At 34.3% G+C, this 57,671-nt stretch carries 50 protein-coding genes, 1 tRNA gene and 1 pseudogene (1 of these 52 running past the window's edge); 21 read left to right on the top strand and 31 right to left on the bottom strand.

Annotated features, from left to right (window positions below; all coding sequences use genetic code 11):
- The 3 genes from O9307_RS09220 to O9307_RS09210 all read left to right on the top strand — a co-directional run.
- A protein-coding gene (locus O9307_RS09220; protein WP_298298104.1) for a hypothetical protein crosses the window boundary here: on the top strand, positions 1-31 show its end. 830 nt of this gene lie to the left of the window's left edge; the window shows 31 of its 861 coding nt (coding positions 831-861); the start codon falls outside the window, past its left edge; its stop codon occupies positions 29-31.
- Positions 32-360: 329 nt separating this feature from the next.
- Positions 361-2,460: an FAD-binding and (Fe-S)-binding domain-containing protein gene (locus tag O9307_RS09215; protein WP_298298100.1), complete on the top strand. Its 2,100-nt coding sequence runs from the start codon at positions 361-363 to the stop codon at positions 2,458-2,460.
- A 181-nt stretch (positions 2,461-2,641) separates the two neighbouring features.
- Positions 2,642-3,349 (top strand): (Fe-S)-binding protein, encoded by a 708-nt coding sequence (locus O9307_RS09210; RefSeq protein ID WP_298298097.1) that lies wholly within the window; start codon positions 2,642-2,644, stop codon positions 3,347-3,349.
- A 2-nt stretch (positions 3,350-3,351) separates the two neighbouring features.
- Here the strand turns inward: O9307_RS09210 and O9307_RS09205 are convergent, their stop codons facing one another.
- From O9307_RS09205 to O9307_RS09195, 3 genes are all read right to left on the bottom strand, one after another.
- Positions 3,352-4,503, bottom strand: coding sequence for an ATP-binding protein (locus O9307_RS09205; protein ID WP_298298094.1), 1,152 nt, complete (start codon positions 4,501-4,503; stop codon positions 3,352-3,354).
- Positions 4,504-4,855: 352 nt separating this feature from the next.
- Positions 4,856-5,608, bottom strand: a complete 753-nt coding sequence (locus tag O9307_RS09200) for an SDR family NAD(P)-dependent oxidoreductase (RefSeq protein WP_298298091.1) — start codon at positions 5,606-5,608, stop codon at positions 4,856-4,858.
- A 1,212-nt stretch (positions 5,609-6,820) separates the two neighbouring features.
- Positions 6,821-7,588 (bottom strand): MBL fold metallo-hydrolase, encoded by a 768-nt coding sequence (locus tag O9307_RS09195; RefSeq protein ID WP_298298088.1) that lies wholly within the window; start codon positions 7,586-7,588, stop codon positions 6,821-6,823.
- Positions 7,589-7,749: 161 nt separating this feature from the next.
- On the opposite strand from O9307_RS09195, the gene O9307_RS09190 reads away from it, so the two are divergent.
- On the top strand, positions 7,750-8,415 hold the full coding sequence (locus tag O9307_RS09190) for an MBL fold metallo-hydrolase (RefSeq protein WP_298298085.1): 666 nt from the start codon (positions 7,750-7,752) through the stop codon (positions 8,413-8,415).
- A 6-nt stretch (positions 8,416-8,421) separates the two neighbouring features.
- On the opposite strand, the gene O9307_RS09185 is transcribed toward O9307_RS09190, so the two are convergent.
- The 4 genes from O9307_RS09185 to O9307_RS09170 form a co-directional block, all read right to left on the bottom strand.
- Positions 8,422-8,994, bottom strand: a complete 573-nt coding sequence (locus O9307_RS09185; protein ID WP_298298082.1) for a Crp/Fnr family transcriptional regulator — start codon at positions 8,992-8,994, stop codon at positions 8,422-8,424.
- Positions 8,995-9,239: 245 nt separating this feature from the next.
- Positions 9,240-9,785 (bottom strand): hypothetical protein, encoded by a 546-nt coding sequence (locus O9307_RS09180; protein ID WP_298298079.1) that lies wholly within the window; start codon positions 9,783-9,785, stop codon positions 9,240-9,242.
- Between the two features lie 175 nt (positions 9,786-9,960).
- A complete protein-coding gene (locus O9307_RS09175; RefSeq protein ID WP_298298144.1) occupies positions 9,961-10,689 on the bottom strand; it encodes an NAD(P)/FAD-dependent oxidoreductase in 729 nt (242 codons plus the stop codon).
- Positions 10,690-11,325: an FAD-dependent oxidoreductase gene (locus O9307_RS09170; RefSeq protein ID WP_298298076.1), complete on the bottom strand. Its 636-nt coding sequence runs from the start codon at positions 11,323-11,325 to the stop codon at positions 10,690-10,692.
- A 495-nt stretch (positions 11,326-11,820) separates the two neighbouring features.
- On the opposite strand from O9307_RS09170, the gene O9307_RS09165 reads away from it, so the two are divergent.
- The gene (locus tag O9307_RS09165) at positions 11,821-13,839 is read left to right on the top strand and encodes a M13-type metalloendopeptidase (protein WP_298298073.1); all 2,019 of its coding nucleotides are present in this window, start codon (positions 11,821-11,823) and stop codon (positions 13,837-13,839) included.
- Between the two features lie 67 nt (positions 13,840-13,906).
- Here the strand turns inward: O9307_RS09165 and O9307_RS09160 are convergent, their stop codons facing one another.
- Genes O9307_RS09160 through O9307_RS09150 form a run of 3 tightly spaced genes read right to left on the bottom strand, consistent with a single transcriptional unit; the run spans position 13,907 to position 15,088 of the window.
- Positions 13,907-14,191 (bottom strand): addiction module antidote protein, encoded by a 285-nt coding sequence (locus O9307_RS09160; RefSeq protein WP_024980463.1) that lies wholly within the window; start codon positions 14,189-14,191, stop codon positions 13,907-13,909.
- A 3-nt stretch (positions 14,192-14,194) separates the two neighbouring features.
- Positions 14,195-14,494, bottom strand: coding sequence for a type II toxin-antitoxin system RelE/ParE family toxin (locus O9307_RS09155; protein ID WP_298298069.1), 300 nt, complete (start codon positions 14,492-14,494; stop codon positions 14,195-14,197).
- Between the two features lie 45 nt (positions 14,495-14,539).
- The gene (locus O9307_RS09150; protein WP_298298067.1) at positions 14,540-15,088 is read right to left on the bottom strand and encodes a hypothetical protein; all 549 of its coding nucleotides are present in this window, start codon (positions 15,086-15,088) and stop codon (positions 14,540-14,542) included.
- Positions 15,089-15,199: 111 nt separating this feature from the next.
- Here O9307_RS09150 and O9307_RS09145 point away from each other — a divergent pair, with 111 nt between their 5' ends.
- The gene (locus tag O9307_RS09145) at positions 15,200-16,060 is read left to right on the top strand and encodes a winged helix-turn-helix domain-containing protein (RefSeq protein WP_298298064.1); all 861 of its coding nucleotides are present in this window, start codon (positions 15,200-15,202) and stop codon (positions 16,058-16,060) included.
- A gap of 353 nt (positions 16,061-16,413) precedes the next feature.
- Here O9307_RS09145 and O9307_RS09140 read toward each other — a convergent pair whose 3' ends face one another.
- The 4 genes from O9307_RS09140 to O9307_RS09130 form a co-directional block, all read right to left on the bottom strand.
- On the bottom strand, positions 16,414-18,129 hold the full coding sequence (locus O9307_RS09140) for a DUF2326 domain-containing protein (protein ID WP_298298061.1): 1,716 nt from the start codon (positions 18,127-18,129) through the stop codon (positions 16,414-16,416).
- Positions 18,104-18,334, bottom strand: a complete 231-nt coding sequence (locus O9307_RS14730) for an ABC-three component system middle component 6 (protein ID WP_366100331.1) — start codon at positions 18,332-18,334, stop codon at positions 18,104-18,106. Before O9307_RS14730 ends, O9307_RS09140 begins: the two co-directional genes overlap by 26 nt.
- Positions 18,331-19,317: an SMEK domain-containing protein gene (locus O9307_RS09135; RefSeq protein WP_298298059.1), complete on the bottom strand. Its 987-nt coding sequence runs from the start codon at positions 19,315-19,317 to the stop codon at positions 18,331-18,333. Before O9307_RS09135 ends, O9307_RS14730 begins: the two co-directional genes overlap by 4 nt.
- A gap of 671 nt (positions 19,318-19,988) precedes the next feature.
- Positions 19,989-20,927, bottom strand: coding sequence for an L-threonine 3-dehydrogenase (locus tag O9307_RS09130; protein WP_024980458.1), 939 nt, complete (start codon positions 20,925-20,927; stop codon positions 19,989-19,991).
- A 237-nt stretch (positions 20,928-21,164) separates the two neighbouring features.
- Here O9307_RS09130 and O9307_RS09125 point away from each other — a divergent pair, with 237 nt between their 5' ends.
- The 7 genes and pseudogenes from O9307_RS09125 to O9307_RS09095 all read left to right on the top strand — a co-directional run bounded on the left by O9307_RS09125 (position 21,165) and on the right by O9307_RS09095 (position 27,680).
- Entirely contained in the window at positions 21,165-21,773 is a 609-nt protein-coding gene (locus tag O9307_RS09125; protein WP_298298055.1) for a hypothetical protein, read from the top strand.
- A complete protein-coding gene (gene mfd / locus O9307_RS09120) occupies positions 21,766-25,137 on the top strand; it encodes a transcription-repair coupling factor (RefSeq protein WP_298298052.1) in 3,372 nt (1,123 codons plus the stop codon). The genes O9307_RS09125 and mfd overlap by 8 nt, the downstream gene beginning before the upstream one ends.
- A gap of 49 nt (positions 25,138-25,186) precedes the next feature.
- On the top strand, positions 25,187-25,603 hold the full coding sequence (locus O9307_RS09115; protein WP_298298049.1) for a hypothetical protein: 417 nt from the start codon (positions 25,187-25,189) through the stop codon (positions 25,601-25,603).
- Between the two features lie 63 nt (positions 25,604-25,666).
- Positions 25,667-25,819: pseudogene (locus O9307_RS09110) on the top strand (DUF4256 domain-containing protein); the annotation flags it as partial.
- Positions 25,820-25,899: 80 nt separating this feature from the next.
- Positions 25,900-26,247 (top strand): VOC family protein, encoded by a 348-nt coding sequence (locus O9307_RS09105; protein ID WP_298298046.1) that lies wholly within the window; start codon positions 25,900-25,902, stop codon positions 26,245-26,247.
- A 172-nt stretch (positions 26,248-26,419) separates the two neighbouring features.
- A complete protein-coding gene (locus O9307_RS09100) occupies positions 26,420-27,145 on the top strand; it encodes a metallophosphoesterase family protein (RefSeq protein WP_298298043.1) in 726 nt (241 codons plus the stop codon).
- Positions 27,146-27,179: 34 nt separating this feature from the next.
- A complete protein-coding gene (locus O9307_RS09095) occupies positions 27,180-27,680 on the top strand; it encodes a DUF6646 family protein (protein WP_298298040.1) in 501 nt (166 codons plus the stop codon).
- Positions 27,681-27,886: 206 nt separating this feature from the next.
- Here the strand turns inward: O9307_RS09095 and O9307_RS09090 are convergent, their stop codons facing one another.
- Positions 27,887-29,440 (bottom strand): aldehyde dehydrogenase family protein, encoded by a 1,554-nt coding sequence (locus O9307_RS09090; RefSeq protein WP_298298037.1) that lies wholly within the window; start codon positions 29,438-29,440, stop codon positions 27,887-27,889.
- A gap of 246 nt (positions 29,441-29,686) precedes the next feature.
- Here O9307_RS09090 and O9307_RS09085 point away from each other — a divergent pair, with 246 nt between their 5' ends.
- Positions 29,687-30,643 (top strand): 3',5'-cyclic-nucleotide phosphodiesterase, encoded by a 957-nt coding sequence (locus O9307_RS09085; RefSeq protein ID WP_298298034.1) that lies wholly within the window; start codon positions 29,687-29,689, stop codon positions 30,641-30,643.
- A 316-nt stretch (positions 30,644-30,959) separates the two neighbouring features.
- On the opposite strand, the gene dprA is transcribed toward O9307_RS09085, so the two are convergent.
- Positions 30,960-32,060, bottom strand: a complete 1,101-nt coding sequence (gene dprA / locus O9307_RS09080) for a DNA-processing protein DprA (RefSeq protein ID WP_298298032.1) — start codon at positions 32,058-32,060, stop codon at positions 30,960-30,962.
- Between the two features lie 255 nt (positions 32,061-32,315).
- On the opposite strand from dprA, the gene O9307_RS09075 reads away from it, so the two are divergent.
- Positions 32,316-33,305, top strand: coding sequence for an SPOR domain-containing protein (locus tag O9307_RS09075; RefSeq protein WP_298298029.1), 990 nt, complete (start codon positions 32,316-32,318; stop codon positions 33,303-33,305).
- A 53-nt stretch (positions 33,306-33,358) separates the two neighbouring features.
- Here the strand turns inward: O9307_RS09075 and O9307_RS09070 are convergent, their stop codons facing one another.
- The 6 genes from O9307_RS09070 to O9307_RS09045 all read right to left on the bottom strand — a co-directional run bounded on the left by O9307_RS09070 (position 33,359) and on the right by O9307_RS09045 (position 43,297).
- Positions 33,359-35,629, bottom strand: coding sequence for a helix-turn-helix domain-containing protein (locus O9307_RS09070; protein ID WP_298298026.1), 2,271 nt, complete (start codon positions 35,627-35,629; stop codon positions 33,359-33,361).
- Between the two features lie 163 nt (positions 35,630-35,792).
- Positions 35,793-36,353, bottom strand: a complete 561-nt coding sequence (locus O9307_RS09065; RefSeq protein WP_298298024.1) for an OmpH family outer membrane protein — start codon at positions 36,351-36,353, stop codon at positions 35,793-35,795.
- Between the two features lie 242 nt (positions 36,354-36,595).
- Positions 36,596-37,444 (bottom strand): class I SAM-dependent methyltransferase, encoded by an 849-nt coding sequence (locus tag O9307_RS09060; protein ID WP_298298021.1) that lies wholly within the window; start codon positions 37,442-37,444, stop codon positions 36,596-36,598.
- A 111-nt stretch (positions 37,445-37,555) separates the two neighbouring features.
- Positions 37,556-39,427: a tRNA uridine-5-carboxymethylaminomethyl(34) synthesis enzyme MnmG gene (mnmG, locus tag O9307_RS09055; protein WP_298298141.1), complete on the bottom strand. Its 1,872-nt coding sequence runs from the start codon at positions 39,425-39,427 to the stop codon at positions 37,556-37,558.
- Positions 39,428-39,591: 164 nt separating this feature from the next.
- The gene (gene ybeY / locus O9307_RS09050) at positions 39,592-40,011 is read right to left on the bottom strand and encodes an rRNA maturation RNase YbeY (RefSeq protein ID WP_298298016.1); all 420 of its coding nucleotides are present in this window, start codon (positions 40,009-40,011) and stop codon (positions 39,592-39,594) included.
- Positions 40,004-43,297, bottom strand: coding sequence for a DUF4175 family protein (locus O9307_RS09045; protein WP_298298013.1), 3,294 nt, complete (start codon positions 43,295-43,297; stop codon positions 40,004-40,006). Before O9307_RS09045 ends, ybeY begins: the two co-directional genes overlap by 8 nt.
- A 144-nt stretch (positions 43,298-43,441) precedes the next feature.
- On the opposite strand from O9307_RS09045, the gene gltX reads away from it, so the two are divergent.
- The gene (gene gltX / locus O9307_RS09040) at positions 43,442-44,956 is read left to right on the top strand and encodes a glutamate--tRNA ligase (RefSeq protein ID WP_298298010.1); all 1,515 of its coding nucleotides are present in this window, start codon (positions 43,442-43,444) and stop codon (positions 44,954-44,956) included.
- Positions 44,957-44,994: 38 nt separating this feature from the next.
- Here the strand turns inward: gltX and O9307_RS09035 are convergent, their stop codons facing one another.
- The gene (locus O9307_RS09035; protein ID WP_298298007.1) at positions 44,995-45,585 is read right to left on the bottom strand and encodes a hypothetical protein; all 591 of its coding nucleotides are present in this window, start codon (positions 45,583-45,585) and stop codon (positions 44,995-44,997) included.
- Positions 45,586-45,743: 158 nt separating this feature from the next.
- Here O9307_RS09035 and O9307_RS09030 point away from each other — a divergent pair, with 158 nt between their 5' ends.
- On the top strand, positions 45,744-46,724 hold the full coding sequence (locus O9307_RS09030; RefSeq protein WP_298298004.1) for an SPFH domain-containing protein: 981 nt from the start codon (positions 45,744-45,746) through the stop codon (positions 46,722-46,724).
- 10 nt (positions 46,725-46,734) lie between these two features.
- Here O9307_RS09030 and O9307_RS09025 read toward each other — a convergent pair whose 3' ends face one another.
- From O9307_RS09025 to O9307_RS09010, 4 genes are all read right to left on the bottom strand, one after another.
- Positions 46,735-46,989 (bottom strand): DUF6327 family protein, encoded by a 255-nt coding sequence (locus O9307_RS09025; protein WP_298298001.1) that lies wholly within the window; start codon positions 46,987-46,989, stop codon positions 46,735-46,737.
- 3 nt (positions 46,990-46,992) lie between these two features.
- Positions 46,993-47,343, bottom strand: coding sequence for a competence protein (locus tag O9307_RS09020; protein WP_298297999.1), 351 nt, complete (start codon positions 47,341-47,343; stop codon positions 46,993-46,995).
- Positions 47,344-47,352: 9 nt separating this feature from the next.
- A complete protein-coding gene (locus O9307_RS09015) occupies positions 47,353-47,682 on the bottom strand; it encodes a YtxH domain-containing protein (RefSeq protein WP_298297996.1) in 330 nt (109 codons plus the stop codon).
- Positions 47,683-47,983: 301 nt separating this feature from the next.
- Positions 47,984-50,023: a glutamine--tRNA ligase/YqeY domain fusion protein gene (locus tag O9307_RS09010; protein ID WP_298297993.1), complete on the bottom strand. Its 2,040-nt coding sequence runs from the start codon at positions 50,021-50,023 to the stop codon at positions 47,984-47,986.
- Positions 50,024-50,165: 142 nt separating this feature from the next.
- On the opposite strand from O9307_RS09010, the gene folB reads away from it, so the two are divergent.
- On the top strand, positions 50,166-50,522 hold the full coding sequence (gene folB / locus O9307_RS09005; RefSeq protein ID WP_298297990.1) for a dihydroneopterin aldolase: 357 nt from the start codon (positions 50,166-50,168) through the stop codon (positions 50,520-50,522).
- Between the two features lie 109 nt (positions 50,523-50,631).
- A tRNA-Cys gene (locus O9307_RS09000) sits at positions 50,632-50,702 on the top strand.
- A 417-nt stretch (positions 50,703-51,119) separates the two neighbouring features.
- Here the strand turns inward: O9307_RS09000 and O9307_RS08995 are convergent.
- Genes O9307_RS08995 through rnr form a run of 3 tightly spaced genes read right to left on the bottom strand, consistent with a single transcriptional unit; the run spans position 51,120 to position 54,707 of the window.
- Entirely contained in the window at positions 51,120-51,794 is a 675-nt protein-coding gene (locus O9307_RS08995; protein WP_298297988.1) for a LysE family transporter, read from the bottom strand.
- Positions 51,795-51,847: 53 nt separating this feature from the next.
- Positions 51,848-52,513: a head GIN domain-containing protein gene (locus tag O9307_RS08990; protein ID WP_298297985.1), complete on the bottom strand. Its 666-nt coding sequence runs from the start codon at positions 52,511-52,513 to the stop codon at positions 51,848-51,850.
- Between the two features lie 10 nt (positions 52,514-52,523).
- A complete protein-coding gene (gene rnr, locus O9307_RS08985; protein ID WP_298297982.1) occupies positions 52,524-54,707 on the bottom strand; it encodes a ribonuclease R in 2,184 nt (727 codons plus the stop codon).
- A 118-nt stretch (positions 54,708-54,825) separates the two neighbouring features.
- On the opposite strand from rnr, the gene O9307_RS08980 reads away from it, so the two are divergent.
- Complete coding sequence (locus tag O9307_RS08980) at positions 54,826-55,059, top strand: DUF2007 domain-containing protein (RefSeq protein ID WP_298297979.1); 234 nt, start codon at positions 54,826-54,828, stop codon at positions 55,057-55,059.
- Between the two features lie 725 nt (positions 55,060-55,784).
- Positions 55,785-56,216, top strand: coding sequence for a ribose 5-phosphate isomerase B (rpiB, locus tag O9307_RS08975; protein ID WP_298297976.1), 432 nt, complete (start codon positions 55,785-55,787; stop codon positions 56,214-56,216).
- An 82-nt stretch (positions 56,217-56,298) separates the two neighbouring features.
- Here the strand turns inward: rpiB and O9307_RS08970 are convergent, their stop codons facing one another.
- Positions 56,299-57,408 (bottom strand): M48 family metallopeptidase, encoded by a 1,110-nt coding sequence (locus O9307_RS08970; protein ID WP_298297974.1) that lies wholly within the window; start codon positions 57,406-57,408, stop codon positions 56,299-56,301.
- Positions 57,409-57,671: the final 263 nt, after the last annotated feature.

Below are 57,671 nucleotides of genomic sequence, written 5' to 3'. Positions count from 1 at the left end.
CCATAATGTAAGAGAGGAAGATAGACGATAGAGTAGATTTTCAATCCGAGCAAAATTACCAATAGAAACAAGTTATAGCGATTACAGCGCGACTCCCTAAACAGCGATAGTATAAAACTTTATTGCTGTTTTTTTTTATAAAACAAAAAATTCTATCCTAGCACCGATTGTAGTGGAAATCCTTGTGACCCGAGGTTCGGGGCATAAGATTTCTTCGTCAGTTCGCTATCGCTCGGGTGTAAAAGAAAGCGGGACAACTCGTTTGGTAACCAAAGAGATGCTGCTCCTAAAAAAATGGTGCGTCTTAGGTTGAAAATAATGGTCGCTAATGCTTAAATTTACATTTTATTACACAAAACAATGTCATTAACGCCTACATATCAAAAGTTTAAAGACCAAATTGTAGCTGTGCTCGACTCGGGGCGCATATTGACGAATCCTTTGCAAACCTTGGCTTACGGAACGGATGCGAGTTTTTATCGGTTGATTCCGAAGATGGTGCTTTTGGTACATTCTGAAGCCGAAGTGGTGGCGATTATCAAAGCGGCAAATGCCTTGAATATTGCTTTAACGTTTCGAGCGGCGGGTACGAGTTTGTCGGGACAAGCGATAACGGACTCGGTTTTAGTCGTGGCGACGCACGGCTGGAAGAACTACGAATTACTAGATGACAAGCAAAAGATAAAGCTAGAACCCGGAATTGTAGGCGCTAGAGCGAATACTTTTTTGGCACCACACGGACTAAAGATTGGTCCCGACCCGGCTTCTATTGGTGCGGCGATGATTGGCGGAATTGTAGCCAACAACGCTAGCGGAATGTGCTGCGGAACGGCTCAGAATTCGTATAAAACCATTGCTGATATTCGAATGATTTTGCACGACGGGACAGTTCTTGACACAGCCGATGCGGAAAGTGTGGCTTCGTTTTATGAAACTCAGGGACATTTAATTGACGAAATTAAGGACTTGCGACATACAATTACAGCGAATCCTGCTTTGGAGGAGCGCATTCGTCAGAAATTTAAAATCAAAAATACTACGGGTTACAGCATCAATGCTTTGGTGGATTATGAAGACCCAATTGAAATCATCAAGCATTTGATGGTGGGCTCTGAAGGGACTTTGGCGTTTATTTCGAATGTGACTTTCAAGACGGTTGTAGACGAAAAGCATAAATCTTGCTCGTTGGTGATTTTCAATTCGATTCAGGACGCCTGCAATGCGACGATTTTGTTGAAATCAAGCCCCGTTGCTGCAGTGGAATTATTAGACAGAGATTCCATTCGCTCGGTAGAAAATGATTCCGAGGCACCTGATTATTTTAAAACGTTACACGAAGACGCTTGTGCTTTATTGGTTGAATGTAGAGACAATGATAAAGAAGTGTTGTTGCAAAAACAACAACAAGTGAAAGCTCAAATTGTGAGTATACCGACTTTTACGGATTATGAATTCACATCAGACCCCAAACAATATTACTTTAATTGGAAGGCCAGAAAAGGTTTGTTACCAACGGTAGGCGGTTTACGAAAAACGGGAACCACGGTGATTATTGAAGACGTGGCTTTTCCGTTACCACAATTGGCAGAAGCTTGTGTGGCACTAAAAACCTTATTCAAAAAATACGAATACCACGACGCGGTTTTGTTTGGACACGCGTTAGAAGGAAATTTGCATTTTGTGTTTTCGCAAGATTTCTCGAATCCGAAGGAAGTGCAACGCTATGAAGATTTAATGGCCGAATTGGCGATAATTGTTGTGGATCAATTTGGAGGCTCTTTAAAGGCGGAACACGGAACGGGACGTAATATGGCGCCTTTTGTGGAAAAAGAATGGGGAGCGGCGGCTTATGACATTATGAAACGCATTAAGAAGATCTTTGATCCCAAGAACCAAATCAATCCCGATGTTTTGATCAATCCCGATCCAAAAGCGCATTTAAAGCACTTAAAACCTTTACCAGAATCTCACGCTATTATTGATAAATGTATGGAATGTGGATTCTGTGAACCGCATTGTGTTTCCGAAGGATTGACGCTTTCACCCAGACAACGCATAGTTATTGCTAGAGAAATCAGCCGATTAGAAGCAACTAATGACGACCCGCAACGATTGGCAGACATTCGAAAAGATGTTACCTATCAATTGAATGAAACTTGTGCTACCGATGGTTTGTGTGCTTTGGCTTGTCCTGTTCACATTGATACGGGTAAGTTTGTCAAACACTGGCGAGCCGATGCGATCACGAATACTCAAAAGAAAGTGGCCGACTACATAGGTTCAAATATGGAAAGTACCACCGCGATAATGCGAGCGGGATTAAAAGTAGTGTCGTTTTTTCACTCGGTTTTTGGGACGAGAGTTATGTCATCGATTTCGAGTGGATTACATTGGATTTCAGGAGGCAATATTCCTAAATGGATTCCTCAAATCCCGGAAGGAGCGGATAAAATTAAATAAACGAAAGATTGTCTCGAATTCACAAATTGGTTTTAAAAAAAAATAGCCACTGATTACTTCGTCTATTCGCTATTGCTCGGGTCGCAGATTTTAATTTATGTAAGAATAAAAATAATCTGTGAATTAGCGGTAAAATAGATTGGAGATTAATTAGTGCATTCGTGGTAAAAAATAAAGAAAGATGACTGATTTAAAAGTAGTGTATTTCCCTTCCTGCATCAATCGTGCGATGGGAAAAAACGAATTTCAAAAAGAAGAAGACTTACAACTCACAGCACTAACTCATCAGTTGCTGCTGCGGGCGGGTTATACCATTATTTATCCGCAAGAACTGGATGCGCATTGTTGTGGAATGCCTTTTTCGAGCAAAGGTTTTGTTGCCGTGAATCATAAGCAATCCCAACTTTTAGAAGTGGATTTGCTTCGTGTTTCAGAGAATGGGAAGTATCCTATTTTGTACGATATGAGTCCTTGTTTTTATCATTCCAAAGAAGAATTCACCAGCAATTTGAAAATTGTTGACCCAATTGAGTTTATGTTGGACTTTGTCCTACCCAAATTAACGGTAAAAAAGAAAAAGGAAGCAGTGACTATTTTCCCTGTTTGTTCGGTAAAGAAAATCGGAAAAATGGAGCAATTATTGGCTTTGGCGCACTATTGTGCTGAGGACGTAACGATGATTGACAGCAACTGTTGTGGCTTTGCGGGTGACCGTGGTTTCTTGATTCCTGAGTTAAACGAACACGGATTAAGAGATGTTAAAAATCAAATACCGAGTAATTGCACCACTGGATATTCTACCAGTAGAACGTGTGAAATTGGTTTAGAAAAATCTAGTGGAATATCGTTTACTTCTATTTTTTATTTGATTGAAGAAGTGACGCGTTAGCTTTAATTAGCCGCCGACTGCCCATCATACTTCATTTTTCTCAAGATTCGGAGTGCTTCTTTAAAAGACAAATACACTTGTGGAAAAGGTTTAAGAACCGCTTTGGCATCAATTAATTTTTGTTTGGCATCGACAAATCCGTTGAGGTAGCAAATCATCAAGGTTGAAGGTAAGTTTTCTAGGTCTTTTAACTCTCTATCGTTTAGTAGTTGCCCTTTTTCGAGTTTGTTTAGCAAAGCGCCGTTTGCATTATAAATGTGGTATAACATTTTGGTATTGAATTCAGGTGGTTCAAACAGAAAATCCCTATCGATTTTGTAATAGCCATTATCGTGAAAACGCAAGGTTTGTTTTTCCAAAGGATAATAACTGGTTTTGTCATTCAGTCCCAAAGGAACATATTCAATAATCGTAAAGGTATCTTCGTCAAATGTAATTTCTACCACATCTTGAGCGGAGTAAAACAGCTTAATTTGTTCGTTGATTAGGGCAATATCTACTCTAGACAAATAGGTTTTTCCTTTGTAATGTTTGGCTATTCCCGCCCAGCAAATCACGAACAACTCCTTGAATACTTTGTATTTAGGCGACATATCTTTGTGACGAAAATTCATAAAATCAATCACACCGTCTAGGGTATATGCGATACTGTTACGCGAATTATTTTCTATGCCAATAACTGTTTCGGTGTTTTGATGATTGCGTTCTATTTCGCCTTCTATCGGGAGCGTATTACTGCCTCTTCGAATAAAAACACTATTAGCAAGTATGGTATGAATTCCTTTTTTGAAAAAAGAGGTTTTTGGATTGGGTTTAATGGTAACAAGACCTACCACTTTGTCTTTGGGTAAGTTGGGGAAAGGCACATTTTCATACTGAATTTGAGGCGGATTTTCGAGAAAGGCATTTACTAAATTCTGAATCCGACTGTCGTCAAAAAAATCATCGCCTACAATGGCATTGTCTTGGTCTTCAACGCCGACGACTATGTATGAATTGTTGGTAGGATTGGAGTTGGATAAGGCGCATATGTGTTTCAAAAATTTCGCTTTCCCTTCCCTAGAATGCAAATTCAATTGTCGCTTTTTGTCATAAAAACTGCTCTCATCATTATGAGCCAATAGGTTCTTAATAAGCAAGCGTTTATTAATCATAACTAAGGTTGTCTTTTATGGACTTTGGGTTCCTAAAAGTACACTTTTTTGATGGTATAGTAAAGAAAAAGAACTATCTAGCTTTTTTAAAAAAAATAAAAAACCTAACCACATAGAAAAACCATAGATTTGGTTTAACAGACTTTAAAGTCTTCAAGGTTGGAATATAGTTTAACCGCAGATTCGCAAATTATTATAATTAGTATGAATCTTTTAAAATTTGCGAATCTGCGGTGTAAAATTTTTTAAAAGCTAAAGCGAGATGCACTGAAACGGCATGGTCTTAAACTCTATGTTGGAACAGTAAAACCTTTTTTAAAGCTACGAATTCTATCTATGTGGTGATAAAAGGTTAATTCCTTTTTACAATAGTTGGCGAAGCCTGAGCCGTTGGATACACAATCAAGTCTGCGATGTTGACGTGATAAGGTCGTGTCACCACAAAGTGAATAATATCCGCAATATCCTCAGGTTTCAAAGGCGTTAATCCTTTGTAAACATTGGTAGCGCGTTCCGTATCGCCTTTAAAACGCACTTCGCTAAACTCCGTTTCTACCATTCCGGGATGAATACCTCCAACTCGGATTCCGTAAGGATTCAAATCGATTCGCATACTCTGATTTAGCGCATCTACCGCATATTTTGAAGCACAATACACATTACCATTCGGGTACACTTCCTTTCCTGCAATCGAACCAATGTTGATGATGTGTCCAGATTCTTTGGCAATCATTTTTGGAATAATCGCTTTAGAAACATATAGCAATCCTTTGACATTAATATCTATCATAGCGTCCCAATCGTCCATATCCCCATTTTGGATGGAGTCAAGACCGTGGGCATTTCCGGCGTTATTTACTAAAATGTCAATATCTGAAAAAGCTTCGGGTAAAGACGCAATGCTTTCAAAAACCGCTTTTTTATCGCGAACATCAAAACACAAATGGTGAACAGCAGTAAAAGCGCTTAATTCTTTCTCCAAGGCTTCCAATCGGTCTTTTCTTCGGCCACAAAGCACAATTTTAAAATTATTTTGAGCGAGTAATGTTGCGGTTGCTTTTCCGATACCGCTGGTAGCACCAGTGATTAAGGCAGTTTTTATCATAAAATGTAAGTTGATAAGAGTTTAAGAATTTTTAGGAACAGTAACAAAGGGATTATCAGAAGACAAAGTCCCGCTATCCGCTATATCTTTTTTTATCCTTTAGATTTGCAAATTCGTTTTTAGATAAATTTAAACTAACAATCAAACTGACAAAGTGCTCCTTCGCGCTAGCAAAGTTCTCAGACTTATCCCCGATTAGGACTTTGTCGGTTCTTATTGAATAAGCATCAGAATAGTAATTCAAGGTTTTAAGACCTATTTATCAAGGTCACGAAGGTATTCAATAATGATTGCTAATCTTTAAAGTATTATCTTATGAGCAAATTTAAACATTTTTTGGGCATTGATGTATCCAAATAATATTTTGATGCGGTTAAAATTCTGAATGACAATAAATAAAATTCCATGTACAATCAATTTACAATTGATTTCAAAGGAATTAAATCCTTATGCCAATGGCTTAAAAAGCAAGAATCAACATTCAAAAACACTCCTATTTGTTTAGAACACACAGTATGTACGGAAAATTAATCGTTGGCTTTTTAGTCTGGAGTGTTAGGGCAAAGCCAAAAGTTCACCACATGGCTAAAAAAGTGAAAAAGCAATTGCATATGTATGCCTTATCAGTCGCTGCTCATGATCCTGAAATGAAACAATATTTCACAAGAAAAGTAGAAAAAGTAAAATGCTTGTGATTAACAATGTAAGAAACAAATTAATACAGCGTACATGTGTTTGTATTAAAAAAAACAAAACATTTAAAGTTAAAAAAGCAGCATAAGGACGTTCATTTTTACAGTTTTGCCTTGACTTGGCTAAGAGTAGATAGGTTTATTTGAAAAGAAACCTATCTTGATCAAATTTATGATATTGACGAAAAAAATAACTTATGAATGACAACAAAACCAACAAAATTGGCTTTCAACAAATGCTGTAATTAATAGGATTAAGCGTTTTTTAAAAAAATGATACAAACTAAAAAAATAAATTTTTAGGCGGGATTTAAGTAATCCTGTCAGCGTTTTGAACTCTGACAGGGTTGTTAAGGAACCTAACATTTGAATATGAAATTTTAGAAGTGAAATATTTTTTTCAAAGTAGCTAAAAAGCCTTGTAAAAGCAAGACTTTTTTACCCTATTAACCCTTTCAGAGTTCTAAACTCTAAAAGGGTTGTTTGGTTATCGCTACGGTTTGCAATAGTGACCGTTTTGCTAATACGTGATACTTTCTCCATCATTTGGAATAAAAACCTTGTTAGAAAGGCCAATTTTTGAAAGCTCAGTTTTTAATTGTTCTCGTCTGGTTGGGCAATGATTTACGGCCTCTAGATGATTGGCGATTACTTGGTTTGGTGCGTTTTTTACGAATTTTAAAATATCATCCATTCGCATTAATAACGGTTGAAAAAGATCTAATTGAGCCGATCCACAAGCTACAACTGAGATTTCGGGTTTTAATTGTGTCAAAACTTGGTGTACGTCATCGGTATAAATGGTGTCAGCACTTAAATAAAGTGATTTTTCATTGGGTAATGCTATGTAAAAACCCATAACATTTCCCATTGGTTTTGCCACAAATCCATAACCGTGTACGGCTGGAATTCCTTGAATTTTTCCGCCTAAAAAAGTGGTTTCTTTCCAATAATCAACCGTTTGTGTTACGTTGAGCCCTCTTTTTCTTACTATGGCTTCGTCTTTTACACTGCAAATAACTGGAATTTGTCTAGTACGAAGAAAGTTCTCCGCTTCCTTGTCCAAATGGTCTGGATGCAGATGAGTAAGTAAGCAATGGGTTGTTTTTTCAACGATAGGCATTGCATTAGTTGGCAAATCTACAATAGGATTTCGTTGAGGTTTAAAACGAAAAAGGGTAAAAGTGGGGCCTGCTGTTCCTTTTTTTCCTAGCATTGGGTCAACTAAAATCACTTTATCTCCGGTTTCTATGACCAAAGTTGCATTTCGTAAATGATGTATTTTCATTGTTTTATAGTTTAAATTGAACGACAAAGTTGCTCAATGTAAAAGTGTTTTCCATTGATTGAAATCAAGAAATCAACAGTTGAAGTTGTAAACTAAATTGATTTGAATCAATGCAAATCATTTTGTTCAGTGCTATTTTTGCGACAATAAAATTTAAAAAAATGAATTATAAAGTTGAAGTAATTTCAAATTCTATTTTTGCAACAAATTCGTATTTAATAATTGATCATCAAAAAAATGCGCTACTTGTAGATCCAAGTTTTGACCCTAAAGCAATCGAAAGTAGAATAGCGATTTTAGGCTTAAAAGTAGTAGGTATATTGGTAACACATGCGCATCAAGATCATATTTTTAGCGTGAAGTATTTTATGGATTTATTTGGAGTACCAGTATGGGCTTCAGAAAAATCAAAAGAATTGTTTAGTGATCGTGTGCGTAATCTTAGTTTTATAGGTTCAGAACATTTTGGACTAAAGGAAACGATTTTGGATATTCCTGTAAAAATATTGGAAGACAATAGAACTTATCAAATAGAAAACTTTATTTTTAAAACAGGTATTTATCCAGGACATAGTATTGGTTGTACCATTTTTGATTTTGGGGAAATGATGCTGACAGGTGATTTTATCTTTAAAGGAACTATCGGAAGAATAGATTGGCCAGGCTCCAATCCTGAGGATATGAAGAACAGTTTGTTGTTATTTAAAGAACGATATAAAGCAATCGATATGACAATTTATGCTGGACATAATGATGTTACAACTATTCAAATCGAATTGGCTACGAATATTTTTTTATTGGATCCAAGCAATGTAAAGTTGTTATAGGCAAAGCTACATTCTTTTTCTAATTCTGCTTAAGGTTTCTGCTGTAATTCCCAAATAAGAAGCAATGTGATATTGGGGAATGTTTAATAACCAATCGGGTTTTGACTTCATTATGTCGAGATAAAGTTCTTCGGCAGTCTTTACAAAATGGTTAAATTCTTCGGTTTCTTTTTGAATCACAATTCGTTGAAAGATGGTTTCTATAAACAACTTACCACAGTTATATTGGTTGGCAAAACTCAGGAATTTTTCTTTAGACAAAACTCTCAGCTCTACATCGGTTAAACATTCTTGATACTTTTTGGTTGCTGTTGCATGGGTAAAGGAAGAAAAATCGGTTATAAAACCGGCATTGGTAAAAAAATTGATGTTTTTTTCTTTGTTGTTGGTTGCATAATACTCCCGGATGATTCCTTGGTCTAAAAATCGAAGTTCATTTTCTATAGCGCCATTCTCTAGGATGATTGCGCCTTTTGGGTATGATTTAATGGCAAAAGTATTTACAAATTCTTCTAGCCCTTCTTTATTAAAAGGAAATTCATTGCTAAAAAACGAGGATAATTTGTCTGCTTTTTTCATTTGGTCTTTAACGTTGATACTTCGTTTCCGAAAAATTACTGTTGAATTTTAGTTGGCAAAAAACAGCGGTTTTGAAATTATCAATTATATCAAAAAGTAGTTTTCTACTTGATTAACAAGTGATATGGTTTTTATATATGTTTAATTATCAATACATATCCCTCTTTCCGCTTTTTGTTTTAGTTCATTTGATGTTGCTTTAGTAAAGGAAAAACACCGCATTTTGCTGTGGAATTACTATTCAATTATTGGATTTTTTGCTGAGAAAAAGTTCTTAATTTATTTTTTAAACTTGATTCGTTAGCAAGATTTTGATCAAAATAGATGTCATCAATTTTTAGCCTTCCTTCTGTAATAAGTATAATTCTTTCATTCCATGGTTTTTGGTCTTTATAAAATTTGTTTGATAATGTCACTTCTACTTCGATCTGCTTGCCCTTATCATTGATTTTGTTAATCTTATAATCCGTTACGCCTTCGTATAACGATGAAATAATACTGCCTTCTCTTAGTAAGGGCTTATCAGATGGACTATTGCTATTAGCAATTCGTTTGGTATCTAATGTAGTTATTGAATCGCATTTTGTATTTAATGCTACAATTTCTTTAGAAAATAGCAGTGTATCTTCTAACGGATATTTAGATTCTCGATCAGCAACATACATTTTAGATAACATTGCATTTATTACTTCTTTAGTGTTTTCCTTTTCTGAATCTGTTTTTTCTGATGATTTATTTTGATTACAAGCGATTAAGCTTATTAAAAATCCAATGGTTACTAGTTTTTTCATTTTGACTTTTTTAAATGTTATTTTTAATGAATTCTTGTTAGGTTTAGATAGTGATTATTAAGTTTTTTTTGAAAAACCTTCGTTACTTTTAGCTTGTCTAAAAGTAGTATAATGCAATAATGTTGAAGTTTTCATTTCAGTTCACTTGGCGAACTACCTGTTTTCTATGCCTTTTTTAAAGAAGCGAAATAATTTTGTCAGCTTCTCTAATTCCACTCAAGTAAGCTCCATGTGCTGTTGAAAAATAATCAGCTTCCGTATGTTCTCCTGCAAAAAATACTTTATCGTTTATTTCTTCTGCCAAGTCATCAAAATGTTGCATCGTTGTTCCCACTGCTGTGTACGAATAGGCTCCAAATGAATTTTCATTAGACTGCCATTTAGTTCGTAACATCGCAGTCGGGTTTGGAATCCCATTGCCATACATGTCTTTTAAGTGCAACATAATTTCGTTAATTACTTGTGCATCGGTCATCGTTTCAGTTTGTCTAGCATAATCAGCATAGGCAAAAGTCATTAATGCATTTGCATTGGGGTTGATTTTGTGGATATTTACAAAATAATTAAACTTGTCTTTGACGGTTGGTGTATAAGAAATATATTGCTCATTGCCCCAAAATTTGGTATCCCAAACGAGCAGAAATTTATTTACGCAATTCATCCCTATTTTTTCAATGGCTGTTTGTTTAACGATTGGCAATGCCGGTACAAATTGAATTGTTTTGGCTTTTAATACACCCAGCGGAACGGTAACTAATAGATAATCGGCTTTGCTAACAGTTCCGTTGTGTGTGACTTCTATTTGTGCGTTTGAATAATCAATTTTTGAAACCCTTTGATTGAGTTGAATAGTTAATCCTTTTGCTAAATAATTCGGGATAGTGTCATAGCCGTTAGTAGCAATTCATTCTTCGCCATCAAACTCTTCGCCTTCATCATAAAGAGTAGAAGATAATTTGTCTAAATCTCCCGTGTCGAAGGTTACATAAGTAGAAAGTAGAAATTTCCAAAGGCGGTCATTGGCTTTTGTAGGATATAAATTAGTAAAAACAGTTTCAAAACTCTGATTGACATTGCCGCTATTCTTCATGGAATTCAAGATACTATAAAGTTCGGTTTCGGCAGAATCATATGTTGTAGAATTTCTTACAACACCACCAATGTCGAACGAAATTCTACTGTCATCGTCAGTAAAAGCTGTTGTCATACTTGCTTGTTGGGCAAGAGTAGTTATTGGGTTTCCCTTCGTACCATGAATCCAGCTTGCACCTTCGTCAAATGCTATTCCTAAAGTTCTATTGGTTCTTAATCGGCCTCCCACTTTGTTTTGAGCTTCTAAAACAATTACATTAAATCCTTGGTCTTTAAGTTTTTTGGCAGCAGCTAGTCCGGATATTCCAGCTCCAATGACAAATACAGTTTTATCATTTGGATTACTTACTTTTTCATTTTTACTGCAAGAACTTGCAAAAATAGAAGGTGCAAGAAACAACATTGGTAATCCTGCAACGGTGTCTTTAATAAATTTTCTTCTTTGCATTTATAAATAGTTACAATTATTTATGTTATCATTTTAGATTGACACTTTACTTAAAAAAATTTTAGTTCGAAAATGTGACAAATTTTAAAGTAATGGTTCAATTGAATACTTCTATTTTTTGTTTTTATTCAAACCATTTATTAAAAATAATAAACATAACAAATGTTATTTTATTTTTTCTAATGAAAATGTTAATGATTTAAGAAAATAAAATAAATTTTATGCTATCGTATCTTAGAGATAAAAATATTTTTTTGTTGAGAGATCGGACTCATTTATTCCTTCATTAGTAGCTTTTCAGCGAAGGAAAACGTCCCTTTTCTGAAAATAAACTGATTTTTCAATAATTAAATTGATTGTATCTTACCCGTATTTTGTTACAAAAACCAATTCAAGCCTTTCATTTTCAAAATAATGTAACAAAGGTTGTAAAAATATACTAATTGTAGTAATTTAACAAAATCTATTCAGTAGCATTAATCAAAAAAACATCTTATGAAAAACATCAAACTATCGCTTTTGGCGGCCACCTTGATTTTGGCTTCTTGCGATAAAAAACCAGAGCTGGTTTCGGGAATACTCCAAAAAAATATGGATACTTTAGTGAAACCGGGAGACAATTTTGCGGCTTATGTTAACGGAACTTGGGTCAAAAACACCAAAATTCCTGCCGATAAATCCAATTATGGTGCGGGTTATATACTATACGAACAAGCTCAAAAAGACGTGAAAGCGATTATCGAAGAAGCTTCGAAAGGGAGTTTTTCTGAAGGTTCGGATGAGCAAAAAATCGGCGATTTCTACAATTCATTTTTGAACCGAAAAGACCGCGACGCCAAAGGAATTACACCGCTTCAACCCGAATTAAAAGCCATAGATGCGATTGCTACCTATTCGGATTTGGCGGCTTATTTTGGGGAAGCCAATAGAACGGGGCTTTCTGTGCCGTTTTCGATTGCTGTTACCGAGGATTTTAAGGATCCAAAACAATACACTTTGATGACTTGGCAAGGTGGCTTGGGCTTACCAGAGCGTGAATATTATCTTCAAAGCGATGCCAAAACAGCGGATATTCGTAAAAAATATGTGGCGCATATTGAGAAAATGTTACAATTAGGAGGGATTGCTAATCCAACAGAAAATGCAGCAAAAATTATGGCCTTGGAAACCGCAATTGCAAAGATCCAAATGACCAAAGAAGAAACAAGAAATACTGCTGCTTTGTACAACAAATACGCCATCAAAGACTTGAAAACGGTGATGCCAGATTTTGATTGGTCGGCGATGCTCAAAAAAGCGGGAATGGATAAAGAAAAAAGCCTTGTGTTATCGCAAGTGGCGTATACTAAAAACTTGAACGCCTTGATTAAAAATACACCAATTGATACTTGGAAAGCCTATTTGAAATGGGGATTGATCAATAAGAGTGCGAGTAGTTTGACCACAGCATTGGATAAAGAGGATTTTGAGTTTTATGACAAAGTTTTATACGGCACACCAGAGCAAGAAGAGGATTGGAAAAGAGCTGTGAATGCTGTAAATGGTGGTTTGGGCGAAATCATCGGGAAAGTGTATGTGAAAAAACACTTTACACCTGAAGCCAAAGAACGTATGACCGAATTGGTGAAAAACTTGTTGAAAGCCTATGCCGAAAGCATTAAAAATTTGGATTGGATGAGTGCCAAAACCAAAAAAGAAGCCTTGGCCAAAGTGGATAAATTCATGATCAAAATTGGCTATCCAGACCAATGGAAGGATTATTCTACTTTAAAAGTAGCGAAGAAAGATTTGTATGGCAATCGTGCTCGTGCGAAAGCCTTTGAGTACAACAGAATGATTGCCAAATTAGGTAAGCCTGTAGACAGAACCGAGTGGGGAATGACACCACAAACGGTAAACGCTTACTACAATCCAACGCTAAACGAGATTGTATTTCCAGCGGCTATTTTGCAAGCGCCTTTCTTTAATTTAGAAGCAGACGATGCGGTAAATTATGGTGGAATCGGGGCTGTAATCGGTCACGAAATTGGTCACGGATTTGACGATCAAGGAAGCACTTTCGACGGAGATGGTGTGATGAAGAACTGGTGGACGCCAGCAGATTTAGCTGCATTCAAAGCCAAAACCAATGCTTTAGTTGCACAATACAATACCTTCAAAGTTTTTCCAGATTTGAATGTAAACGGTGCGTTTACTTTGGGAGAAAATATTGGAGACTTGGGTGGATTAACCATTGCCTTAAAAGCTTACAAAATGTCGCTAAACGGCAAGGAAGCTCCAGTGATGGATGGTTTTACAGGGGTGCAACGTGTGTTTTTAGGTTGGGGACAAGTGTGGTTGGAGAAATCGCGTGAAGCTTCTTTGCGCAACCAAATCGCCACAGATCCACATTCACCAGCTAAATTCAGAGTAAACGGTGTGGTGCGTAACATACCAGAATTCTACGAAGCATTTAAAGTACAACCTAAAGATTCCTTGTATTTAGCACCAGAAAAGCGTGTTAAAATTTGGTAATCGAAATGGTCAAAAAAGTAAAAAGCCCAACGTTATGTTGGGCTTTTTTGTGTTTACTAAATGAATACTAAGCGGGTAATGGATTTATTTGTATTTGTCCACCAATTGCTTTTAAAACTTTCATTATAGTTGAAAATTGTGGATTGGCTCCTTCAGATAATGCTTTGTACAAACTCGGTCTGCTCATACCTGTTTCTTCGGCTATTTTAGTCATACCAATGGCTTTTGCAATATGTCCGATAGCAGTAACCATTTCTGCGTCATTCCCTTCTTCTAATACTGAATTTAAATACTCAGCAATCATTTCGTTGCTATCCAAATAATCTGAGATATCAAATTTTGATGTTTCCATTTCCTATTGTTTTAATTTTCTCCAAATCTCTTTTGCTTTTTCAATGTCTCTTTGTTGGCTTGATTTGTCACCTCCAATAAGTAGAATAATAATTTTTCCATCCATTTCTTTGAAATAGATTCGGTAGCCTTTAGCATAGTTAATTTTTAGTTCCCTGATGCCTTCTCCAACCGCTTCGCAATCGCCAAAATGTTCGTCTTTTTCTAATTTTTGGAGGCGGAATAAGATTTTAGCTTTTGCTTTAAGGTCATTTAGCTTTCGCAACCATTTATCAAATTCTACTGTTTTTTCAAGAAAGTACATTTAAAATTGTATTCGTTTGGATACAAATTTACACAAAAAGCTGTATTAACAACCATTATTTTTGCTCAAATCACGTTCAAAAAGTACCTTATTGTCGTGTTCGATATAGTCGCTCGATAAAATCAAATAGGGATGATTATCAGAAAGTCCGGCGCTGCGGCTTTTGATTGTTATTTTGTCCTTAACTTTTAGGTCTTTTAATTGCTCGAATTCTTTAGGAATGAATTGCATCATATATCGTTCGCCATTAATTTCCACAATAAGCCATTTTGGTCCCGAATTATTTGTACTTGGACGCTGATAATTAATACAAGTAACCACGGCTTCCATTTTGTTGAAAGCTTTTAAAGAAGGCTTTATTTTTTCATAACTAGCCTGCACTTTTTTCCCCAATGGAGAAACTTTCCAAGCAGTATACCGTTTGCCGTCAGGAGAAGCCTCCCATTTTTTTCTTGCTTTTTCATTGGCTTTTTTGTCAGCAATCGAGCTTGGTTTCTTGGGGGAATTGTTTTCATTTTTCATTTCACAATTAGCCAATACTACTCCGCTTAGTAAAGTCAGGGCTAAGGTCAATAAATAGATGGTTTTTTTCATAGCGTTGCCGTTTTTTAAAATTGATACTGCGAATGTATTTGAATATTTTAAGGCTGAAGCAATTGAGATTGTAAATAAAAATGTAAACTTTGTAAATATAAACTTGACACTATGCAATTTACACAAAATCTCCTTTCCAGAAAACGCAACTACCTCTTCGGATGGATGGGACTCTTATTCATTGCAGTAATCAGTGTTGGGTTTAGCTTTGGGGATAATGACAACTATGCTAGCTCTAAAAGAGAAGTGTTACTGCGCCGTATTGGACACGACATACTCCTACAATCTGGCGACAGTACTTCAAGAGTGCTTCCCATAAAAAAGATAGCCGAAAACGAATATCAAATCACTTTTGAGAGTGCGTTTAGCTTTCAACCCGATGCTCTGGTGAAAACAACGCAGCGTTGGTTAGCCAAAGACCCGCTCGCCAACGATTATGTGGTTAGCGTGCTTAATTGCGCCAATTCGACAGTCGCTTATGGATACGCCATTTCCAAAAATAAAAAAGACGATATTGTAGCTTGTATTGGAAGAAAACAACCTGTGGCTTGTTATACCATCAACATTACCTTTAAACCCAATGGCATCGCAACAAACTATGTTTATCTTTTGGGTGGTTTGTCATTTGTTGCCTTGCTTGGTTTTGTTTTTTTGAAGCCAGCTAAACCTAAGAATACGGTAGCCAAAACGGAGGATGACAAGCTATTCACTTTTGGTTCCGTAATATTTGATGCGCAGCAACGTCAACTGCAAATCAACGAAACAACCGAAGTTCTCACCGCAACCGAAACACGTCTGTTGCGCATCTTTGCTTCAGCTCCCAACGAAACCATAGCCCGAAGCCGCTTGCAAAAAGAGATTTGGGAAGACGAAGGCGTCATCGTGGGCCGAAGTCTGGATATGTTCATCTCAAAACTCAGAAAAAAACTAGAACTAGACCCAAAGAGCAACATCATAGTGGTACGCGGCTAAGGATACAAGCTGGAAGTAACCGCCTAAGGAAAACTAGCGCTTGCAACAAACGGTAATTCGAAGGAATGTATTCGTGCCAATTCGTGTAATTCGTATTTAATTTTTTAGGAGCAGTACTTCTTTTGCGTACCTCACGAGTTGTCCCGCTGTTCGTTATATCTTGCTTGTCGAACCCCGCCAAGCAAGGATGCCACTGCCATCGGGGCTAGGCGAGGACTTTTGGTTTTCATAATAAAAAACAGCAATATTGTAGTTATTGCAAAGAGGTTATAGTTTGTCTGGAATTGATTGTGAGGGTACGAGCGTGACGCTTGAATTAGCGGGTGGTGGGGCTGTGAAGCGTTAGTATATTACTAGTCAAAACTTTCACCAAACAACCAATTTTTCTCTTCTTTGTCAGATAATGTCAATCTAATACTTTTCCTTATTGTTTCTTTTTCTACTTCCGTTAAAATATTTATTTGATTATTATCATTTAAAATTTCATTTAATGTATTCTCTCCAATATTTAAAAAATACTGAAAATTATCATCCTTCACAAGTTCAAGAATCACTTTAAATATTGTAGTTTTTTGCCTTGGATCCATTTCAGAAAAAATGCAACCATCGTGTGCTAAAAAATTCAGTAAATTTTTGTTTAATAAATATAATAGAACATCATAACAAAATATTTTTACCTCTCCAACTCCTTGTGAACCTTCTTTTGGTATGTGAGAATTAATATTGAAAAGATACTTAGCAGAAGGAGCTTCTTCAATTTTAAATGAGCCACCTTGATTATCGTAAAATTGCTTTACTAAGTCTCTGAATTTTTTCTCTATTTCATTATGTTCTTTTTGGTTTTTATCAAGATAGACAATGCTTTCCTGTTTTAAAACCGCATTCCTAACGTCTAAGTTGCTTTTGTCTTTTTTGAAATCATTTAGTATGTTTTCGTATTTTTCTAAATCATTTTTTTGATTTTCAAGAGTTTTAATCCTGTCTTTAATACTATCTCTTTCTTCTAAAGCACCACTATTATTCAAGTCTTTTAAAATAGAATCCCTTTCAGTTGAAATAATTTCTTTATCAGCCTGTAGTTTTATTAATAAAAGTTTTAACTCATTAATTTCAATTGTTAACCTTTTTTTTCTATTGCTAATTAAATTTGTGTGAAACTCTTGTGCTTCTTCAAGCCTTTTAGTAACCATTTCTTTAAAAAAGAAGTTGGCTTCATTAAAAATATTTTCAATTTTTGAATTATCTATAGTGGTGTTTTTTGAATCTTCTAAGCTAAATTCTTTTCTTTTTAAGGTTTTATCGTTAAAAAATATCTTATTTCTAATTTCATTTAACTGTGCTGTTAGATCATCAGCCTTTTGTTTTAACAAATCAAAGTTTTCAGCTATAATGAAGTTTTTTAATTGCGCTTCTAACTTAATAATTTCATCTTTTAAATCATTTATGTTAGAACTATCTAATGCCTTTTTATATTCTTGAATTGTAGTTTTAGCTTTTTCTAATTTTTCTAACTTGTTTTTTAAAGTGTAACTTTCTTCAACCAATATCAAATCTATTTTAAGTAAGAATAGATTTGTGTATCTTTGGTGGTAGTCTTCAATAGGTCGAGCCTGTTGTGTTAAAATATTGCTATAATAACTTGTCTCGCTGCTATGTTTTCTTGCAAAGCAATTAAAAATCTGTTTAAATGATGGTTTCGTTTCTGGATTACCTAAAAATAATTGGTTTAATTCTTTAGGGTAATTGGTTTGAGTAATTTTTTTGCCGTCTAAATAATATTCTTTTTGTGAAAAGTTCTTTTTTATGATATGTTCTTTATCTTTATGAATAAAGGACAGTTCAAATTCTCCATATTTTGACAAATATTCTTTAAGTTTTATTTCTGATTTTGACTTAAAACTTGAACCAAATAAGTAATGAATTAGCGACAAAGACATACTTTTGCCGATACCATTAATTGACTTTTTTTGTTCTTTAGTCAATTGTGTACCAACAACAATATTTAAACCTTTTTTAAAGTTTATAGTGTTAAATTTTGGATTACTAGATGTTAATTTTAATAATTGCATTATTATCCGTTACTTTATTTGTTATGTATAGAAAATCAACAGACAATATCAATTTTTCTATAGTTATCTTTTTATAATACCTTTTATTGAACTCATCAAATAAGTCATCTAAAGTCATCTCTTTTTCTTTCAATATTTCAATTATTAAAGCTGAAATACTTAATAGACTATCAACTGGTTGTATTGTTTTAGTAGGTAGTATCATATTTTAATCCCAATATCACAAATTTCAAAAAAGAAAGAAATAATAATCCAACTAATAGACATAGAGTTAAAATCTTTAATTTCTATTTTGTTTTCTAACTTAGAATGTAAATTACTGATTATTTTATTAAAATCAATATTATGAATTTGACATAAATCGTTAAACTCTACTAATGTTTTACTCTCCAATTCTATTTTAGATACTTTTGATAATAATAACTCAAATAAAACTTGTTTATATAAATTATCAACTACAAATTTTCTCAAATCACCCAAAATGTTGTCTTCATTATTAACTAAACTTATGTAATCTAAACCTTTATTAATCTCACTTTCAATCCGACTATTGAGGTTGTTTATTTTAATTTTTTGCTTTGTATCAATTGTCCCAAAATCGTCATCATAGTTTGTCTTTATGATTGTGAAGTTTTTAATTAAATGCTTAAAAACAAGATTCAAAACGATTTCATCAGTGTATTTTTCAGTATTGTTTTTGAAATATTTATTGTTTAGTTCTATTAATTTTGAAGTTTCCAGACCTTCTATTTCCTTAATTAAATCAGTGTAATCAAATAAACATTTATTTAAATCAACACCATAATTTTTTTTGTATTCCTCAATCGTATCTTTATTAGGTTTTGATTTATCCAGCAGGTAAAAAATACTTATTGAGTAATTTTTATACTTTGCAATTTTTAACGCCTTAAATGTATTATCAATTTTTTCTTTTGTTCTTGTAGTTGTAATTTGTAATGCTAGCTTTTCAGTTTTATCAACTAAATCGATACAAGTGTTATTTTGGCTGTTGAAATTTTCATTTTCGTAATTTTTTAGATAAATGAAATTAAACACATCTCTAAAATAATTTTCTCCGTGAATATTTAGACCATATTCATTGATTAATTGACGCTGCTCAATATCATATCGTGTTATGGCTAATACTCGACTAATGCTATTAAATGCTTCCTGTCTTAAATCAATCATTGTTTTATTTTTATTTTAAAAAAAAGTTTTATTCACTTTGCAAAGATACAAATGTTGAAGTGTAATTGATTTATTCTATTTTCACACTCACTTTTCAAAGTTAGTTTTTCCGTTTGTGCGGTCGACTTTTTTCATTTAGCGATAACTTAATATATACGAAACAATCCTTAGTGTATACATCCATAATCAGTAAGCTAAACAAAGCTTGATCTCGCTTTATGTTCTTCAAATATATTCAATTATTCCTACAAAACATAATCGAACTATTTATTTTCTAGTTGTTTATAAGCAAAGACTAAAACACCTACAAGGTTTTGAAAACCTTGCAGGAGATAGGTTTAGCTGAGGCTATGTCTTATGAAAACAATTCGTCTCTACTAGCCCCGGGAGGAGCGGCATCCTTTGCTGACGGGGTTCGGCAGCAAAGATATAGCGTATCACGGGAGGGGTAGTGTGGTACAATCTGTTCGTGTGCTCTTGATGAATTGTCCAAAAAAAACTAAGGCACATAAAGAATTTAAGTTAAAAGGGATAACCTAAATGTCCTTATGTGCCTTATATGGTTTTAAAAAAGCAGCCACGAATTTAACTTCTATGGGCTACTTTCAGTTTGTTATTACAAGAAAAACTTCAATGACTTATATGTTTAACAACATTAGCCAGTTGTTATTTTATTTCAAATGTTCAAGCATATCTACGGTCATATTGTCGAGGGCAAAATGGTGGTTCCAACCCCAATCTTCACGTGCACGGCTGTCGTCGATGCTGGCAGGCCAACTATCGGCAATTTTTTGACGGAAATCGGGTGCATAGCTGATGGTGAAATCAGGAATGTGCTTTTGGATTTCGGCAGCGATTTCGGTGGGTGTAAAACTCATCGCGGCCAAGTTGTACGAGGAACGAATTTTGATTTGCTCCGCTGGTGCCTGCATAATTTGGATGGTAGCGGCAATGGCGTCGTCCATATACATCATTGGCATTTTGGTTTCGGCCGATAAGAAACATTCGTACGATTGGTTTTCGAGGGCTTTGTGGTAAATGTCTACCGCATAATCCGTAGTGCCACCGCCCGGAGGTGAAGACCAGCTAATCAAGCCCGGATAACGGATGCTGCGTACGTCTACGCCAAAAAGGTTGTGGTAGTACTCGCACCATCTTTCGCCCGATTGTTTGCTAATGCCATACACGGTCGAAGGCTCCATAATGGTGTATTGAGGCGTGTTTTCTTTGGGAGTTGTAGGTCCGAAAACCGCAATACTCGAAGGCCAGAATATTTTTTTGATTTTTCCGGCTTTGGCCAAATTCAGGACGTGAAACAAGGAATTCATATTCAAATCCCAAGCAAAGGCTGGGTTTTTTTCGGCAGTAGCTGAGAGCAATGCGGCCATCAAATAGACATCGGTGATTTGGTGCACCTCGACCAAATGTTCGATTTGGTTAAAATCGAGCGCATTGATGACTTCAAAAGGACCTGAGTTGACCACATCTACATTCAGTTTTCGAATATCGGAGGCGATGACGTTCTCGGTACCGTAAATTTTTCTCAATTTTTGGGTCAGTTCCGTTCCGATTTGACCACACGCGCCAATGATTAATATTTTTGGATTCATAAGTTGCCGTTTTAGGAGAACAAAGATAAGAATTTATCTTAAAAATATCGATTTCGCAAAAATGACAATAAATTTAATAAAAAAATGTAATTAGATGTTGATTAAGCTTTAAAAAAATAGAAACAACACAAAAGAATAAGGCATTCATCAACTAAAGATAGCCACAGAAAAGAGAAAATACAGAAACGGATAACTTAAATTTACTTTGTAACTTTGTGCTTTTAATTTATTCTTCAGATGAAACACCAATTCTGGTTCTTTTTTGTAGTCACACTATTTTTGTCTTCTTGTAACGATGACAACAAACTCCGAATGGAAGCGCAAAAAAAGGAAGCCCAAAAAAACGAAATCATTTTTACCAATATCAACAAAGGCTGGGTTTTTCAGTCTGCGCCAATAAATGCAGTTGCAGAAAACAGTATGTCTTTTTGGCCACAATGGCGTACGTTTATGGATGAATTGTCTCAGAAACCGAAAAGTTCGATTAGTGCTTTTCAAAAGAAATCCAAAACATTGACCAAAAAAGCGTTGGAATTAAAAGACAATATTCCCGGACAATACAACAATCCAGCAATCAAAAGCAGGATTTCGATTTTGATAACCAATGTAAGTTTGTTGGATATGTACTTGCATTTGACTCAAATTCCACATAAAAAAGTAGTCAAACAAGTTGCTGAAATTAACTTGGAATTGATTGCTTTACAACGCGAAATGGACAAAATTGACGTAAAAAGTAAGATTCCTGTAGAATTTGGTGAATCTGAAATGCTACAAATGATAAGAGATACTGCAAGAGCCATTCCATCTAGTATGCCACCTTCACAAAATACACCACGCGTTGAGTAAGCCGATTTTATACAGTACCTACGAGAAATCACCTAAGTGTATCCAAATAAGTGCGAGTTTGACGGCACAACCTGCTAGCAAATTGCATTTGACAGGTTTGCTAGGCTCTGGATTCTCATTTGTGACGCGTTCGTTGTTTACCCAAACCGAATTGCCCTTTTTGTTGGTGTTCAATAACAAAGAGGAAGCGGCGTACTACTTGAACGATATGGAGCAATTAGTGGGCGAAAAAGATGTGCTGTTTTATCCCGCCTCTTTCCGAAGACCGTATCAAATAGAAGAAACCGACAACGCCAATGTTTTGTTGCGCGCTGAGGTGTTGAACCGCATTAATTCACGTAAAAAACCCGCCGTAATTGTCACTTATCCCGAAGCGCTTTTTGAAAAAGTAGTTACCAGAAAGGAATTAGACAAAAACACTTTGAAAGTTGCGATCAATGATAAGATTTCTATCGATTTTATCAACGAGGTGTTGTTTGAATACGAGTTCAAAAGAGTTGATTTTATTACCGAACCCGGAGAATTTTCGGTGCGTGGAGGAATCGTAGACGTCTTTTCGTTTTCGAATGATAATCCGTACCGCATCGAGTTTTTTGGCAACGAAGTCGAAAGTATTCGAACCTTTGATGTCGCCACGCAATTATCGATTGAGACCAAGAAAAAAATCACGATTATTCCCAATGTAGAAAATTCCTTTTTTCAAGAAAATCGGGAATCCTTTCTAGATTATATTTCGGCACAAGCAGTTATTTTTATTCAAAATACCGAGCTGTTGTTGGCCGATTTAGACAAACATTTTGGCAAAGCCGAAGAAGCTTTCGCGAAATTATCCCAAGAAATCAAACGCTCCACACCCGAGCAATTGTTCTTGAACCAAGCGAGTTTCATTAAGCGCGCTTTGGATTTTTCGGTCGTGGAATGGGGAAGTAAAGCGGTTTTTAAAACCCTAAAAACGTTTCCTTTTCATTTTCAGCCACAACCGTCGTTCAACAAACAATTCGATTTGTTGTTGAATAACCTGAATGAAAATCATTTTAACGGCTACAAAAATTATTTGTTTTGTTCCAATGAAGGACAAGTAAAGCGCTTTCACGATATTTTTGAATCATTAGATGAAGCCAACGCCGAAAACATTCGAAAGCAATACCATACTATCGTGTTGCCAATGTATCAAGGCTTTATCGACGAAGAAAATCAAATCGCCTGTTACACCGATCACCAGATTTTTGAACGTTATCACAAATTCAGTATTAAAAACGGCTATTCGAAAAAGCAAAATTTAACGCTCAAAGAACTGACGGCGCTCTCGGTTGGCGATTATGTGACGCACATTGACCACGGAATTGGGAAATTCGGTGGCTTGCAAAAAATACAGGTCGAAGGCAAAACTCAAGAAGCGATTAAGTTGGTGTATGCCGATAATGACATTGTGTACGTGAGTATTCATTCGCTACACAAAATATCCAAATACAACGGCAAAGACGGAACACCACCCAAAATTTACAAATTAGGCTCGAACGCTTGGAAAGTTTTAAAACAAAAAACCAAAGCCAGAGTCAAGCATATTGCGTTCAATTTGATTCAGTTGTACGCAAAACGTCGCTTGGAAAAAGGCTTTCAATTTGCGCCCGATAGTTATTTGCAAAACGAGTTGGAAAGTTCGTTTATCTACGAAGACACCCCCGACCAAGTAAAATCGACGCAGGATGTCAAAGCCGACATGGAAAGCGAACGCCCTATGGACCGATTGGTGTGTGGTGATGTAGGTTTTGGTAAAACCGAAGTCGCGATTCGTGCTGCTTTCAAAGCGGTAGACAATAGCAAACAAGTCGCTGTTTTGGTGCCAACCACGATTTTGGCCTACCAACATTTCAGAACGTTTAGCGAGCGATTGAAGGATATGCCGGTGACTGTAGGTTATTTGAACCGTTTTAGAACCGCCAAGCAAAAAGCAGAAACCCTAAAGCAACTCGCCGAAGGAAAATTAGATATTCTCATCGGTACGCATCAATTGGTCAGCAAAAATGTCATTTTCAAAGATTTAGGTTTGTTGATTGTCGATGAGGAACAAAAGTTTGGGGTCAACGTAAAAGACAAACTCAAAACGATTGCGGCAAATGTAGATACGTTGACACTTACCGCTACGCCTATTCCAAGAACCTTGCAGTTCTCGTTGATGGCAGCGAGAGATTTATCGGTAATTACTACGCCACCGCCCAATCGGTATCCGATAGAAACCCACGTGGTAGGTTTTAATGAAGAAACCATTAGAGATGCCGTTTCGTATGAAATTCAGCGCAATGGTCAAGTGTATTTCATCAATAATCGCATCGAAAATATTAAAGAAATCGCGGGTATGATTCAGCGTTTGGTGCCCAATGCACGAGTAGGCATTGGTCACGGTCAAATGGATGGCAAGAAACTAGAAGAATTGATGTTGGCCTTTATGAACGGCGAATTCGATGTTTTGGTGGCCACCACCATCATCGAAAGCGGATTGGATGTGCCCAATGCAAATACCATTTTTATCAATAATGCGAATAATTTTGGGCTGTCGGATTTGCACCAAATGCGCGGTCGCGTGGGACGAAGCAACAAAAAAGCCTTTTGCTATTTCATTTGCCCGCCGTATTCTGCGATGACTGAAGAAGCTCGCAAACGCATCCAAGCCTTGGAACAATTTAGCGAATTGGGTAGTGGTTTCAATATTGCGATGAAGGATTTAGAGATTCGTGGCGCAGGCGATTTGTTGGGAGGCGAGCAAAGTGGTTTCATCAATGAGATTGGCTTTGATACGTATCAAAAAATCATGAACGAAGCCATTGAGGAACTCAAGGAGAATGAATTCAAAGATTTGTATCCCGAAGAGAACAACATCGAAACCAAACAATACGTCAAAGACCTGCAACTCGACACCGATTTTGAGTTGTTGTTTCCAGATGAATACATCAATACGGTTTCGGAGCGATTGCTGTTGTACAACGAACTAGGAGAAGTCAAAAACGAAGAAGAACTGACCGTTTTCATCAACAAACTGATCGATCGTTTTGGACCTTTGCCAGCAAGAGCCAATGCCTTGATGAACAGCATTCGCATTAAGTGGATTGCCACTCGCGTGGGCATCGAAAAACTAGTACTCAAACAAGGCAAAATGATTGGGTATTTTGTTTCCGACCAACAATCCGATTTTTACCAATCGAATCGCTTCAATAACGTCTTGGATTTTGTACAAAAGCATCCCAATTTATGCAAAATGAAAGAAAAGCAAACCCCAGCAGGCCTTCGTTTGTTGCTGACTTTTGACAATGCCAAAACCACCCGAAGATGTTTGGAGTTGATGGAATTGCTGGGAGGGGAGAAGTAGTTGTTAAGAAGAAAATTTTTATATTTGAATCTTATTTATAACCACATTTATGACCGAAAGTACCCTTATCGTAAGAATGTCCAAAAGTGCTGGCATTTATAATAAGAACAATACGTATGAAGTACGCCTAAATAATGGCGACTTTATGCTTATGAATTATCAAAACAATCGAATGGAGTTTCGTTTGCCAAATGGTAAACATACAGTCACGATTAAAAATGAAGTGACTACCCATGAAACCGAATTTGAGTTGCGTTATGAGAAAACCAAAGTGCTTACCATCAATCCAAGTGTTACCTATAAATTGTTCTTAGGATTTATGATTGGAATAGTTACGTTTTCTATTGTACTTCAAATTTTTTTTGTTGAAAAATTAAAGCTATCGTTGATTTGGATTCTGTTTTTTCCTCTTTTTTTTATTAAGAAAAAGAATTTTGCTCCAAGTTTTATGGTAACAGAAAGCTAGTTTTCGAATCGAAAGTTGCTGTTTTTTCATTCTGAAAAACAGTTTTCGTCAATTTTATAAATCAAAACCTCAAGTTGGTTGTTGACGCCTGTTCCGATTCGCGCTTTAGGTGGTGCTTTATTTGGCGATTACCGTTACAAAACGGTTTTCATATACCACAATGGCGCATCATCCTATTATGCAGCCAGAGGGTTTAGAGGAGTGCTGAAGGTATAGTGCCCACTACCGTAAATGATATAAAAATACCGTATACTTAAAAATACCTATCTTTAGTTTTTATTCAAACCATAAAAACTATGAAAAGAGCAATTACATACAGTTTGTTTCTTTGGTCGATTTGCTTGTTTGCCCAAGAAAAAACAACGTTAGGTTTGACCTTAAATCATCTGGCTATTTCTGTAAAAGATGTCAATACAGCCGCGACTTTTTATTCCAAAGTTTTGTATTTGACAAAAATCACCAATCGAACTCAAAAAGAAGGCATTCGTTGGTTTTCCTTAGGAGACGGCAAAGAGTTGCATTTGGTTTCCACGATTCCTTCTCCAGTGACAATCAACAAAGCGGTGCATTTGGCTTTAACCACACCACATTTTGATGCCTTGATAAAGCAATTGCAAAAAGAACACATACCGTATTCCGATTGACCAGGAGAGCCAAACAAAATCACCACTCGCGCCGATGGAATTCAGCAAGTTTATTTTCAGGACCCAGATGGGTATTGGATAGAAGTAAATAGTGTCGCAAGCAACTAATTTAAAATAAATCAAGCACTTTTTTCCCCTATTTTTGCATTTCTATTTTCGAATACCACACTACATGAGAACATTAGTTATTGGAGACATACACGGCGGTTTGCGTGCCTTGCATCAAGTATTAGAGCGAGCCAAAGTAACCCCATCCGATAAATTGATTTTTTTGGGCGATTATGTCGATGGCTGGAGCCAGTCTCCACAAGTTATCGATTTGCTCATCGAAATGAAAAAAACACATAACATCATTTGCATCAAAGGGAATCACGATGAACTTTTTTTAGACTACCTAGATAGTGGAAAAGACAACCCCTTGTGGTACAAACACGGAGGCGAAGCGACCGTATTGGCTTATGAAAAAGTAGACAAAGCTACCATTCAGCAGCATATCGAATTCTTACACTCTTTAGACAATTATTACCTTGACGAGCAGAACCGATTGTTTATTCACGCGGGTTTTACCAATCTTAATGGAATCCATTACGAATACTTTCCTCGCTTATTTTATTGGGATAGAACCCTTTGGGAAACAGCTGTAGCCTTAGATAAAGCATTGCCCAAAGACCATTTGTCGTACCCAAAACGCCTAACGCTTTATAACGAAATTTATATTGGCCACACTCCAGTCACTCGATTAGAGCAAACGATACCCGTTCAAATGGCTAATGTTTGGAATGTAGACACAGGTGCCGCCTTCAAAGGATCACTCACAATTATGGACATCGATACCAAAGAATATTGGCAAAGCGAACCCTTACATCAGTTATATTTCGACGAAAAAGGAAGAAATTAACAACACATTATTGAATCAATTTATATTAAACAAAATGAAAACAATTGCTCTTATTACCGCTTTATTTACCTTTAGTTTTATCCAAGCACAACAAGCGTTCACCGGAAAAGGCGACGATAAATTTAGTGTAGGTGTAAATATCCAAAATGGCGGAAATGCCATTCAATTAGCCTCTGATTTTGGTCTCGGCGAAAACTTTTCCTATGGTTTTGTAGGATCTTATGTTCTTGGATTTGATCGATTAAATGGCGGAAGCAAACCTGCTTTCAAAGACCGTTTCGATGCCAAAATTCGTATCAATGCCAACTTAGGCAGTGTGTTGCAAATCGACGAAAAATTAGATGTTTATCCAGGTTTAAGCTTAGGATTAAAGAATTTTGGAGGTCATGTCGGGATGCGTTATATGTTTACCAATGGTTTTGGTCTGTTTTCCGAAGCCGGATTTCCCATTGCTAAATACCAAAACAATGACCGTGGTTATTATAATCTAAACAACCAATTTACCTTTTCAATTGGTGCTGTTTTTAGCTTGTAAATGTTGTTCTAGGAGCAGTTGGCAATACGCTTTTTTGGGAGCAAAGTCCCGCTTTCCGTTGCAATCTTATAGCCCGAACCCCGGGCTATAAGGATTTCCTCTGCAATCGGGACTAGGAAGCCACATCAGGTGTTTTTTGGAAACAATTAGCCATAAAAAACCTTTCAGAATTAAACTCTGAAAGGGTTTTTTTATATAAATCGATATTACAAATCAAATTTAATCCCTTGTGCCAAAGGTAAATTGGTTGTATAATTAATCGTATTGGTTTGGCGACGCATATACACTTTCCAAGCATCAGAACCTGATTCTCTTCCGCCACCAGTTTCTTTTTCTCCACCAAAAGCACCACCAATTTCAGCTCCCGAAGTTCCAATATTCACATTGGCAATGCCACAATCCGAACCCGCTACTGATAAGAAACGTTCTGCTTCACGCAAATTATTGGTCATAATAGCAGAGGATAAACCTTGTGCCACACCATTTTGTAACTCGATAGCATTTTCAACATCACCACTGTATTTCATCAAGTACAATACAGGAGCAAAGGTTTCGTGTTGTACAATTTCGAAGCTATTTTGAGCCTCAGCAATAGCTGGTTTTACATAACAACCGCTCTCATATCCTTCACCCGAAAGTACACCACCTTCTACTAGAATTTTACCGCCTTCGGCTACTACTTTAGTCAATGCTTGGTTATACATTTCAACGGCTTGTGTATCAATAAGTGGTCCCACGTGGTTTTTTTCATCCAATGGATTTCCAATTCGTAATTGCCCGTAAGCCGCCACAATAGCGTCTTTTACTTTGTCATACATACTTTCGTGGATGATTAATCTACGGGTTGAGGTACAACGTTGTCCTGCGGTTCCAACTGCGCCAAAAACAGCGCCAATCACAGTCATTTTGATATCAGCATCAGGAGTTACAATTATCGCATTGTTTCCGCCCAATTCTAAAAGCGATTTTCCTAAACGACCCGCCACTGTTTGTGCTACGATTTTTCCCATTCTAGTAGAACCTGTAGCTGAAATTAGAGGTACACGAGTGTCTTTGGTCAACAATTCACCAATAGTGTAATCGCCGTTAATCAAACAAGAAATTCCTTCTGGAAGGTTGTTTTCTTTTAACACTTCGGCAATAATATTTTGACAAGCTACTCCGCAAAGAGGCGTTTTCTCAGAAGGTTTCCAAACACAAACATCGCCACAAATCCAAGCCAAAGCCGTATTCCAAGCCCAAACCGCTACCGGAAAGTTGAAGGCAGAAATAATACCTACTACACCAAGCGAATGGTATTGCTCATACATTCTGTGCCCCGGACGCTCAGAGTGCATCGTCAATCCGTGTAACTGACGAGACAATCCTACTGCAAAGTCACAAATGTCAATCATTTCCTGAACTTCGCCGTAGCCTTCTTGCAACGATTTCCCCATTTCATAAGAAACCAATTTCCCTAAAGCTTCTTTGTTTTTGCGTAATTTTTCTCCAAACTGACGTACAATTTCACCACGTTGTGGGGCTGGCATCAATCGAAATGTTTTGAAAGCAGCTGTCGCAGTTTGCATCACTTTTTCATAATCCGCAGCAGAACTTGTGGTTACTGATGCAATTAATTGTCCGTCTACAGGAGAATAACTTTCTAATAATGAACCGCTCGCAAAATGCTGCGTTCCAGTAGAAGTTCCTTCATTTACTGCTTTAATACCTAGTTGCGCTAGGGCTTCGTTCATTCCGAATTGAGTCGCTATTGTTGTCATTGTAACTTTTTTGGTTAAAATTGTTATATTTTTTCGTAAAGATAATATTTCGATGTAAATTTCAAAGAAAGGAGGCTTATTAAAATCAGTAAACATCAAAAAACCAAGACTTTCTGTGCATACGAGTGCTAATAAATTGCCGTAAAAGTAACTTAAATCCCAAAATTAAGATAGATTTCATTTAGAAAAAACAGTCATTTTACGCAGAAGCCGTACTTTTAACCTTTAATTTTCAATGCAGAAAAGATGAGAAAAGTTTTTGGATGCGTGCTGTTGTTTTTAGTGTCCACGATAGTTTCTTTTGGACAAAATGCGAAACCCGTTTTTGAAGTGGTGCCTTTGGGAGTGTATGGCGGAATCGATGAACGCAATTTATCGGCCTATTTAGTGGCTCCTTTCGGGACAAAGGAATACGTTTGTTTAGATGCTGGAACCGTTCATTCAGGTATTGAAAAAGCAATTGAAAAAGGTACTTTCTACGTACCTTCAAGTACAGTATTGCGCCAATACATCAAAGGCTATTGTATCTCACACGCGCATTTGGACCACGTGTCGGGTTTGATTATCAATTCACCTGCTGACTCGACCAAAACCGTTTACGCCATAGCTCCTGCTATGAAAATGATGCAAAACCATTATTTCAACGACCAGACTTGGGCGAATTTTGGCGATTCAGGCATAGGTAAACCCTTGAAAAAATACCATTTCGAAACCCTTTCTTTTGGGAAAACAATACCCATTTCGAATACGTCAATGACGGTACAAGCGTTTCCGTTGAGTCACGTAAATCCCTACGAAAGCACAGCCTTTTTAATAAAAAAAGACAATAATGCGGTCTTGTATTTAGGTGACACAGGACCTGACTCCGTAGAAAAAACCACAAACCTAGCCGACCTTTGGAAGGCCATCGCACCATTGATTCAAAAACAAGAGTTGAAAGGCATTTTTATAGAAGTTTCGTTTCCTAACGAACAACCCGATGGATTCCTATTTGGTCATTTAACACCAAAACATTTGATGAAAGAAATGCAGGTTTTAGGAACACTCACAGGGAAAGAAGCCTTGCAAAAGTGCAAAATCATCATTACCCATTTGAAACCTCCAGCTGCTGCTATCCAAAAAATAAAGCAACAATTGGCGGGACCAAACGAGTTGGGATTGACTTTTGTTTTTCCTGAACAAGGGGTGCGTATGGAGTTGTAGGTTATTATTTAAAACATGTAAGGCATAGAAGTTTCGATATTTTTGAACTATAGAAGGCATTTAAGGTCATTTAAGTTTCTTCATTGAGACATATACAATTATTTTCTTACCGAGAAGAAAGCACAAAATTTTAATAGCTTGAGTTAAAATAAGGATTCGCGTGAGTGATTGCTTTGCCAATTCGCTTAGCTCGTGTGTAGTAGAGTTCTTTTTAGTAAAGGCCTTTTTCTAACCTTTACTAAAAAAGCGGGAACGTACAACCCGACCCGAAGTTTTTACGTAGGGTCTCGCCCAAATTAAAAGCAAAAAGCAAAATTTAAATCGCTTCAAACAATTTCCCTGGCAAGGGACGAATGACGCCTTTGAGTTCCATATTCAAGAGTAAACTCGAAAGTTTAAACGTTGGCAATTGACAATCTATTGCAATACTATCGAGCATTTCTTTGCCGGATTGCAAAAGGTAATCATAAATTTTTTGTTCATCGGGATCTAAAGAAACGAACAATTGTTTTTGAACGGACTTTGTACTGGTTTTTAAGTCCCAATTGAGGTGATACACTAAATCGGCAGCGCTGGTGAGCAGTTGGGCTTTTTGAGTTTTGATTAAAGTGTTGCAACCTTGGCTGTATTTATCGGTAACACGACCCGGAACGGCAAAAACGTCTCTGTTATAATCGTTGGCCATATTGGCGGTGATTAAAGAACCGCCTTTTTCGGCGGATTCGATGACTACGGTGGCCTCACTCATTCCCGCAACAATGCGGTTGCGGCGCACAAAATTTTCTTTATCTGGATTGGAAGTACTCCAAAACTCGGTCAAAAAACCACCATTTTGCTCCATTTTGGCCATAAATTTTTTGTGGGTTTTGGGATAGATTTGATTTAAGCCATGCGCCAAAACGCCAATCGTTTGTAGACCGTGTTCCATCGCCAATTGATGTGCCACAATATCCACTCCATAAGCGAAACCACTAACAATGATAGGATTTAAAGGCACCAAATCTTCGATGAATTTTTTACAAAATTCAGTTCCATTGGAAGTGATTTGTCGCGTACCCACGATACTAATGATTTTACGGTTATTCAAATCGATTGATCCGGCGGAGAACAGCAACAATGGACTGTCAAAACAATGCTTCAATCGTTCAGGATAGATTTCGTCTTGAAAATAAGCCACAGAAATACCGTTTTTTTGAATAAAATCCAGTTCGGATTGGGCTTTTTGATAAATACTCGGGTCCTTCAGGTTCTTGAGTAACACAGCTCCTATTCCATCAATTGCAGCCAATTGATGAGATTTTGCTTGGAGAACAGACTCGGCATCGCCAAAATGAGTGATTAATTTTTTGGCGACGATATCGCCTACTCCTTCTACACTTTGAAGGGCTAAAAGTGAAAATAATTCGGGATCGGTCATGCGTGTACTTTTGATTTAGGCGTATAAAAAACAAAATAAATGTGGCTTTCGATTAATAAAATCATTCTTTAAACAAGTTTTGACCTTAAAAAAATAACGCTAGAAAACACTATTTATAAGGATTTCAAAACGCTGTCTATTGCGTTCTTTTATTTTAAGTATTTGAAATTGAAAAGTATAAAATTTAATCGAATTTGTTAATAAAAATTGTGAATAAAATTTTGATAACTATTTTGTATGGCTAACTTTGTTAACATGAAAATCGAACAATACATCTCTCAGCTTTTGTACCGTTACCAATGTGTAGCTGTACCAGGATTTGGTGCTTTTTTAACCGAAACTCAGTCCGCACAATTGCAAGAAAGTACTACTTCATTTTTTCCACCCAAAAAAATGATTTCGTTTAATGCGAATTTAAAAAACAATGATGGTTTATTAGCGCATCATATCGCCCAAGCGGAAAAGACTTCTTACGATTATGCCGTAAGTGCTATTCAATTTGAGGTTTTTAACTGGAAAAAAAGATTAGAAACACATGGTGTTCTTTCTTTCAAAAACATTGGTACTTTTAGATTAAATGCTGATGCTAACTTAGTCTTCACTTCCGAAGATACCAATAACTACTTGACGACTTCTTTTGGGTTGAGTCCGTTTGTGTCTCCTATGGTTAAAAGAGAATTGTTTGAAAAAGCGGTAGAGGCCAAAACTTTGGTCGAAGAACCAGTTATTCGACACACGCTTACTTTGGCTCCTGAAGAAGAAATGGAAGAAACAAAAGGTCAACGTTACCCATTTTTGCGTTATGCTGCGATTTTTGTTTTAGGTTTAGGAATTACATCAAGTGTGGCTTATAGTATCTATCAAAAACAAATTGAAAACGAAACCCTTTTGGTAGAAACTTCGGTTCAGAAAAAAGTACAAAACAAAATTCAAGAAGCTACTTTCTTCATAGAAAGCCCTATTCCATCGGTTACGCTTGCAGTAAACACTACCCCAAAAAAAGAAGTAAGCTCGCTTAAATATCATATTATGGCAGGAGCATACAGAAGTGAAGAAAATGCCAATAAAGAGCTTAGAGCCTTAAAAAAACTAGGTTACGAGGCCAAAAGAATTCCAGAGAACAAAAATGGTCTTTATCCAGTAGTTTATGGAAGCTATGCCACCTTTGCCGAAGCTCAAAAAGCTCAAAAAGAAATCATTGAATATGAAAATCCAGATGCTTGGATTTTGATTCAGACGCTATAACAAAAAAACCTATTCTTTTACGAATAGGTTTTTTTTTTGGTTATTCAGCTTTTTTAGGAATTCCAACTAGCTTTAAACATTCTTAATTCTTCCCAAGTAAAAGTATCGCCATGTTTTTCTTTTAATGGTGCTAAAGATTCTTCTTGATAGCCAAAGAAAGCCTCAGTTAACGCAGCAATTTTTTCCTCAGATAAAACGCTATTGATTTGGATTTTTTGCTCCGCAATTAATTTGGTTAAATGAAGCATCACCGTTTCTTTAGTAATCATTCGCATTAAAGCAATTTCGGTAATCGATTTGTTCTGCAACCAAAATTCGTAAGTTTGCTCAACGGTAGTTTTCTTTTTCTCTTTTGGTGCTTTTTTGGAACTAGAATAGCGAACAATATCTTTTTCCTCTTCGAGTAAAGAACTGTTTTGTTGGTTAAAAGCAGCCTTTACTTTTTCTATTTTATTACCTATATAATTCTTTATAGTTGGTGATGTTAGTTTTTCTTTTGAAATAGGTTCTCCTGCAACCACTGTAGCGACCAAAAGCTGGGCTTTCATGAGCTTTAAAACTACTTTAGTTTGAACTTCTTCTAATTGAGTCAATTCTTCGAAAAAACCTTTGGCCTTTTTGCTGTGCTGAGTTTCTTCTAACTTCCAAAGTAATTCTTCTACCAAGGCATCCATTGGTTTCCAAAAATAAGCATATGCAGCATTGATGCGTTCTAAAACGTAATTCAAATCAACGGTTTCAGCAGCAAATATTTTTTTCAAATGAAGAACAAATTTAGAGGCAGGATCTAAAAGTTGTTCAATAATTTCGGCTTGTTGTTTAGCCCATTGCGTATGTTTTGATTTTATAGAAGCTTCGGACACATCGCCATAACTAAAAAAATGATTGCGCCATTCTTGTGCTAAATCCTTCCAATCGAATGTAGTACATAAATAATCCAGGATAAAATTCTTAGTTTCAAAATGCAATGCGGATTGTAAATACGTTTCGCTGGCTTTATTTTGGGCGTAGTCCATTACTTCTTGATCGTTAGAAATACCATTCATTCGTAGCGAAGAAAGCAAAATAAGCCCATTTAAAGAACGTAAACGCGACAGAGCAACATATGCTTGCCCGGGAAGAAAAACTTGCGATACATCAAGCGCAGCTTTGTCAAACGTTAATCCTTGACTTTTATGGACCGTAATCGCCCAAGCCAATTTAATAGGATACTGCACATACGTTCCCAAAACTTCTTCTTCAATTTCTTTGGTTAAAGGGTCAACTTTGTAACGTATGTTTTGCCATTCATACTTTTCGACCTCAATAGTTTTATTTTCTTCAGCAAAATGCACCCGAATTTCTTTATCGGTTAATGAAGCAATTGTTCCCATTTTTCCATTAAAATATTGTTTATCAAAAGATAAATCATTTTTGACAAACATAATTTGTGCGCCCACTTTCAATTCTAATTGAGATTCCAATGGATAAATCTTCTCTGGAAAGTCACCCGTAATTTCAGGATAAAAACGATATAATTTCCCCGTTAATTCTTTTATAGATTCAGTATTAATAGCATCTGCTTTAACGTTATGTGTCGTTAAACAGATATAGCCTTTATTGGCTTTTAAATCAAAATTAGGCTGAACATATTGGTTCAAAATTTCGATATCTTCTTTTGTAATTTCATTGTTTCTCAGGTGATTTAAAACTGAAATAAAACGTTCATCGGTTTGGCGATATATATGAGATAACTCAATATATAACGGAGGATCTTGAACCAAAACATGCGCATGAAAAAAGAATTTTCCACGATAATAGTTACGCAAAACGCGCCATTCCTCCTCTTTGACAACAGGTGGTAATTGTAGTAAATCTCCTATAAATAAAATTTGAGCACCACCAAAAGGCTTTGAATTTTTACGAACGGTTTGCATCATGAAATCCATAGCGTCTAACAAATCAGCGCGTAACATACTAACTTCATCAATAATAAGCAATTCCATATTACGAATAACCGCTTTCTTAAGTCCGCCCATTTTGAAATGGCGTTTTAGAGTAGATTTGGTTTCGAATTTTGAATTCTCAAAAAATTGAGGTTCAGAATAATCAGGAATAAAAGCACCAAAAGGTAATTGGAACATAGAATGAATAGTAACACCATTGGCATTAAGGGCAGCAATACCTGTAGGCGCTACGACCACAGTATTTTTATGCGTAGTTTGAATAATTTCTCGTAATAAAGTGGTTTTTCCTGTTCCTGCTTTTCCCGTAAGAAAAACAGAACGATTGGTCTGATTAATAAATTGAAGTGTATAAGCAGCGGCTTGAGAAAGAGTTTGCATAAGGCGTATAAATAAAGAACTAAAATATTAAAAAAAGGGAGAAGTAAACAATTGTAAATCAATAAAAATACTGAAATATAAATAAGAAAAAATTACATCTGATTAATCCAAAAAAAAAGCCTTCAATCTGAATAGATGAAGGCTTTTATTGTATAAAAAAAGCTTATTTCTTAACTTCTTTTTCTTCTTTTTTACCACCAGCTTTGTATTTTTCATTCAAAGCTTTGATAATATCTTTAGTGATATCAAATTTATCTTCTGCATACAAAATAGAAGCAGCATCTCCTGTACCATAGATGTAAGCATACCCTTTTTCTTTTCCGTAAGCTTTAATAAATTTCTTTACACCACTTACTAAAGAATCCATTTCTTTTCCGCTTTCCATTTGCAATTGTTGAGACAATGCTTGTTGCGCATATCCTAATTGTTGCTCTCTTTTTTGCAATTCGGCACCTTTCTTCTGAGCCCATTCTTGACCGTTAGCTTGTGCTTGTGCTTGAAAATTGGCAGCTTCTTGTTTAAAACGACTAATTTCAGCTTCTAACTGACGTCCTTTCTCTTGTGCTTGTGCTTTATATTTAGCTTCAAGATCTTTTGCTTCTGTATATTCTTTCATTAATTCAGAAGTGTCCACATATGCCGTTTTTACTTCTTTTACTTCTGCTTTTTTATCACAAGACACAATGGCGATTGCAAGGGCAAGGATAAGTAATGATTTTTTCATTGGAGTTAATTTATTTTTATGATGTAGGACAAAAATATAAAAAAATAGTTAGCAACTACAGAAAGTTTGAAAAATGCCAAAATTTTAGTTATATCAATTTTTATTATTAAAGAATATTATTCTATAAGAATACTTGATTAAAATTGGATTTAATAGCTTACGAATGCAGAATTATTTTTAAAAAAGCATGATTTAGGCTGGTTCTGATCAAAAACGCCCTTTAAAAGGGCTTAAAATCAATTTTAGGTATTTTTAAGCACATAAATGTGTGAAGAATACTCCTTACTTTGACTTCCTTTCCAATTTGAACGCAAACCGATAAAAAAGGCTTTGATAAAATTCATTTTTCCTGTTTTGTATTTTTCGGATAATAAACTCACATAAAAAGAATCAAACTTCATCGGAAGGATTTTCTTTAGCGACATATTCTCTTTTTGAAAAAGCATTTGTATCGCTTGTTTTGAAAAATGCCAAAAATGAATCGGCACATCATAAGCTGCCCAAAAATTTTGGTAATATTTTGCATCAAACGATTTGAAATTGGGAACCGCCACAATTAGCGTTCCTGTCGGTTTTAATAAACGCTTTAATTCTTTTATCTGAAAATCCAAATCTGGCACATGCTCCAACACATGCCACATGGTGATACAATCAAAACTTTGAGAAGCTAAATCGGTCGTATCTTTTACAAAAGAAATGCCTTTTCCTTCTGCAATCTTTTTTGCTTTTTCGCTTGGTTCAATACCTATAGTTTTCCAGCCATCATTTTGAGCTACCAACAAAAAATCTCCTGTTCCAGCACCAATATCCAAAAGTTGTCCTTTTGAGGATTGTTCGTTATTAATTAATTGCAGTTTATTCTTCAAAGCAATTCCTTTCACAAAATGATACGCTTTTTCAAATAAACTGCGTTTTGAGTCCGTATGTGAAATATAATCTACACTTTCATAATACTTCCCTAAAGTATCCAAACTAGGTTGCGGATGGGTAATTAACATATCTGTTTCTTCATCATGATACAATTCGAAAATTTCTTGGGAAACAGAATAATCTTTTACAGTAAGAAAATGTTTTTTTGATAAAATAGTCATGGGGATGGTTGATTGAATAAAAACTATTGCTCTTTTGAAGAGCAATAGTTGAATAATTTAAATTTTAGTTTCACGTGGAACAAAATGACATCGATCAAAGGTAAAATAAAACTATCTACCCATATAAATTAAAAGTACCGAAATATCACTTGGAGAAACGCCACTAATACGCGAAGCTTGCGAAATCGTAACAGGACGAATTTTTTCTAATTTTTGCCTTGCTTCAATAGACATTGATTTGATTTTAGAATAATCAAAATTCTCAGGAATCTTTACTTCTTCCAAACGCGAAAGTTTATCAGCATTATTTCTTTCTTTCTCAATATAACCAGAATACTTAACTTGAATTTCGGCTTGTTCTAAAATCTCTTGATCCAAATTATTTTGATCAAGATAATCTTTTACTTTAGCAAACTTCAAAATATCCTCTAACTCAATTTGTGGACGAGAGAAAATTTTAAACATTTTATCCCCTTGAGAAATCAAAGCCGTTTCTTTAGATTCTAAAATAGGATTTGCCTCTGCTACCGTTACACTAGTTTCTTTGAAAAAAGCAACCATCTTTTCGGATTCATTTAATTTATGCTCCATTCGACGTAATCTTTTTTCAGAAGCTAAACCAATTTCATACGATAAAGGCGTTAGTCTAAAATCAGCATTGTCTTGACGCAATAAAGTTCTATACTCAGCACGAGAAGTAAACATACGATAAGGTTCTTCTGTACCCTTTGTAATTAAATCATCGATAAGAACACCAATATAGGCTTCGTCTCTTTTTAATATTAAAGGAGCTTTTTCATGAATTTTTAAATGGGCATTAATTCCAGCCATTAAACCTTGTGAAGCTGCTTCTTCATAACCAGTCGTTCCATTAATCTGTCCAGCGAAATATAAACCATCAATTAGCTTAGTTTCCAAAGTGTGCTTTAATTGTGTAGGAGGAAAATAATCATACTCAATCGCGTAACCAGGTCTAAAGAATTTTACATTTTCAAAACCTACAACAGAACGCAAAGCTTTAAACTGAATATCTTCTGGTAAAGAAGTAGAAAATCCATTTACATACACCTCACAGGTTTGCCAACCTTCAGGTTCTATAAAAAGTTGATGACGTTCTTTATCAGCGAAACGATTTATTTTATCTTCTATAGAAGGACAATAACGCGGCCCTAAACTTTTAATTCGTCCATTGAACATAGGAGAACGATCAAAACCTTCTCTTAAAATAGAATGTACGTCATTGGAAGTATACGTCATATAACAAGAGCGCTGTTGGACAAGAGGAGAAGTTTCATCCGAATAAGAAAACTTATCAGGCTTTGCATCCCCTTTCTCCTCATTCATTTTTGAATAATCTAAAGAACGACCGTCCACTCTTGGAGGCGTACCGGTTTTCATTCTACCGGATTGAAAACCCACTTTAACCAAATCTTCGGTAATACCATAGGCAGCACTCTCTCCTGCTCTACCACCACCAAATTGTTTTTCTCCAATATGAATTAAACCATTTAAAAAAGTACCATTAGTTAGAACCACGGCTTTGGATCGAATTTCTACCCCAAGTGAAGTTTTGATTCCTTTTACCTTTCCTGATTCAATTATTAATCCACTAACCATTTCTTGGTAAAAATCAAGATTTGGTGTGCGTTCTAACATCAATCGCCATTCCTCCGCAAAACGCATACGGTCACTTTGAACACGTGGTGACCACATAGCAGGCCCTTTTGATTTATTCAGCATTTTGAACTGAATAGCTGTTTTATCAGAAACGATTCCAGAATAACCCCCCAAAGCATCAATCTCACGAACAATCTGACCTTTCGCAATTCCACCCATAGCGGGATTGCAAGACATCTGAGCAATGTTTTGAAGACTCATTGTAACCAATAAAGTCGAAGAACCTAAATTTGCGGCGGCAGCAGCAGCTTCAGAACCTGCGTGTCCTGCACCAACCACAATAACATCATACTCATTTAAAAACATCATACTCATTTAAAAACATAATACTAAAATTAAAATCTATAAATGTTCCACGTGAAACCTATACTTCAGTTACAAATGAAACGTGTGTTTAAGTTCCACGTGGAACAAATAAAAAACATACTTAAAAAATGTTTCACGTGAAACATAAAAAGAGAGTTTATAAATTACTGTTCCACGTGAAACAGTTTGATTTTCTCGTCTTCCTTTTGGCGCATTAGTAATTCGTCTTTATCAGTCTTGTCTTTGTAGCCACAATAATGAAGAACTCCATGAACCATAACGCGTTTCAATTCTTCATCAAAAGGAACATTAAAATCTAAAGCATTATCATGAACACGTTCAATAGAGATGAAGATATCGCCATTCAATTCATTTCCTAAACTATAATCAAAACTAATAATGTCAGTTAAAGTATCATGATTTAAATACTCAACATTGATGTTGTGCAAATAATCATCATCACAAAAAATATAATTAATTTCTCCTTCATTTTTGTTTTCGGAAACAATTACTCTAGACAACCAATCTGAATACAACAATTCATTGTCTAACGTAAATTCACTTTCATAATTAAAATCAATCATTTTTATTAAAATATTCTTGAACCTTCTGGTTAAAATTGGAGCGCAAAGGTAGTGATTGTCTGTTTAATATTTCAACACTATTTATATATTGGATTAAGTTATTAGGCAAAGCTTTAGAAGCGTTGTTAAAACCTTTTAGATTGGTTTCTGACTGACGTTTAGAATCCTGACCTTGTTGTTGCAGAGCAGTATCTAACTTAAGTAATTCATGATTCAAATTTAGAAAGCGTTGTAAAACATCATTCTTAAAACCTTTGTTTAAAAGTTGTTTTTCTATCTGCTTCATTTGTTCTAAAGCATTTTGTCCCGCACCATTTAATCCGTTTTTATTTAATTCATTTTGCAAAGCGTCTCGTAATTGCTTTTGTTCTTTGTAAATTTCCATAATAGATTTTGCATCACCTTCACCACCTGTACCATCTTCCCCTTGATTGTCCTTAGAATCAGATTTTGTACCTGGCTTAGTACCACCATTGGACTTACCCTCTCCTTTCATTTGTTCTTGCATTTTTTCTCCTAACCCTTTTTGTTTAGAAATAATATCTGGCAATTGCATTCCTTTACCTTGACCAGGTTTTGGGTTTCCACTACTCATACCAGATAAATCCATTTGCATATTGTTCAATTGTTCACTTAAAAAATCAGCAAGCTTATTAGCAGAAGCTACACTGAATTGTTGGTGAGAAACTCCTTTAGAAACAATTCCATTACCTAATTTATCAATAGCATTATCTAAATTATACTGAACAGTTCCAATTTCTTTAGTAACTTCCTCAGCAATTTTTGGATTACGAAGCGACATTGTAAACAAAGAATCATCTACATGTTTGAACTGCGTTTTAAGAGTTTGTTGCGTTCTTAAATATTTGTTGTATGTCGCAGAACCAACTTTAGTAGATTTAAATTGTTTCATAACATCTTCTTGAGAGTTAGAAAAAGCCAATAAATTATCTAATATTTGACGTAACATTTTGATGTCTTCTTGCAATTGTTCCTGTTCTCCACTTGCCATTGCTTCTTTTAATTTATCACTCATTTTTTTCATATTTTGAGAAGCATTTCTTTGAGAAGATTGTGCTTTAGAAGAATTACGTTTACCTAATTGTTCTTTAGCATAATTTAAATCTTGCTTAATATCTTGTTGTAATTCTTTTGTATTAGGAATATCCATTGGAGATTTTAAACTCTTATTTTCTTTTAATACATCATTTAATTGCTCTTCAAGAGAATTAAATTCTTGATTAATTTTATCTTGTTCTTTAGTCTCTGAAGCTGGATCCTTAGAAAGTTTATTTTGTTCGTTAGACAACTTATCTAACTTTTCAGCTATTTGATTTGCTTTTTTATCAACGTAATATCTTTTAGTTAATTCAACTAATTGCTCCAAAGTTTTTACTTGATTTTTACTGTTTTGTTTAAACTGTTGCAGTTTATCTTGTAAATCTTCATTATTCAATTTGTCATTAAGTTCTTTTAATTGGTCTAATAATTGTTTGTTTTTATCTATAGTACTAGTAACTTTATCTAAACGTTTTTCTAAAGTTTCTTTAATTTTATCTTTATTCTGAGAGTTATCTTGATTTAAATTCTCTTTAATTTTTTCAGAAAAAGATTTCATTAATTGATCTTGTTGTGATTGTCTTTTAATAAAATCATTGACCATCTGTTGGTCTTTGAACTCCAAATCCCTTTTCTCTTTAGAGGATTTATTTAGTTTATCCAAATCAGAAAATTGTTTAGATTGCTTTTGTAGCGTTTTCTCAAGACTATTTAAATTAGAATTTTGTTCCTCTATAAGAGCATCTTCTTTTTCAGACTGAGTTCTTACACGACTATTAAAAACAATAGAACGAGTACTTTTAAAATGATGAACCGCATCGTTATCGAAAACTTCAAAATAAAAATCATAAGAAATACCTGCTTTCAAAGGAAGGTTACCAGGAAAAGAAAAAACAAACTGATCAAAAGTACCAGATTTAAAAGGTAATGTTCCACGATTAGCAGTAAAAGGTTTCCCCTTTTCATAATAAACAATCTGAAGTTTAGAAAATCCATAATCATCACCTATTTTTCCAATAAAAAAACTTTTGTCGACTTTTAAACTGTCAGGAGCTTGTTCCACATCAATAGTTGGATACTGATCTTTAATGATAGCCAATTGATAATTCAATTTTTCAAAGTTTTTTACATTACTATTCGATGTAATTACTTGGTAATCTGTATTTTGATTGATTTTCTTCTTAAAATTAAAAACATTAGAATGCAATACAAACGAAGAACTTGTTTGATCTGCATTAAAAACAACCGATTCAGTAGCAGAACTTACTATTTTCCAATTCACTAAGGTTCCTTCTGGTATAACAGCATTACCAGTACCTTTAACAACTTCAGATTTCCTATTTAAATAAGATGGAAAATGAAGATACATTTCAAAACTAGAAATAGAAGGAACATCAATAACTTTTAATTTAAAACTTGGAGAAACTACAGCATTGGCTTCAAGATGAAAAACTACATCAGAAGAAGGTGCAACAAATTTATATTGGAATTCACCTGGAGCGCTATTTTCCATAAAATAACTTTCATCACCAATGAAAAGCATAACATTTTCCGGTAAAACAGAACCGAGAGATTTAACCTTTAAAACAAAATCTTTGTTTTCTTGCACTATCAAATTACTGTTTTGAATATGTAATTGAAAAGGAGCTGGTTTAACAAATGCAGCTTTGTAATGAATAACACGATTAAAACTTTGAGAAATAATAGTACTATTGCCAGAAACAAAAAAAGCAAAAAGAAAAAATAAAGGAATCAAAGCAATAGGTAAATATCTTTTATTAGATTTAAAATTGATGGCTTTACCAAAAGGAATTGGTGCAAGATTATCAGATTTTTGTTGAATAGAAGCCAATAAAAGCTCTGACGGTTCAACTGAATTTTGTGATAATTGAATATAATTAAGCAGTTTATCCTTTACTTGTGGGAAATGATTACCAATAATTATAGAAGCTTCTTGATAAGAAATTCCTTTTTGTAGTTTAAATAATTTGAAAAGTGGAAACGCTATAAAAAGAGAAATTAAATACACTTCTACTCCAACAAAAGTCCAAAATAAAAAAGTCCTCGCAGCAGGTTGAAGCCATAAAAAGTATTCAATAAAAAGAGTAAATAGAAAATAGACCAAACCAAAACCAATAAAAAGTAAGGTTCCACGTAAAAGCTCATTGGTATAAAACTTCTTTATAAAAGCCTCTATTTTTTGATATATAATATTCGTTGAATGCACAGTAGCTAAATTGATTAATATAACCTATAAAAGTACAATTTTCTATGAATTAAAAACATAAAAAATTCAACCAGAAAGTTACTTACGCAGAAAAGTAAAAGAAGTAAAGTGTCTAAAATCGTATATTTGCAAAAAAATTAGATCATGTCAAAACCAGTACGAGTGCGTTTTGCACCAAGTCCAACAGGACCTTTACATATCGGTGGGGTAAGAACTGCCCTTTTCAACTATTTATTTGCAAAAAAAAACAATGGAACCTTCTACCTTAGAATAGAAGATACAGATCAAAATAGGTTTGTAGCTGGAGCTGAAGAATATATTTTGGAAGCATTAGAATGGCTTGGAATTGCACCAGATGAAACCATTGGTAAAAATGAAAAATTTGGTCCTTATAGACAAAGCGAAAGAAAAGAATTGTACAAACAATATGCTGATCAATTAATAGCATCTGGTAATGCTTATTATGCTTTTGATACAGCGGTTTCACTAGATAAACTAAGAAAAGAATTAGAAAATCAAGGAAAAACATTTATCTATAACCATAGCAATCGACAACAATTAAACAATTCATTAGCCTTAACTGAAGAAGAAACAAATTCAAAGTTAGCTAATGGAGATGAGTACGTAATTCGTTTCAAAACGCCAATAAATGAAACATTACACTTAAATGATGTTATCAGAGGAGAAGTAAAATTTGATACAAACTTACTAGATGATAAAGTACTTTTCAAAAGCGATGGAATGCCAACTTATCACTTAGCCAACATAGTAGACGACCACTTAATGGAAACGTCACATGTCATTCGTGGTGAAGAGTGGCTGCCATCCATGCCATTACATGTTTTGTTGTACAGAGCCTTTGGATGGGAAGCTCCAGAATTTGCACATTTACCATTAATTTTAAAACCCATTGGTAATGGGAAATTATCCAAAAGAGATGGTGATAAAATGGGCTTTCCAGTATTTCCATTAGAGTGGAAAACAGCTGAAGGCATCTCTTCTGGCTACAGAGAAAATGGGTTTTATCCTGAAACAGTAGTTAATTTCTTAGCATTATTAGGATGGAATGATGGAACAGAGAAAGAATTATTTACACTAGAAGAATTAACTCAAGTATTCGACTTAAAAAGAGTACATAAATCAGGTGCAAAATTTGATCCTGAGAAAAACAAATGGTTCAATCATCAGTATTTGATGCAAAAAACTGATGAAGAATTGGCCAAACAATTTCAACTAGTTGTTGCAGAAAATACTGGAAAAGCAGAAAATATTGAAATCAGTAAATTGTCCAGAATCGTTTCCTTAATCAAAGAAAGAGCACATTTTGTAAATGAATTTTGGGAATTAAGTAGTTATTTTTTTGAAGCACCAAAAGGATATGATGAAAAAGCAAGCAAAAATTGGAAAGAAGAAACTCCAATTTTACTTAACCAATTAATTACGATCCTACAAGAAATTAAAGATTTTACTTCAGTAAATATTGAAACCATAGTAAAAGATTGGATGACAAAAAACGAAATTGGAATGGGGAAAATCATGCAACCATTTCGTTTGAGTTTAGTTGGAGCACTCAAAGGCCCTCACCTATTTGATATTGTAGAAATCATTGGAAAAGAAGAAACAATAGTAAGATTAAAAAACGCAATAGCAACTCTGTAAGACTAAAAAGCTCCCAAAATTTGGGAGCTTTTGTTTTATTAAAGACAATTAATATAAATAGGTTCATCAAAAAAACCTAGTATATCAAGATTAAAATTTTCTACAGAATTCACGTCAAACGATGAAATACGTTTGATAAGTTGAGGACAATCGTGAAAGAAAAAGCGGATTTTACCAAAAATATCAGACCTAATAGATGCTGATTTTGAACGTTTCAAATTATCAAAAACATGACTTTCTACAATTGAACCGCTTTTATCAATTATATAAAATTCATAGTTGACAACAGATTCCTCTTCTTCAGAAGATATTGATGAAAACAATAAAGAATTGGAAACTGTTTCACTCAAAACAAAAAAACCTTTAAGCTCTTTCGTGTTGGCTAATTTAAACGTTTTGAATTTATTTTTACGGATCATAACATAATCCAAATCATTAAAATTCATTTTAATTTCAGCTGGACTATTAGCTAATTTATAATAAATACATTTTTCAGCATTGTCAATTCTAAAGAAATTTGAATTAATACTAATCTGTTCTCCATCCTTATTAACAATAAAGCTATTAGGAATTTCAGCAGAAAAACAAGTAAAAGAAAAAAATAAAAGGAAAAAGTAAAATTTGTTCATAATTATAATAAAAAATTAGCTACAAAAATAAAAGGATAGAAGTACAACTTTGTTACTATACTATGACGAGTACATTAAGAAATTAAAAACACAAAGATAATTGTAACAATAAAAGTATTCTTACGTATAAACAATAACTAATTTTAAATTAACAAATTATGAATCCTATTTTAATTGTATTACTAGTCTTCGGATTATTAATTTTATTGTCTTCCTTCTTTACGGTGAAACAACAAACAGCCGTAGTTATTGAAAGATTTGGAAAATTTATAAGCATAAGAAATTCAGGTTTACAGCTCAAAATTCCAATTATTGACAGAGTTGCGGGTAGAGTAAATCTAAGAATTCAACAATTGGATGTGTTGATTGAAACCAAAACAAAGGATAACGTATTTATCAAAATGAAAGTTTCGGTACAGTTCAAAGTAATTCAAGATAAAGTGTATGAAGCATTTTATAAATTAGAATTTCCACACGATCAAATTACGGCTTATGTATTTGATGTAGTACGAGCTGAAGTTCCAAAGTTAATTCTAGACGATGTTTTCGTAAGAAAAGATGATATTGCAATAGCTGTAAAAAGAGAATTGAACGAAGCCATGACTACATATGGATACGATATTATCAACACTTTAGTAACTGATATTGATCCAGATATTCAAGTAAAAAACGCCATGAACCGAATAAATGCTGCCGATAGAGAAAAAACAGCTGCGGAATTTGAATCAGAAGCACAAAGAATAAGAATTGTAGCCAAAGCAAAAGCGGAAGCTGAAAGTAAAAAATTACAAGGACAAGGTATTGCGGATCAAAGAAGAGAAATTGCTCGTGGACTTGTAGAAAGTGTCGAAGTTTTGAACAATGTTGGTATTAATTCTCAAGAAGCCTCGGCGTTAATTGTGGTTACACAACACTATGATACCTTACAAGCCATTGGTGCAGATGCCAATTCTAACTTAATATTATTACCAAACTCTCCACAAGCCGGAAGTGATATGTTGAATAATATGATTGCCTCCTTCTCTGCTTCTAGTCAAGTAGGACAAATGATGAAAAAAACGGAACGCGTGAAACCAAAAGAAATTGCAAAACCACAACCACCAGAAGAAAATCAAGACAAAAATTCAGAGGAAGTATAAAAAAAGAGGCTTAACGGCCTCTTTTTCTATTTATAATCCACCCAATAATGTAGGGTAAAGCTGTTTGTAATATCTGAACATAATTATTAGAAATGGTTGATTTAAAAGAACTTAAATAACTATTAATAATGTTTTTAGGTTCAAAACTCTCCTTAGTCTTTTGAACACTCAATAGCAATTTTTGAAAATGAATATCCTTTTCTAATTTCAGAATTTCTAAATCACGATCAATCTCGGCATAAGATGAATACTTTTTTGGGTCCATAATTTAATCGTTAAAAAAGATTTCAGAAAATTTCTCTAAAATTGGTCCCTCAACTATTTTATCTTTAATCATAAAGAAACCAAAAGTGAGTAAAAGATAAAAAGCACCAATTGATAAAAAACCTAAGGCATTGCTTTCTAAACAAGAACCAATAGCTAAAGCTGCTGCAATAGAACAAAATAATAAAACCATTGAAAAACAAAGCAATATCAAAGAAAACTTCAAAATCATGGTTGTAGATTTCATAGTTACCTTGAAGCCCCATAGCTTATAGTAAGCTACATTGCTTTCAATATAGGCTTGAAGTTGTTCTTGAATATCTTCTCTTTTCTCTTTTAGATCCTCTAAAGCCATAATTACAGGTTATTTTTGAAATTTAGCATTTTTTAATTTGAGTGCTGCTAATTTCTCTTCAAGAAAGGTAATAACATCTTCGGTTTTATGACTTGCATTAGAAACAAACTTATCCAAATTTTCCTCAAAATCATCTTTGGTTAAAAATGCTTTTTCAATAAGTCTATCTGAAACTTCAGAAAATTTTTCATTAAAATTATCTTTTGCCTCATCTACGCCTTCACGAATTTTTCTTCGTGTATTAGTTCCTTTGTCGGGAGCAAATAAAATTCCAATTCCTGCTCCAATAGCAGCTCCTGTTAAAAGTGCTAAAATGGTATTTCCGGTGTTACTTGCCATGATACTTAAAAATTAGTGTTATTAATTATAAAGATACTACTTTATTAACAAAACAAAGTTAACAACGTGATAAACTATTAAAAATGGGAGTTAAAATTGAAATAAAGCCTTTATTTAAAATAAAATTTAAAAGACATAAATTGAGTCAAAGAAATAAAAAAAATGTCTTAAAATCAATTTATGAAAGTCATTTTTCATAATAAAAAATTATAAAATTTTAATTTATAATAGAATTAATAAATAATAAAAAAGCATCCCAATAAAGGATGCTTTCTATAATAAAAACTTATACTTTAAAATCTTAAATTAAAGTTTGAAATTGATTCAAATGAACAGTATCATTCTGTAAATTATGAATAACGATTTCACGAACCAAAGTAGATTGACTTTTTAGAGACATCGTATACAATTTTTGTAACGCTTCAGATTCTATATCTTTAAAAGATACTTTATTGGAATATTTCAAAATTAAATTAGAAAACAGTAATGCATTATTGTCATTTTTAATGTTCTTGGTTACTGTTTGTGTCAATAAACTATAATTATCAATACTTTCTATATTATTAACAATGGAAGCTAGCAAAGTAGAAGCTACATTATCATCTTTTTCTTTTACGTATTTGTTAATTTCTTTTTGAGTATTCATCAAAAGATTTGCTTCTTTTTTGTCTTTCTCTTCCCAAGCATCTTTCAAACCAACTGTTTTGTTAAACACTAATTTTGAATCAGTTGCATCTTTATCCACAGAAAAATAACCCAATCTTTGAAATTGATAATGAGTACCAGAAACCGCATCTTGTAGACTTGGTTCCACATAACCCGTTACAATTTGCAAAGATGATGGATTTACAAATTCTAAGAAACTTTTCTCTTTATGACTATCAGGTGCTTCATCTGTAAATAAACGGTCATACAAACGAACTTCTGCTTCAATAGCGTGATTAATAGCAACCCAATGAAGCGTTCCAGCTACTTTACGTTTACTAGCTTCACTCCCACTTCCACTCAAAGAATCCGTGTCATAAGTGACGTGAATTTCTTTAATAGAACCGTCAGAATTCTTTTCAACAGACTCACCCTTAATAATATAACCATTTTTTAAACGTACTTCATTTCCAATACTCAATCTAAAAAATTTAGCTGGGGCTACTTCAAGAAAATCTTCTTTTTCAATGTATAATTCGCGTGAGAAAGGAACTTTTCTAAAACCAGCAGTTTCATCTTCTTGATTATTTTCGGCGTCTAACCACTCTACTTTGTCTTCTGGATAATTGGTAATAACTAATTTCACAGGATCCAAAACAGCCATAACTCTAGGTGCTTTTTTATTCAAATCTTCACGTAAGCAGAAGTCTAACAAAGAAATATCAATAATATTTTCACGTTTAGCAACACCTATCGTATCACAAAATTTACGAATAGAAGCAGCGGTATACCCTCTTCTACGTAAACCAGAAATAGTAGGCATTCTTGGATCATCCCAACCATTAACTACTTTATCTTGAACCAATTGTAATAATTTTCGTTTGCTCATAACAGTATAATTCAAGTTCAAACGAGCAAATTCATATTGATGTGGTCTTACTTTTTCCGTATCATAAATTTGATCCAAAAACCAATCATACAATTCACGGTGCATTACAAACTCTAAAGTACATATTGAGTGAGAAATTTGTTCTAAATAATCACTTTCCCCGTGAGCATAATCATACATTGGATAAATATTCCAGTCATTACCAGTACGATGATGATGACGATGTAAGATTCTGTACATCAATGGATCACGCATCAACATATTAGTAGAAGCCATATCAATTTTGGCTCTCAAAACATGGCTACCTTCTGGAAAATCTCCATTTTTCATGCCTTCAAATAACTGAAGATTTTCTTCAATCGTACGATTTCTATAAGGTCCATCAACACCAGGTTGTGTAGGCGTTCCTTTTTGAGCAGCCATTTCTTCGGAAGTTTGGCTATCTACATAAGCTTTTCCTTTCTTAATCAAAAGAATAGCCCAATCATACAATTGCTGAAAATAATCAGAAGAATACAATTCTTCAGACCAATTAAAACCTAACCATTTTACATCTTCTTTAATAGCATCAACGTATTCTTGCTCTTCTTTTGCAGGATTCGTATCATCAAATCGAAGATTAACTGGGGCATTATATTTTAAACCTAAACCAAAATTGAGACAAATAGATTTGGCATGGCCAATGTGTAAATAACCATTAGGTTCGGGTGGAAAACGGAAGCGTAATTGCTCTTTAGGAAAACCATTAGCAATACTATCTTCAATGATTTGTTCTATAAAATGAAGTGATTTTTCTTCTGCAGCCATTATATTGAAATTTGAACGGCAAAGTTATCAAAATTGTTGAGGAAACTAGGTATAATAGGGTTCTTTATTTATTTAATCTATTAAAAAAACAAAAGAATTTGTACTTTTAACGCAAGAAAAAAATACTTTATTTCATCAAATAATGGGCAAAATTAAACTAAAAAATATACGCACCTTTTCATATCACGGTTGTCTAATTGAAGAATCAAAAATAGGTTCAGATTACCGAGTTGATTTAGAAATTGAAACCGATTTAACACAATCTGCGCTATCAGACAAATTAAGTGATACCGTAGATTATGTATTATTGAACCGAATTGTAGTTGAAGAAATGGCAATTAGAGCGGAATTATTAGAAAATGTAGCTCATAGAATCATTGTTCGTGCTATGAATGAAGCTCCAACTATTACAAAAATTGAGGTTGAAGTTTCAAAAATAAATCCTCCCATTGGTGGTGATGTAGAAGCGGTTACCATTATTATGAGTAAAACACGTTAATAAATTTCAAAAATTAAAAAACCAAAAGAAAAGGCATTCTCTATTTATTTGGAATTTGAAATTTGCTTTTTGGAATTTTTGTATTACATTTGCAATCCGTTTAAACAATGGCGTCGTGGCCGAGCGGCTAGGCTGGGCTCTGCAAAAGCTCCTACTCCGGTTCGAATCCGGACGATGCCTCTAAAACCTTCAAGGAAACTTGGAGGTTTTTTTTATGGTTAATTTTTAAGAAAAATTAGATAAATATAGAGTTCGAATCCGGACGATAACTCTGAAATCTTCAAACAAACTTGGAGTTTTTTTTATGGTTAATTTTTAAGAAAAATTAGATAAAGAAAGCATTCGAATCCGGACGATGACTTTAATGCCTTCAAAGAAATTTAGAAGTTTTTTTAATGGTTAATTTTTAAGAAAAATTAGATAAAGAAAGCGTTCGAATCCGGACGATGACTCAAAAGGGATGCATAAATGTATCTCTTTTTTATCATTATTTTAAAAAATATGATAGTTAAGCATACTAAATAAAGTGTAGTCATAAACAAAAAAAACTTCTGAAAATCAGAAGCTTTTTTATCTTTTTTTGAATAGAAATGGCTCCTACTCTATCTTTTCTAAGGCATTTTTTACCATTTGTTTTTCACCTGGAAAAAATCCTTGGGTAATTAAAACTATTCCAAAAATCATTAAAACTACAGCTATTCCTTTTTTGATTTTATGAATGTTAGTAGGCGTCATTTTTGATTTTAATTTTTTAGCTAATACAATTTTAATACAATCAATTAGTAAATAAGAAAGAATTACTGAAACAAAAAAAGTCAACATTCTTGAGGTTTTCATATCCATTTTTGGACCAACAGAAATGATAACGGCTAACCAAAAACCCAACACACCAATATTGATAATATTCAGGAAAAAGCCTTTCATGAATAAGCTTCCGTAGTTCTTTTTAAGGATTTCATCTTGTAAAATTTCTTCAGGAGATTTCTCGGTATTTCTCAATTTTATAAAAGAAATAATGCCATAAGCTAACATCACAATTCCACCAAAAATAAACAAAGAAGGTTCATCTTTAAGACTAGTTATTAAACGATAACTTCCCAAATAAGCGATAGAAATAAAGACAATATCACCAAAAATAACACCCAAATCAAATACCATTGCGGCTCTAAATCCTTTACTAATACTAGTTTCTAGTAAAATAAAGAATACTGGGCCAATCATAAAACTTAAAAAAATTCCCCATGGAATTCCAGCTAAAATATCATTAATCATGTAGCAGTGATTAGTAATTAGTAATTAGTGAATAGCTAAAGGTCTAGTTCAAGTTACTTTTCAATTATAGTTCCACCAAGGATCGTTTGCTGATTGATTTGTTTAGGTTTACCATAAATGTAAATAGAGCCTCCAGCCTTCACTTTTGCATCCACTAAGGTAGTAGCATGGATTTCAGCTTTTCCTCCCGCTGCAACGTTTATAGTCGCTTGTGAGCTTATTAAATCTTTAGCTTCTAAAACACCACCAGAAGCAATCGTAATAGTTTGATTGTTTGTTTTTCCTATCAAGTCTAAAATTCCTCCAGAAACCGCTCTAATTACAGCTTTTTCTGTATCAAATTCGACTTTTATGGTAGCACCTTCTTTTGTATTCAAGGTTAAAAGGGTTTGTTTGAATGGAAAATCACAAGAAACATAACTTCCTTCACTGGCATCGATACTCTCAATTTTCTTGAAATGCAACTCAATTTTAATATCGTTTCCAGACATTAACTTCGGAAAAGGCATTCTTAATTTCAATTGACCATTATTATTAACAAATTCTACTTCACCAGCTCTTGTTCCTGAAATACTGACCTTATTTTCGTTTGAAGGAATCAACTTTACAGTCAATTGATCAAATACTTTTACACTATCAAAATCACCTAAATTTTTGGTTACCTGAGCCTGTAAATAACTCGTTACAAACAATGTAACTATAATTATTATCTTCTTCATAGCTTATCTTTTATTGATTATTACTTCTGATAAAATGAAAATCCAATTGTTTTTTCACCAAATCAGCATTCTTAACTTTTACATAAATTTCGTCACCTAATTGTAATAAATTATGTGAAGTAGCGCCAACCAAGGCGTATTGCTTCTCGTCAAAAGTATAATAATCTTCTTTAATATCACGAATTCTTACCATCCCTTCGCACTTATTTTCGATGATTTCTACATAAATTCCCCATTCCGTTACTCCTGAAATTACACCCAAAAATTCTTGCTCTTCATGATTTTGCATGTATTTAACCTGCATGTATTTGATAGAATCACGTTCTGCATTAGTAGCCAAACCTTCCATAGTCGAAGAATGCAAACATTTGGTTTCATAGGTTTCTTCATCTACAGATTTTCCTCCATCTAAATAAAACTGTAACAGTCTATGCACCATTACATCAGGATACCTACGAATAGGTGAAGTAAAATGAGAATAATAATCGAAAGCTAATCCGTAATGTCCAATATTATCTGTTGAATATTTGGCTTTACTCATCGAACGAATGGCTAAAGTATCAATCAAATTTTGTTCTTTTTTACCACTTACCTCTTCCATCAAAGCATTCAAAGATTTAGAGATATCGCCTTTGTTTCTAAAATCAATTTTATAACCAAATTTAGCAATCACATTTTGCATTGCAATTAGCTTATCTTCATTGGGTTCATCGTGAATTCTGTAAATAAAAGTTTTCTTTTGTTTCCCAATATACTCAGCTACTTTTCTGTTGGCCAAAAGCATGAATTCTTCAATCAAATGATTGGCATCTTTTGCTATTTTGAAGTACACGCCTTCTGGTTCTCCTTCTTTATCTAAATTGAATTTTACTTCGACTTTGTCAAAAGAAATAGCCCCTTCATTCATTCTATTTCTTCTTAAAATTTTGGCTAATTCATCCATTTTAAGAGTAGCTTCTACAATTTCATCGGCCACCACATAGCTACTTCCTGTGATAGAAGTTTCTATTGGAATCGTATTGTCTTTGGTTTCGATGATGTATTGTGCTTCTTCATACGCAAATCGCTGGTCTGAAAAAATAACCGTTCTTCCAAACCATTGGTTCACTACTTTGGCTTTGGCATCCAATTCAAAAATAGCCGAAAACGTATATTTCTCTTCTTGAGGACGTAACGAACAAGCGAAATTTGATAAAACCTCTGGTAACATTGGCACTACCCTATCTACCAAATACACCGAAGTGGCGCGTTGATAGGCTTCATCATCAAGTATAGTTCCTTCTTCTAGATAATACGAAACATCAGCAATGTGAACCCCTATTTCGAAATTACCATTCTCTAATTTTTTGAAAGACAAGGCATCATCAAAATCTTTGGCATCTTTTGGGTCTATGGTAAAAGTGAGTGTATCTCGCATATCGCGACGTTTGGCTATTTCACTTTCTTGAATCGTAGTATCAATTTTTTGAGCAAAGGTTTCAACTTCTATTGGAAACTCAGAAGGCAAACCATATTCTGCCAAAATAGCGTGAATTTCTGTATCGTGTTCTCCTGGTTTACCGAGTACTTTTTCAACTCTACCAAAAGGACTATCCGCTCTTTTAGGCCAATCTTCGATATGAACCAGAACGACATCTCCTTGTTCTGCCTCTCCTATTTTATCTTTTGGAATAAAAATATCCGTGTACATTTTTGGATTGGCGGTCGATACAAAAGCAAAATTCTTTTGAATGTCAATTACACCCACAAAATCAGTTTTGGCTCTTTCGACTACTTCAATTACTTCGCCTTCAGGACGTTTTCCTTTTCTTCTATTATAAACATAAACTTTTACTTTGTCTTTGTCTAAAGCACGATTCAAATTATTGGTTGGAATGAAAACGTCTTCTTCAAAATCAGGACAAATGAAATAAGCCGTCTTACGCCCCGTCATATCGATGATTCCTTCGTAATAATCTTGGCTTATGGCTTTCACAAGATACTTTCCTGGTTCGGTTTCAATTATTTTTTTGGCAGCTGCCAAAAGTTTCAAATCTTTGATAATTTGATTTCTACTTTGAGTATCATCTAGTTCAAGCGTAGCTCCTATTTGCTTGTAGTTAAACCCTTTGTTAGGGTTTTGAGCCAATATTTTTAAAATTTTATCACTAAAATCTTTCTCTTTCTTGATCGGCTTTCTTAATCTTTTACGCATATATCTTTTCTAATAAAGTCTAAAATTACAAAATAGTTAACGGTAAACAGTGCATGTGCTTTAGTTTTAAATAAAATATAACTTTAACTATTTTTTTTATCTTTATAAAAACAACCTCATGGAAGATTTTAAAACTATAGCAGTCTTTACTTATCCACATGAAATAGTGGTTTTAAAACACATTTTAGAGCTAGAAAAAATCCCTTTTTTCTTTGAAAACGAAATCACTCTCTCGGTAGCTCCTTTTTACACCAATGCGCTGGGCGGAATCCAACTCAAAGTACATCCCAACGATTTCGAAACCGTTCAAACTATTTTAGACAACCTCAATAGCAATTTGAAAATTGTCTAACAGCTCCTACCCTACTTTTTCAAAATTCAAAGTTGTCAACATTCATTAAAATAATAAAAAAGAAAATTTAAAATTTAAATATTTTTTAATGGTTATTATAGCGTGTTAATAATGGCAATAATTTTTTTATTATTTGTTTAAATATGGAGTTTTACTTTTTTATTTTGAGTTATTAACACTATTTTTAATACTTAAAAGGTTTATTTTTAGTTCTTTTTTAATTTTAATTAACAACGGTTGATAACCAAATTTTAAATCAAAATGTAAATAAGTAATTTTAAAAAACTTGTTAATAAATCATGAATAGTTATTGATAAATATTCCAAAAATTAGCCAAACTTTTTTTGTTTTATTCATTCCAATTTTGGATTACAATTTTTTTTAATACTGACTAAAAAAACTTCTAATTTTCTTTCCGAACTTATTAACATTTTGTGTTAATTTAAAGTTAACTGAATATCAAGTAATTACGTTTTGCTATTAACACTGCAAAAAATTAACATTTTAATTAAAGTAAATGACTTGATTTTTAGTATTTTATAGAAATATAAAAATTGTTGAAAACTGCTAAAATACTCGTAGTATGAGAGTTAAATGTACGCTACTTTTTTTGGTGTTTTAAGTAAAACAATCCCTTTATTCATGCCTTTGCAAAAGTAAAATTTATCATCAAAACTCAATTAGATTGGTTAAATTTGCATTCTCACAACTTAATACATTGACAAATGAAAATTTCTATCGGAAACGATCACGCAGGACCAGATTATAAAAAAGCAATTGTTCACTATTTAGAATCTTTAGGGCACGAAGTAACTAATTACGGAACAGATTCAGAAGACTCAGTAGATTACCCAGATTTTGGACATCCTGTTGCCAATGACGTAGAACAAGGTAAAGCCGATTTTGGAATTGTGATTTGTGGAAGTGGAAATGGAATTGCAATGACGGTAAACAAACACGCTGGTGTAAGAGCTGGTCTTTGTTGGACCAAAGAAATTGCTTATTTAACACGTTTACATAATGATGCGAATGTTCTTAGTATTCCAGCGCGCTTTACTTCTATTCAACAAGCTGTTGAAATTGTAGAAACCTTTTTGGTTACAGATTTTGAGGGAGGAAGACACCAAAATAGAGTGAATAAAATCGCTTGTCAATAAAAAAATTTTCGAGGTGCTTCGCACCATTTTAGTATAAAAAAACCGCTTAGTATTATTATAAACTAAGCGGTTTTTGTTGTTTTTATTTTTGAAGTTTTTCAAACAATGCTTTTAATTTGAAATCTTCTTGAATGACATGATTTTTGGTGGAAATCATTGTTTTAATAGACTGAATTCTATCTTTTGTCACTGGATGTGTACTCAAAAATTCAGGCATTTCGATACTATGTTCCTTTTGTAATCGGTGGAATAAAGTCACCATTCCTTTTGGATTAACGTTATTTTTGGTCACAATTGCAAAACCTTCTTCGTCGGCTTCTCGTTCATATTCTCTAGAGAAGGATAAAGATTGTAAAGTGTTTACATTATCTCCAATAACTGCCATTACTCCATTTACATCCCCTAAAACAGTAGAAATGAAAAGGTAACCTGATAAATTTCTACAAAGCATTTTCATCGAATGACGGTTGTTTACATGAGCAGCTTCATGACCGATCAAGCCTACTAATTCGTCATAATTTTTCATTTCTTTCAAAATGCCAGTATAAACTACAATGGTACCATCGGGTAGGGCATAGGCATTCATAATGTCAGCATCGATGACTTTAAATTTCAACTTCTTTTTGTTGTTGAGTTGTAAATTAGCGGCAAAATCATTCAATATTTTTGATTTTTCTACCTGACTCTCTCCTAAAAGATAATTTTCGTCTATAAAAGTTTCGCCTAAGGAATCATCGTAACTTTCAGGAATCAGCACCACAGATTTTTCGGCTACCCAAGGGAGCATATATACATATGATAAGCCAATGATTGTCAACAAAAACAACGCTAAAAACACATGAAATTTCAGTGGTTTTTGTATGAGGGTTTGATACCAACTCAATTGTCCTGATGTTTTTCTGAATTGATTAATTGAATTGATCAATGCAGCATCGGTAATTTTTATGGTTTGAATTGGATCTTCACCGTGTTGCAAAAATAAGGCGGTACTTCTATGTTCAAATGCAATCGCACTGATTGACCACGTATAGGATGCTGTTCTTTCAGGAAAAGAATTTTCTTCCTCATTTACACTATTTTTTGATTCCATTTGGAAGGTAAACTGCCCAATAGTTGAATCAAAAAATAAATCGATGGTTTTTGGAACAGAAGATCGTCCGTCATAAAAAATGCTTTTAGAAACTGTAGTCATTTTTTAAATAATTAAATCCAAATCTAAGAAATCACTAATATCTTCGCCTGTTGCATCTTTGAAGTTTTCTTCGGTTTGTGTAAGACTATCCAAATCGATATTCCCTTCAATTTCTATATGGGTAAAAATGTATAGAGCTGTAAAGATATTTTCTTATATTTCGGAAAACAAAAAAGGTTATGGAATCATTCAAAGGAGAAAGTATTATTGATTTTTTTGACACATTCAAAACAGACTTAGACTGTTTGGAATATTTGGCTTCA

This window comes from Flavobacterium sp. (assembly GCF_027531905.1).
In the GTDB taxonomy this organism is placed as follows: Bacteria; Bacteroidota; Bacteroidia; order Flavobacteriales; family Flavobacteriaceae; genus Flavobacterium.
The sequence above is the reverse complement of the archived record's forward strand: the minus strand, read 5'-3'. Positions and strand labels throughout refer to the sequence as shown.

What these genes read in the sequence shown, in the direction of transcription:
- O9307_RS09170 (WP_298298076.1), bottom strand. Translation starts at nt 11,325, where the DNA reads ATGCAAAGAAGAAAATTTATTAAAGACACCGTTGCAGGATTACCAATG.
- O9307_RS09105 (WP_298298046.1), top strand. Translation starts at nt 25,900, where the DNA reads ATGAAAAGAGCAATTACATACAGTTTGTTTCTTTGGTCGATTTGCTTG.
- O9307_RS09130 (WP_024980458.1), bottom strand. Translation starts at nt 20,927, where the DNA reads ATGAATCCAAAAATATTAATCATTGGCGCGTGTGGTCAAATCGGAACG.
- O9307_RS09015 (WP_298297996.1), bottom strand. Translation starts at nt 47,682, where the DNA reads ATGGCAAGTAACACCGGAAATACCATTTTAGCACTTTTAACAGGAGCT.
- O9307_RS08990 (WP_298297985.1), bottom strand. Translation starts at nt 52,513, where the DNA reads ATGAAGAAGATAATAATTATAGTTACATTGTTTGTAACGAGTTATTTA.
- O9307_RS09190 (WP_298298085.1), top strand. Translation starts at nt 7,750, where the DNA reads ATGAATTATAAAGTTGAAGTAATTTCAAATTCTATTTTTGCAACAAAT.
- O9307_RS09035 (WP_298298007.1), bottom strand. Translation starts at nt 45,585, where the DNA reads ATGAACAAATTTTACTTTTTCCTTTTATTTTTTTCTTTTACTTGTTTT.
- ybeY (WP_298298016.1), bottom strand. Translation starts at nt 40,011, where the DNA reads ATGATTGATTTTAATTATGAAAGTGAATTTACGTTAGACAATGAATTG.
- O9307_RS09155 (WP_298298069.1), bottom strand. Translation starts at nt 14,494, where the DNA reads ATGTACTTTCTTGAAAAAACAGTAGAATTTGATAAATGGTTGCGAAAG.
- O9307_RS09085 (WP_298298034.1), top strand. Translation starts at nt 29,687, where the DNA reads ATGAGAAAAGTTTTTGGATGCGTGCTGTTGTTTTTAGTGTCCACGATA.
- O9307_RS09205 (WP_298298094.1), bottom strand. Translation starts at nt 4,503, where the DNA reads ATGATTAATAAACGCTTGCTTATTAAGAACCTATTGGCTCATAATGAT.
- O9307_RS09070 (WP_298298026.1), bottom strand. Translation starts at nt 35,629, where the DNA reads ATGCAAACTCTTTCTCAAGCCGCTGCTTATACACTTCAATTTATTAAT.
- O9307_RS09195 (WP_298298088.1), bottom strand. Translation starts at nt 7,588, where the DNA reads ATGAAAATACATCATTTACGAAATGCAACTTTGGTCATAGAAACCGGA.
- O9307_RS08980 (WP_298297979.1), top strand. Translation starts at nt 54,826, where the DNA reads ATGGAAGATTTTAAAACTATAGCAGTCTTTACTTATCCACATGAAATA.
- O9307_RS09100 (WP_298298043.1), top strand. Translation starts at nt 26,420, where the DNA reads ATGAGAACATTAGTTATTGGAGACATACACGGCGGTTTGCGTGCCTTG.
- O9307_RS09200 (WP_298298091.1), bottom strand. Translation starts at nt 5,608, where the DNA reads ATGATAAAAACTGCCTTAATCACTGGTGCTACCAGCGGTATCGGAAAA.
- O9307_RS09165 (WP_298298073.1), top strand. Translation starts at nt 11,821, where the DNA reads ATGAAAAACATCAAACTATCGCTTTTGGCGGCCACCTTGATTTTGGCT.
- O9307_RS09025 (WP_298298001.1), bottom strand. Translation starts at nt 46,989, where the DNA reads ATGGACCCAAAAAAGTATTCATCTTATGCCGAGATTGATCGTGATTTA.
- O9307_RS08970 (WP_298297974.1), bottom strand. Translation starts at nt 57,408, where the DNA reads ATGACTACAGTTTCTAAAAGCATTTTTTATGACGGACGATCTTCTGTT.
- O9307_RS09030 (WP_298298004.1), top strand. Translation starts at nt 45,744, where the DNA reads ATGAATCCTATTTTAATTGTATTACTAGTCTTCGGATTATTAATTTTA.
- O9307_RS09135 (WP_298298059.1), bottom strand. Translation starts at nt 19,317, where the DNA reads ATGATTGATTTAAGACAGGAAGCATTTAATAGCATTAGTCGAGTATTA.
- rpiB (WP_298297976.1), top strand. Translation starts at nt 55,785, where the DNA reads ATGAAAATTTCTATCGGAAACGATCACGCAGGACCAGATTATAAAAAA.
- O9307_RS09160 (WP_024980463.1), bottom strand. Translation starts at nt 14,191, where the DNA reads ATGGAAACATCAAAATTTGATATCTCAGATTATTTGGATAGCAACGAA.
- O9307_RS09180 (WP_298298079.1), bottom strand. Translation starts at nt 9,785, where the DNA reads ATGAAAAAACTAGTAACCATTGGATTTTTAATAAGCTTAATCGCTTGT.
- O9307_RS09215 (WP_298298100.1), top strand. Translation starts at nt 361, where the DNA reads ATGTCATTAACGCCTACATATCAAAAGTTTAAAGACCAAATTGTAGCT.
- O9307_RS09115 (WP_298298049.1), top strand. Translation starts at nt 25,187, where the DNA reads ATGACCGAAAGTACCCTTATCGTAAGAATGTCCAAAAGTGCTGGCATT.
- O9307_RS09145 (WP_298298064.1), top strand. Translation starts at nt 15,200, where the DNA reads ATGCAATTTACACAAAATCTCCTTTCCAGAAAACGCAACTACCTCTTC.
- O9307_RS09090 (WP_298298037.1), bottom strand. Translation starts at nt 29,440, where the DNA reads ATGACAACAATAGCGACTCAATTCGGAATGAACGAAGCCCTAGCGCAA.
- gltX (WP_298298010.1), top strand. Translation starts at nt 43,442, where the DNA reads ATGTCAAAACCAGTACGAGTGCGTTTTGCACCAAGTCCAACAGGACCT.
- O9307_RS09010 (WP_298297993.1), bottom strand. Translation starts at nt 50,023, where the DNA reads ATGGCTGCAGAAGAAAAATCACTTCATTTTATAGAACAAATCATTGAA.
- mnmG (WP_298298141.1), bottom strand. Translation starts at nt 39,427, where the DNA reads ATGTTTTTAAATGAGTATGATGTTATTGTGGTTGGTGCAGGACACGCA.
- O9307_RS09140 (WP_298298061.1), bottom strand. Translation starts at nt 18,129, where the DNA reads ATGCAATTATTAAAATTAACATCTAGTAATCCAAAATTTAACACTATA.
- dprA (WP_298298032.1), bottom strand. Translation starts at nt 32,060, where the DNA reads ATGACCGATCCCGAATTATTTTCACTTTTAGCCCTTCAAAGTGTAGAA.
- O9307_RS09185 (WP_298298082.1), bottom strand. Translation starts at nt 8,994, where the DNA reads ATGAAAAAAGCAGACAAATTATCCTCGTTTTTTAGCAATGAATTTCCT.
- O9307_RS14730 (WP_366100331.1), bottom strand. Translation starts at nt 18,334, where the DNA reads ATGATACTACCTACTAAAACAATACAACCAGTTGATAGTCTATTAAGT.
- O9307_RS09065 (WP_298298024.1), bottom strand. Translation starts at nt 36,353, where the DNA reads ATGAAAAAATCATTACTTATCCTTGCCCTTGCAATCGCCATTGTGTCT.
- O9307_RS09020 (WP_298297999.1), bottom strand. Translation starts at nt 47,343, where the DNA reads ATGGCTTTAGAGGATCTAAAAGAGAAAAGAGAAGATATTCAAGAACAA.
- O9307_RS09150 (WP_298298067.1), bottom strand. Translation starts at nt 15,088, where the DNA reads ATGAAAAAAACCATCTATTTATTGACCTTAGCCCTGACTTTACTAAGC.
- O9307_RS09210 (WP_298298097.1), top strand. Translation starts at nt 2,642, where the DNA reads ATGACTGATTTAAAAGTAGTGTATTTCCCTTCCTGCATCAATCGTGCG.
- O9307_RS09125 (WP_298298055.1), top strand. Translation starts at nt 21,165, where the DNA reads ATGAAACACCAATTCTGGTTCTTTTTTGTAGTCACACTATTTTTGTCT.
- O9307_RS09075 (WP_298298029.1), top strand. Translation starts at nt 32,316, where the DNA reads ATGAAAATCGAACAATACATCTCTCAGCTTTTGTACCGTTACCAATGT.
- O9307_RS09095 (WP_298298040.1), top strand. Translation starts at nt 27,180, where the DNA reads ATGAAAACAATTGCTCTTATTACCGCTTTATTTACCTTTAGTTTTATC.
- rnr (WP_298297982.1), bottom strand. Translation starts at nt 54,707, where the DNA reads ATGCGTAAAAGATTAAGAAAGCCGATCAAGAAAGAGAAAGATTTTAGT.
- O9307_RS09060 (WP_298298021.1), bottom strand. Translation starts at nt 37,444, where the DNA reads ATGACTATTTTATCAAAAAAACATTTTCTTACTGTAAAAGATTATTCT.
- O9307_RS08995 (WP_298297988.1), bottom strand. Translation starts at nt 51,794, where the DNA reads ATGATTAATGATATTTTAGCTGGAATTCCATGGGGAATTTTTTTAAGT.
- folB (WP_298297990.1), top strand. Translation starts at nt 50,166, where the DNA reads ATGGGCAAAATTAAACTAAAAAATATACGCACCTTTTCATATCACGGT.